Raw genomic sequence first — 57,671 nt, 5'->3', positions numbered from 1 at the left:
ATCCTTAACGGATTCCTCGCACTGGACTCGATCTTTCTGGGCAACATCAACCTTGACCGGATCAAGGCAGATACCTGGACGCTTGACCTGACCGGTCGCTACAACTTCAACAATCGGTGGCAGTTTGACCTGAACGTGCCGGTGGTCTATCGCGAATCCACTTACCAGTCAGGCGGCGGCAATGGTGGTTCCGCAGGCGTGACGACCGAAGAAACCGTGACCCGCGATCCGGAGATCGGCGACGTCAACTTCGGTATTGCCTATAAGTTCCTCGACGAGTCGGTCAACACACCGGATGCCGTGGTCACCTTGCGTGTCAAGGCGCCTACCGGCAAAGACCCGTTCGGCATCAAGCTGCGCCAGGTGGACGCCAACTCCAACCTGTTCGTGCCTGACACGCTGCCTACCGGTAATGGCGTCTGGTCGATCACACCGGGCATCTCTCTGGTCAAAACGTACGATCCGGCCGTGCTGTTCGGCAGCCTGTCGTACACCCATAACTTTGAGGAGTCCTTCGACGACATCAGCTCGACGGTCGGCCAGGAAAACCCCGGCAAAGTGGATATCGGCGACAGCTTCCAGCTTGGTGCCGGTATTGCGTTCGCCCTGAACGAAAAGATGAGTATGTCGTTCTCGGTGTCTGACGTGGTGCAACGCAAGAGCAAAATCAAACAGGATGGCGGGGATTGGGAGTCTGTCACTTCCAGCGACGCCAACGCCGGCTACTTCAACATCGGCATGACCATTGCCGCTACGGATAACCTGACGATCGTACCCAACCTGTCCATCGGTATGACGGACGATGCCCCGGACTTCCAGTTCAGCCTGAAATTCCCGTACTACTTCTGACCCACGATAAAAAGCCCCGCTGCGACATCATCGCAGCGGGGCTTTTTGTTGTGTTGTGTTCAGCGGATCTGATGTTTGTGCAGCAACCGATAGAACGTCGGCCGCGACACACCCAAGACTTTGGCGGCGACGCTCAGGTTGTCACTGTGTCGGTTCAGCACATCGCACAACGCCTGGCGTTCGGCCCGGGTCTTGTAGTCTTCCAGCGTGCCCATCGGCGTGGCGACGGCCTGCTGGCTGATCAGCCCCAGGTCGCGCGCCTCGATCTGCCGTCCTTCGGCCAGTACCAGCCCGCGGCGTACGCGGTTGGCCAGTTCACGAACATTGCCCGGCCAGTCATGCTTGCCCATGGCGATCAACGCGTCTTCGCTGAAACTGCGCGGACGACGGCCGGTTTCATGGCTGTAGAAATGGGAGAAGTGGTTGGCCAGCATCGACAAGTCGCCGTGACGTTCACGCAATGGCGCTGTCACGACTTGCAGCACGTTCAAACGGTAATAGAGATCTTCGCGAAAGCGTTTTTTCTCTATCGCGGCCTCAAGGTCGACGTGGGTTGCCGCCAGAACCCGCACATCCACCGGAATCGGCTGACTGCCGCCCACCCGCTCGATGTGTTTTTCCTGGAGAAAACGCAACAGGTTGGCCTGTAGCTCCAAGGGCAGATCACCGATTTCATCAAGAAACAGTGTTCCACCATTGGCCGCTTCGATCCGCCCGACCTTGCGTTGATGGGCGCCGGTAAAGGCACCTTTCTCGTGGCCAAAGAGTTCAGACTGGATCAGGTGCTCGGGAATCGCGCCGCAGTTGATCGCGACAAAGGGTTTACTGTGACGCTGGGATTGCCGGTGCAGTGTGCGAGCCACCAATTCTTTACCGGTGCCGCTTTCACCGCGAATCAAAATCGGAGACTCAGTGGGTGCCAATTTGCTCAGCAACTTACGCAACTCGCGTATCGGCTTGCTGTCGCCCAGCAACTCATGTTCGGGCTGATCAATGTGCACCGTGCCCTGCCCGCGCAGGCGCGCCATGCCGAAGGCCCGGCCCAGTGTGACCTGGACCCGTGACACATCGAACGGCAAGGTATGGAAGTCGAAAAACCATTCGCAAACAAAGTCGCCAACATTCTGCAAACGCAGGACATCCTGCGTGAGAACGGCAATCCACTCGGTGCCGCTGCGGCTGATCAGCTCTTTGACGGCATCCGGGCGCTCCAGGTGAAAAGGCTGCAAGCGTAACAAGCCCACATCGCAGGTTCGGTCGGCAGCGTGTTCCAGTGAACAGCTGTCAACATCCCAACCCACAGAGCGTAATCCCGGTAATAAACGATGGCAGTCGTCACAGGGATCAACCACTAATAGACGTCGTAAAGCAGGCGCTTCGCTCATGACTGTTCCTTGGCGCCAAATTCTAGGAAATATTATTAAAAACAGTCATTTGGCGGACCTGGCTGTAACATTAGCAAGAATTTGACGTGGCCTTGTACCGTTTGACTATAGGGTTGTTGCTTAAATAGTTATAAGAAAAAGTTTTGTTAGTTACCTAACGAGTCCAGTCTTTCATTCAGCTTTCAAAACAGAGTCTTGTAGCGTGTCTTTGAAAGAAAGTTGAAATTTCTTTTGTTTGTGTGTGACCTGAACCCCGGTTGCGGGCATCAGTACAAGTAACCAGCCGAGCGGTAAGCCCAACCGTCGGCACATCACTTGATTGGGCATACAGAGAGAACATCCCATGAACGCCCCGCTCCGCATCAACGAAGCTCTTTTGATTGCCGACCGCGCATTCCAGCCTTTCCAATGCGTGGCCTGGGCGCCACAGGACGGCAACGGCGAACTCAGCCTGACCGTGATCGACCGCACCAACAACAGTATAGGCCGCAAGCAGATTCCAAGCAGCGCCTACACCGACCCCGAGCAGCTTGAGCGCTTGCTGGAACAAGCTCGTGAAGAGTTGAGCAAGGAAGGCTACAAGCTGCAATCGTGGTCGATGCCGCACTGATCGTTTTGCGGATTACTCCGGAGTAATCCGCGCCCTCCACCCACTGTCGTTAGTTGCCTGGTTTAACGACCACCAACACTTGCAACACTTCATTATTTGAACTAGCGCGCACTGAATTCTTTGCACGCTTGCCATTGGTTCGAAAAGACACTGTTGTGGCACACAACGACTCTCCGCCTGTTAGTTATGTCAGTTGTGCATTCGCGCATTCAGGGATTGAATGTTCTTCCTATAAAGTCGCCATCCCAACTTCTGGACAAAGACGACTCGCAAGGAGATGCGTGCATGTCAACCCAGTCCGTTCTGGCCTTCCCGACAACCTTCAGTAACGCCGGGATCCTCGATAGTAGCTTCGCCAACGATGGCAAAACCCAGGTGTACTTCGCCGGCAGCGTTTCAAGCATGGCCAACGGCGTCACCATCGACCCGCAAGGTCGCCTGTTGGTCGCGGCCAAGGTCGGCATGCCGGACGGCAGCCGCTTCGGGCTGGCCCGGTTGCTGGAGGACGGTTCGGCGGACTTGGCATTCGGCAAACAAGGCAGCGTTATCGGGCACTTCGAGCCTGGCTTCGAAGCCATGGCCGGCAAGGTCAAGGTGCTGCCCGACGGCCACATTCTGATCGTTGGCCTGCACTACGAAAATGCTCACCGCACACTCCCCGCACTGGCGCTGTTTGACCCACAAGGCTGCCCGGTTCAACGCTTTGGCGACAACGGCCGTTGTGTCGTGCGCTTGCCAGGCAATCTGTCCCACGGAGTTCGTGATGCCTGGCTGCCGCCGGGTGTACCAGGAGCCGAAGCCTGCGATGCCAGCATTCAAGAGGACGGTCGAATCCTGTTGATTGCCAATCATCACTTCGAACTGGCGGACCATACCGGCCTGCTTATACGGCTGGATAGCGATGGCTCGCTGGACATGACTTTCAATGGCCTCGGCTTCGTCATCGTCCGTCATTTGTTGATGAACACTTGGCTCAGTACGCTGATGCTGCAACCGGATGGTCGGATTCTGGTAGGCGGCTCGATCAACTTCCCCGAAGAAGGTTTACTGGCTCGTTATCATGCTGATGGCAGCCTTGATGAGCGTTTTGCCGTGGATGGCTTCATGAGTTTCAAGGCCCAGGGTCAAAGTGCTCAGGTCAGCCAGATCGTCCAGCAAGACAACGGCGACATACAGTGTCTTGGCAGTAGCCGTGATCCCATGCGCTGCCTTTCACTAAGGGTGCACAGCAATGGCCGGCCAGACATTCACTGTAATGGCGGTCTGTCACAATTGCTGGAAATCGGCCGCAGCGGCTGCCAATGGACCGCCGCCCAGGTACAACCGGATGGCAGCGTGGTCACGGCCGGAGCAACCATTGGTGGTGTCGAGGCCGATTTCATTCTTGGCCGATACCTGGCTGATGGACAACTCGACTGCGAATTTGGCGACGGCACCGGATGGATTCGTACACGCCTGGGACGCAGTCTCGATACGGCAACTTCAGTGGCTGTTCAGCCTGATGGAAACATCGTTGTTGGCGGCTACTCATTAGATGGCAACTATCGGGCCGTCGTCGCACGCTATATGGGTTAGCAAGATAGATTTTTCCTGCACTTGATCTTCTGTTCCGGTTACGGCAACTTGCGCGCTTCTAAAGATAAGGAGTAGCCGATGTCCGGTTCCATGGCCCAGGCGTTCGCGCATAACTTTCTCGGCAACTCACCCCGTTGGTATAAGGCCTGTATCGTCGGCTTCCTCATTCTCAATGCCCTGGTTTTATGGGCTGTGGGGCCAGTGGCAGCGGGTTGGCTGTTGGTGCTGGAGTTCATTTTTACCCTGGCCATGGCGCTCAAATGTTATCCGTTGATGCCGGGTGGTTTATTGCTGGTCGAAGCGCTGTTGCTGAAAATGACCACACCTCAAGCGCTCTATGACGAGCTGCTGCACAACTTCCCGGTGATCCTGCTGCTGATGTTCATGGTGGCGGGCATCTACTTCATGAAAGACCTGCTGTTGTTTCTGTTCTCGCGCCTGCTGCTCGGCGTTCGCTCCAAGGCGCTACTGGCGTTGATGTTCTGCTTTTTGTCGGCGTTCCTGTCGGCGTTTCTCGATGCATTGACCGTCACCGCCGTGATCATCAGCGCCGCCGTGGGTTTCTACTCGGTGTATCACCGCGTCGCCTCCGGCACCGATCCGCGTCAGGACAGCGAGTATGGCGATGACCAGAGTTTGCCTACGCTGCATCATGGCGACCTGGATCAGTTCCGCGCTTTCCTGCGCAGCCTGCTGATGCACGGCGCAGTCGGCACCGCACTGGGTGGCGTTTGCACGCTGGTAGGCGAACCGCAGAACCTGCTGATCGGCCACGAGATGGGCTGGCACTTTTCCGAGTTCTTTCTGAAGGTCGCTCCGGTGTCCTTGCCAGTGCTGGTGGCGGGTCTGGTGACCTGCGTCATTCTGGAGAAGGTGCGCTGGTTCGGTTACGGCACGCTGCTGCCGGACAACGTACGCACCGTGCTGGCCAACTATGCTGACGAAGACAATGCCGAGCGTACTTCGCGTCAACGTGCCGCGCTCATCGTACAAGGCGTGGCTGCGCTGATTCTGATCATCGCACTGGCATTCCATGTTGCCGAGGTGGGTCTGATCGGTTTGATGGTGATTGTGTTGATTACTGCGTTCACCGGCATCACTGACGAACATCGCCTCGGCACCGCATTCAAGGATGCCATGCCGTTCACCGCGTTGCTGGTGGTGTTTTTCGCCGTGGTGGCGGTGATTCACGATCAACACCTGTTCACGCCATTGATCCAGTGGGTCCTGGCCCTGCCGGCCGATCAACAACCAGGCATGCTGTTCATCGCCAACGGCCTGCTCTCGGCTATCAGTGACAACGTGTTCGTAGCGACCATCTACATCACCGAAGTCAAGCGCGCCTTCCTTGCCGGTGAAATGACCCGCGAACATTTCGAGACATTGGCCATTGCGATTAACACCGGCACCAACCTGCCGAGCGTGGCCACGCCGAATGGTCAGGCGGCGTTCCTGTTCTTGCTGACGTCGGCGATTGCGCCGCTGATTCGTTTGTCCTACGGACGGATGGTGTGGATGGCGGTGCCGTACACCGTGGTGATGGGGATTTTGGGCTGGTATGCCGTGAGTTACTGGCTGTAACCGGCTATTAACTGTAGGAGCTGCCGCAGGCTGCGATCTTTTGATTTTGCTTTTCAAAAGATCAAAAAATCGCAGCCTGCAGCAGCTCCTACATAGAGTTCAGCGTTTCAGGATGTAGCGCTCAATTGCCTGAGCAGCGCCATCTTCGGCATTGGTGCCCGTCACCACATCCGCCTGACGCTTCACCGCTTCTTCCGCCTGCCCCATGGCAATCGACAATCCCGCCACATGAAACATCGCCGGGTCGTTGCCGCCATCGCCCATGGCGGCGGTTTGCTGCAACGGTACTCCGAGGAACGCCGCCAGCGTCGCCAACGCTTCGCCCTTGTTGGCTTTCATTGCAGTCACGTCCAGGTAAACCGGTTGTGAACGCGAAACCTGGGCCTGATCGTCGACTTTCGGCAACAGCTGCGCCTCCAGTTCAATCAGCAGCTCGGTGTTGTTGCTGGCCGCGACGATCTTGTCGATGCGCAACAGATACGGCTCGAAGCTCTCGACCACCACGGGCGGATATCCGAGCCCATGCTGTTCACGCGGCACCATGGGACCGTTCGGGTCTTTCACCAGCCAATCGCCGCCACTGAACACCCAAACCTCGACGTCCGGTTGATCGGCGAACAGCGCCAACGTGGTCAGTGCCGCCGTGGCCGGCAAGTAATGCGCGACCAGGAAACTGCCATCGGGATGGACGATAGTGCCGCCGTTGAATGCTGCCGTCGGCAGGTCGACGCCCAAGGCTTCGATCGTCTGCAACATCGCCTTGGGCGGTCGCCCCGTGGCCAGGCTGAACAGCACTCCGGCCTCACGCAATGAACGGACCGCGTCGATGGTGCGCTGGCTGAGGCTGTGATCGGGCAGCAACAAAGTGCCGTCCATGTCACTTAGTAGAAAGCGGACAGGTTCACTCATCCGAGGCCGTGCCAGACGCGACCATCGCGAGTCAGCAACTCTTCAGCGGCCTCAGGCCCGTTTTCACCGGCGGCGTAAAGCTGCACCGTGGCATCCTGTTGCCAGGCATCGAGGAACGGCTGCACCGCACGCCAGCCGTTTTCAATGTTGTCGGCACGCTGGAACAGCGTCTGATCACCGGTCAGACAATCGTAGATCAGGGTTTCGTAGCCGGTGGACGGCTGCATCTCGAAGAAATCCTTGTAGGCGAAACCCAGTTCGATGTTATCCATCTTCAGGGTCTGGCCCGGCCGCTTGGCCAGCAGGTCGAACCACATGCCTTCGTTGGGCTGGATCTGGATGCGCAGATAAGTCGGCTGCAGTTCATCGACTTCCGTATCGCGGAACTGCGCATACGGTGCGGGTTTGAAACAGATGACGATCTCGGTGTCGCGCACGCTCATGCGTTTGCCGGTGCGCAGGTAAAACGGCACGCCGACCCAGCGCCAGTTATCGATCATCACCTTGAGCGCGACATAAGTTTCAGTGTTGCTGTCAGGCGCGACCTTTTCTTCCTGGCGATAACCCGGCAAAGGTTTGCCGTCGATCTCGCCAGCAGCGTACTGGCCGCGTACCGAATTGGCCCGCGCTTCCTCGACCGACCAGGGACGAATCGCACCGACAACCTTGGCCTTCTCACCACGCACCGCATCGGCGCCAAAAGCGGCCGGTGGCTCCATCGCAACCATCGCCAGCAACTGGAACAGGTGATTGGGCACCATGTCTCGCAGGGCGCCGGTGTGTTCGTAGAAACTGCCACGGGTTTCCACGCCGACGGTTTCGGCGGCGGTGATCTGCACGTGGTCGATGTAGTGGTTGTTCCAGAACGCTTCGAACAAGCTGTTGGAGAAACGGCTGACCAGGATATTCTGCACCGTTTCCTTGCCCAGGTAATGATCGATGCGATAGATCTGTTTCTCGGTCATGACCTTGAGCAGGCAAGCGTTCAAGGCTTCTGCAGTTGGCAGGTCGGAGCCGAAAGGCTTTTCGATCACCACCCTTCTGAACGCCTCGGGCGTTTCTTCCAGCAGACCGGAAGTGCCGAGACGCCGCACGACTTCACTGAAGAAACGCGGCGCGGTGGCCAGGTAGAACACCGCATTGCCTGTGCCGCTGTCGGCGATTTTCGCCGCCAGCGCTTGATAAGTGCTGTCGTCCAGGAAGTCGCCCTGGACGTAGCTGATGTTTTTTGCGAGTTGAGCCCACAAGTCTGGATCAAGCGACTGATCGCCCTTGCCGACCTTGGTGGCCACCTCGTTGCGAATGAAGTCTTCGAGTTTCGTCGCGAAGCCTTCATCGCTGATGGCGTTGTGGTCAACGCCGATGATCCGCAGTCCATCCCCGAGTAAACCGTCGCGCTTGAGGTTGTACAGCGCCGGCATCAGCAGGCGCTTGACCAGATCACCGTGGGCGCCGAACAGAAACAGCGTGGTGGGTGGTGCGGGTTCAGTCTTGGATTTTCTGCGGATCGCATGGGTCATTTTTTCGGTGTCTCCACATGGCCGCCGAAACCGAAGCGCTGGGCCGAAAGAATCTTGTCGCCAAAGGTGCCTTGGCCACGGGAACGATAGCGGGAGAACAGCGAGTTCGACAGCACCGGCACCGGCACGGCTTGCTCCATCGCGGCTTCGATGGTCCATTGACCTTCACCGCTATCGGCCACGGAGCCGGAGAAACCGTCGAGTTTCGGGTCGCCGGCCAGCGCGTCGGCGGTCAGGTCGAGCAACCAGGAGGACACCACGCTGCCACGGCGCCAGACTTCGGCGATGTCGGCAACGTTCAGGTCAAAACGCTGCTCTTGTGGCAGGCTCTCGCTGTTTTTGGTCTTGAGGATATCGAAGCCCTCGGCGAAGGCCTGCATCATTCCGTATTCGATGCCGTTGTGGATCATCTTGACGAAATGCCCGGCGCCCGCTGGGCCGGCATGAATGTAGCCATGCTCGGCGCGCTCATCGTCAGACTTGCGGTCCTTGGTACGCGGAATGTCGCCCATGCCCGGTGCCAGGCTTTTGAACAGCGGATCAAGACGCTTAACGTTTTCGGCATCACCGCCGATCATCATGCAATAGCCGCGTTCCAGGCCCCAGACGCCACCGGAAGTGCCGACGTCCACGTAGTGCAGGCCCTTCTCCGAGAGGGTCTTCGCCCGGCGGATATCGTCCTTGTAGAACGTGTTGCCGCCGTCGATGATGGTATCGCCGGCTTCGAGCAAGGTGCTCAGGGTGTCGATGGTGTCTTCGGTCGGTGTGCCTGCCGGCAACATGACCCACACCGCGCGCGGCTTGGCCAGGCCAGCGACCAGCGCCGGCAAATCGGCTACGCCGGTGGCACCCTCTTGGGTCAAGGTTTCGACGAAGGCGGTATTGCGGTCGTACACAACGGTGGTATGCCCGTTGAGCATCAGGCGTCGCGCAATATTTCCGCCCATGCGGCCCAGTCCAATAATCCCGAGTTGCATGTGCTGATGCTCCCTACTACAAATAAATGTGTGTCAATGGTTATAGCCCAACGCGACTAATGAGGGTTAGTCCAGAGCGTTGGCGTGAAGTTTCCGGGCATTGTGCCCGATCCAGATGGACAACGTCGGGAATCGTACCGAAGACACAACGACCATGAAAAATAAAAAAGTTCCCTTCACGGGCAAAAGAAATCAAAATTGGCGCCGATAGTAGAGATACCGCCGATTTCAGGCGGTTCTACAGTTGAGACACGCCATTTGCGAGGTGAGCAATGGGCACAGTACACACCGCACTGCCAGCACAAACCCTTTACGTCACAATCCGTCGTGACGAATTGCGCCAGTTGAAAGACGAGCGCGACCAGTTGAAACAGGAACTGGCGCAGTTGCGCCTGCTGATCCAGGGGCAACAGCCCTTACCCGTGACCCAGCGCGCCCCTCACGCCTGACTTCCTCGCCTGACTTCCTCGCCTGAATCGGAAACAGCCCCGAGCTGTTTCCGCTTGCCTTAGCCCTTCGCCGATTCCGGCAACTCACGAAGTTTTCACATCCCCTTATTGATACTCCGGTTCATTGTGGCCGCTCGGTATGCGCGCGCCTCCCGTTCGTCGGCGACTTTGGTGGTCTGGCGGTGGAATGATCATTGGCTGGAGCATTGAATGGCTTGGTTTAAACGCAGCGAAATGTCTGCGAAAGGTTTCGATTGGGCAGGGTTTCTCTGGTTGTTCCTGTTCTTCTGGTATTTTTCCGGCATCACCCAACTGCTGATTCAACTGACAGGCACCTCCGGTTTTACCGGGTTCCGCCAGGCGTTTGTGATGAGCGCGATCTGGCTGGCACCGATGCTGTTGTTCCCCAAACGCACGCGTTTGCTGGCCGCAGTGATCGGTGTGGTGCTCTGGGCCTGCTCCATGGCCAGCCTCGGCTACTTCTTCATCTACCAGCAGGAATTTTCGCAAAGCGTCATTTTCATCATGTTCGAATCGAACGTGTCTGAAGCCGGTGAGTACATGACGCAGTACTTTGCCTGGTGGATGGTGGTCGCGTTTATCGCGCATACCGCATTCGCCTGGTTCCTCTGGACCCGCTTGCGCCCGGTGTACATGCCGCGCGGTCGGGCGCTGGTGGCCGCAACCGCAATTCTGGTTGCCGTGATCGGTTATCCGCTGATCAAGCAAACCCTGCGCACCGGCAGCTTTGCCAGTGGCTTCGAGAAATTCGAAACCCGCATCGAGCCGGCAGTGCCATGGCAGATGGCCGTGGCCTATCACCGCTATCTCGACACTTTGGCCGGCATGCAGGAAATGCTGAACAGCGCCAGCACGATCCCGCCGCTGCACAATCTCAAGGATTCGATGGTTAACCAGCCGTCGACCCTGGTGCTGGTGATCGGCGAGTCCACCAACCGTCAGCGCATGAGCCTCTACGGCTATCCGCGTGAAACCACGCCGGAACTGGACAAACTCAAGGATCAACTGACGGTCTTCGACAACGTCATCACGCCGCGCCCCTACACCATCGAGGCGTTGCAGCAGGTGCTGACCTTCGCCGACGAAGACAACCCCGAACTGTACCTGTCAACACCATCGCTGGTTAGCATGATGAAACAGGCCGGTTACAAGACCTTCTGGATTACCAACCAGCAGACCATGACCAAGCGCAACACCATGCTCACGACCTTCTCCCAACAGGCCGACGAGCAGGTGTACCTCAACAACAACCGCAACCAGAACGCCGCCCAGTACGATGGCGACGTGATCGAGCCGTTCAACAAAGCCCTGGCCGACGCGGCGCCGCGCAAGCTGATCGTGGTGCATTTGCTCGGCACGCACATGAGCTATCAGTACCGCTACCCTTCGACCTTCGACAAGTTCAAGGACCGCAATGGCGTTCCGGCCGGCGTGCGTGACGATCAACTGCCCACGTACAACAGCTACGACAACGCGGTGCTGTACAACGACTTCGTGGTCTCGAGCCTGATCAAGGACTATGCCAAGACTGATCCGAACGGTTTCCTGCTGTACCTCTCCGACCACGGTGAGGACGTGTTCGACTCCGTAGGCCATAACACCCTCGGCCGTAACGAGAGCAAACCGACCGCGCCGATGTACACCATTCCGTTCATGGCCTGGGCTTCACCGAAGTGGCGTGAAACCCACGACTGGAGCTTTGCCGGTGACTTGAGCCGGCCGTACAGCAGCTCGCATCTGATCCACACCTGGGCGGATCTGGCAGGCCTGAGCTTCGACGAACTCGATCACAGCAAGAGCCTGGTCAGCGACAGCTTCAAGCCACGACCATTGATGATCGGCAACCCTTACGAACGGCAGCAGCGGCCGCTGATTGATTTCAGTTTGATCAAGCCGAAGACGGCGGTAGCAGAAGTCGTACAGCAGTGAGTCTGTAGGAGCAAAGCTTGCTCGCGATTGCGTCAGGTCAGCCAACAAAAATGTTGGATGTACCGGCCCCATCGCGGGCAAGCCTTGCTCCTACACGCATGTTTGCGACCAGCAAATCCCTCAAAGATAATAATTATTCTCGTTTAACCCTAAATCCCTCTCCCCTCCTTCGTCTTTGAACAAACGGAATTTTTCCCTCGACGACAAGGAGTCGGCTGCGATGTTCGCGCCTATCACCCGTTCCATGACTTTTACCCTTGGCCTGTGCGGTGCCGCACTGAGCCCGGATTTGCTGGCTGACACCGAGAAAGACACAGCGCCATTGGCGCCCACGCTCATGCTCGGCGCCACCAGCGTCACCGCCCAGAACCTGGGCAGCACCACTGAAAACACCGACTCCTACACCACCGGTTCCATGAGCACGGCCACCCGCCTGAACCTGTCGATCAAGGAAACTCCGCAATCGGTGTCGGTGGTCACTCGTCAGCAAATGGACGATTTCAAGCTCGGCACGCTGTCCGAAGCGATGAGCCAGACCGCCGGCGTGGTGGTCCAGCACAATGACTCGGACCGGGTCAGCTATTCCTCCCGTGGTTACTCGATCAACAATTTCCAGATCGACGGGATGTTGAATACCTTCAGCTACATGAAGTCCGATTCCGACACCATCATCTACGACCGCATCGAAGTGGTCCGCGGCGCAACCGGGTTGACCACCGGCGCCGGCGATCCATCGGCCACCATCAACATGGTGCGCAAACGCCCGACTTCGCAGTGGGAAACCAAGACCGGGGTCAGCGGCGGCAGCTATGACGATTACTACAGCTACCTCGATGTCGGCGGCCCACTGGCCTTCGACGGACGCCTGCGCGGACGCGGCGTTGTGGCCTATCGCGACAGCGATTCGTACCGGGACAAATACCAGCAGCAGCGGGAAGTCGGTTACGGGGTCCTCGAAGCAGACCTCACCGACGACACGGTGTTGGCGGTGGGTTACGACTATCAGAACAAACACGTGCAAGGCACATCCTGGGGCACCGTGCCGTACTGGAACTCCGACGGCAGCAAGGCCAACCTCGGGCGTTCGACCAACATGGCGACGTCCTGGAGCTCCTGGCCGCTCAAGGACAAAACCGTGTTCGCCAACCTCGATCACCACTTGGGCGGCGGTTGGCAGTTCAAAGCGGCGTATACCCATCGCGAAAGTGACACCGACGGCAAGATCTATTACGGCGGTGGCGGCTTCCCGAACGCTGATCGCAGCGGCATGGTCGCCAACGTCAGCCATATGATCGGCACGCAGAAAATGAAGGCTTATGACTTCAACGTCTCCGGCCCGTACTCGCTGCTGGGTCGCGAACACGAATTGATGGTCGGGTATGGCGAGGCCGAGCGCAGTGAAGAATCGCCGTACACGGTGGACGGCCCGCGAGCGGCCGATTACGAAAATGTCCCCGACTGGAAATACATGGGCAACATCGCCAGGTTCCCCGACACCGTTACCAGCCTGACCGGCGCCAGGGACTACACCCGGCAAAAGGCGGGTTACCTGGCCACGCGCCTGAACCTGACCGATGAACTGCATGCGGTACTCGGCACCCGCTATGGCAGCTGGAAAGCCTCCAGCACCACCAACAGCTATGACGATAGCCTTCAACTGAGCAGCGTCGATCACAGCAGCCAGCAACACAACGACATGTGGACGCCCTACGCCGGCCTGCTATACGACCTCACTCCGGAGTACACCGTTTACGTCAGCTACACCGACATTTTCAAACCGCAGTCCGAGCGCGACAGCAGCCGCAAATACCTTGAGCCAGTGGTCGGTAGCAACTATGAACTGGGCCTCAAGGGCAGCTTGCTGGAAGAGCGACTGAACCTGGCCACCGCGCTGTTCTGGAGCAAACAGGACAACGTTGCCGAACTTGACGACTCGGTGCCGCCGGACCCGGTCACCGGCGAGGAGTTCTATAAGTCGGGTGGCAAAGGCAACAAGGTACAGGGCTTCGAAGCCGAGCTGTCCGGTGAAGTCATGAGCGGCTGGAACATGACCGCCGGTTACACCTACACGCACTCGGTCAACGGCGACGATCAGCGCAACAACACCAACCAACCGCTGAACATGTTCCGTTTCTCGACGGCGTATCACCTGCCCGGCGAGTGGCAGGCGTTGACCGTGGGTGCGGCGGTGAACTGGCAGAGCGACGTCTACCGCGCGGCCAATCGCCCGGTCGGGCGCCGCGCCAATGGCAGCCTGATCACCGAGCGCACGGACATCGAGCAGGACGCGTACACCGTGGTCAATCTGATGTCGCGCTATCAATTCGACGACCACCTGTCGGCCTCGTTGAACGTCAACAACCTGTTCGACAAGAAGTACTACGACAACGTCGGTTTCTACAACGGCGTGTATTGGGGTGACCCGCGCACGGTGACCCTGAGCCTGGACTGGAAACTCTAGGCGATGTTAATTCCCATTTAACGGAATCGGCGGATAATGAGGCTCGACTTTGATTCATAGACTCATGGACGAAAGGCATCCGACACCTGTAAGTGGGAGGCACACCATGAAAAGATCTACGTTGATCCTCGCCGTCCTCATGACGCTGGGCTCCGCCAGCGCCTTTGCCGAAGGCGGCGCCGAACGGATGCGGTACTACTACGAAACGCTGCATTACAACCAGCAAGTGGCGCTGGGCAATATCACGCCAGAACAGGCGAAAGAACTGCGCGTCCCGGACGACCAAACCGCGCAAATGACCGAGTCTTACAGACCGAAATGATTGTTACACCTCTGACTGCTTGTCTGTAGGAGCGAGCTTGCTCGCGATGATCGCCAACGATGACGCGTGCATTCTGGTTAAACGCGGCGTAATTGGTTTTTTCGCGAGCAAGCTCGCTCCGACAGAACGCTTAAAGTGGCTTGATCCAGAACATCATGCGCCCATGTGCCGGGTCGAACTCGCCAGGCGCAAAACCGAACTTGCCGTATGACGCCTGCGCCACCGCATTACCTTCCAGCACTTCCAGGGTGATTTTGCAGCAACCGCGCTGGCGGGCGATTTCCTCGACTTTTTGTAACATTCGCTGGCTCAGGCCCAATCCGCGAAACTTTGGCACCACGGCCACATCGTGCACGTTGACCAATGGCCGACAGGCAAAGGTCGAGAATCCTTCAAAACAATTGATCAGCCCCGCCGGCTCGCCGTTGACAAAGGCCAGCACGCTGAACGCATGGGGACGCTTGGCCAACTCGCCCGGCAACTGCTCCAGAACGTCGGCGGGCAAGGCGTGGCCGCCGCCCATCGGGTCTTGGGCGTAACTGTTCAGCACCAGCCCGATCGCCTCGGCATGCACCGGATTGGTGAAGCTGGCTTGCAGTACAAGTATTTCTGCGGAATCCATTTCCATCCTCGAAAACATTAATTGACCCCAGCGCGCAGTTCGCCCTGGAAGGCCGCACGACGATAGCGCGAGCGCTTTGTGGCGACAATCGGATTAATCCTAATGTCCCCAGATCAACGCTTCGGTCCACCCCAGTTCGGCAAAATCCTCGGCCCGCAGGTGCGCCTCACCGGCACAGAAAAACTCGTCCAGTTGCGGCGGCTTGACTGAGGTGCCGCTGAGCATTGCGTGAACCTGACCTCGATGATGAATCTGGTGCTCCAACAGATGCGAAAGCATGCGCAAGCGACTGTCGTGCTGCGGCGTGTCCCGGGCGATGGTCACGACTTTACCCAGGTCGGCATCGCGCAGTTGCTCGCAGTAGGCGATCAGACGACGGTCGACCTGCGCCTGCTCGCGCTTGAGGTGGGGGGCTGATGTGAACGGCTCGTCGTCCTTGAAGAACACGAAGCAATCGGGATGCGGCTCATCACCGCGCAATTCGCGCTCAAGGGCGTCCACGTAGAACCAGTCACAGGTCAGGATGTGGTTGAGGGTCGCGCGGATGCTGGGAAAGAAACTGACCCGAGGGGCCGCCAGATCATCCGGGCTCAACTGACTCCAGGCCTTGGCCAGTCGGTGATTGGCCCAGGCGTTCTGGTAAGCCATGGTCAGCAAGTGGTGCGAAAGAGGTTGATTCATGGTCAGTCCTCCTGGATATCAAACCTCGGCGAAACGTTGCAGCTGCATTTCCTGCAAACGACTGAGGGTGCGGCGGAACGGGAATTCCAGATAGCCGTCGGTATACAGCGCATCCATCGGCACCTGCGCCTCAAGATACAGCGGCACTTTGCGGTCGTAGCACTCGTCCACCAGGGCGATGAAACGTCGCACACCGTCGTCATGCACCGACAACTGCGGCAGTTCACGGTCACCGGCCTCGACCCGCACAGCAGCGTCTTCAGTGCCACGGGCGATGCGTCCGGCCCGCGTTTGCGCGCTGAGGTTGGGCACGTCACTCAACAGGATAGCGCTGAAGGTGTCGCACAGGGCCATGAAATCCATGGCGGCAAACGGCTGTTCGCAGAGATCGGCGTAGCGGCACCAAAGCACGGTTTGACTGGCCTGCACCACCGGCAGTGAACGGTAACCGACTTTGATTGGCTCGCTGGAAACCGCTTGGCCACCGGTCAAAAGCTTGAACACGTCTGCCAACGCACTGGGCTGCCCCGGCGCCGCCACCCAATATCGTTGCAACCCCTGCCCCGGATGCAGGCGATGATCTTCGCCGCCGTCCACCGCGATCACCTGCATGTGCTGTTTGATCGCAGCGATGGCAGGCATGAAACGGTCGCGGTTGAAGCCGTCGGCGTACAGCTGATCAGGGGGCAGATTGGACGTGCAGACGACAACCACGCCTTGCTCGAACATCACCTGGAACAAACGCCCGAGAATGATCGCGTCACCGATGTCATTGACGAACAGCTCGTCGAAACACAGCACCCGCACCTCTTCACTGAGTTCGCGGGCCAGCGCCTTCAACGGGTCGGCCGTGCCGGTCAACTGAAACGAGCGCTGATGCACCCAACCCATGAAATGGTGAAAGTGCTGACGCCGCGCCGGCACCCGCAGGTTTTGGTAAAAATGATCCATCAACCAGGTTTTGCCGCGCCCGACCGGGCCCCAGAGATACACGCCACTGATCGGCGTGCGACCTTCGTGCAGCGCCTCATGGCATTTTTGCAAGGCCCAGACGGCATGTTCCTGAGCTTCGTCCTGGACGAAGCCCTTCTGTTCGATGGCGTGCTGCCAGGCGCTGAGGGGAGAGTCGACATTCATGCGCGGCAGTATGCCACCAGACAGCGACCGCTACAGTGAAATGTCCAGCCGGGCGATCTTGCCCTGCTCATTCAGGCGAAACATGTAGCGCAGTTCCAGTGGGCTGCCGGGGAACGTGCCGGAAATCAGGCCATTGACCAGCACTTTGCCGGTGCGCTGTTGCACGCCGAGCACTTCGACCCGTGGCTGGTAACGTTCCGCGGTGTCCTGCATCCATTGGGCGATGGACCGGGTGCCGATCCGGTGTTGGCCCTCATCGAACACATTGGCATCTTCGGCGAAGAAACTGCCGATCCGCGAAGTGTCGCGAGCGTTGGCGGCGGCAATGTAGGCGGCGATGGCAGGCGCCAGTGCAGAGGCGGGATTGGACATGTTACAGCTCCTTGTTTGTTGATTCTGGAGCCATGCTAAAACAGCGCTGTGTCAGTTCTTGTCAGGAGTGAAACGCCCGGCATCATCCAGTTGCATCTGCTTGCGCCAGGTGCGCAGCAGGTCACTGCGGCGCCCCGGATAACGCTCACCCTGCTCGCTCGCTTGGGAAATCCGGTCGGTGCGAAAGGTGCGATACGCGCTGCGCAACTCGCACCAGGCGACGATGATTCGCACTTCATTGAGAAATCCCAACGCCAATGGCCAGATCAGCCGTTGACTGGGCACTTGCTGGGCATCGGCGTAATCGATGTGCAACTTGGCCTGGTTGCGAGTAGCTTGGCGGAACACATTCAACGGCACCGCATTCGGCGCGAAACCATAACCGGGCGGTCCCGGCATGACGGTCGGGTTGTGCAGCGCGTCCAGCGCTTCCGGCGCCAGCACTGCGGCAATCTTGGCCAAGGCATCGGCGGCGGCTTTGCTCAGCACCTCATCCCCGCGCTGATCCACGTAACGCAAGCCCAACACAATGGCTTCGATTTCATCGGCGTTGAGCATCAGCGGCGGCAGGAACAGACCACTGCGCAGCACGTAGCCAATCCCCGCCTCGCCATAGATCGGCGCGCCCAGTGCGGTGAGTTCCGCGATGTCGCGGTACAGCGTGCGTTCGGAGATCTCCAGTTCGCCGGCCAGCGTCGCCGCCGTCACCGGACGGCTTTTGCCGCGAAGCACTTGCAACAACGTCAGTAAACGGGTGGTTCGCGACACGATCGGCAGCTCTGTGCGGAAAATTCGTCGGAGCTTAGCAGAGCTCCCTGTCAGAAACTGGCAGTAGTCGATGCTCCCGTTTGTCGAGGTTTTGGCGTTGCAGAAAAATGCGCCTTGACGATTTAAATGACTGGCATCATATTTTATAAATGTTTTAGATCATCTAAATTAACCGCGACGCTTCCTTCTGGAGTCTTCCCATGCATTACAAGGTGTTTGGCCGTAAAACCGGCTTGCGTGTATCCGAACTGGCACTGGGCGCCGGCAACTTCGGCACCGGTTGGGGGCATGGTGCGGAACGTGACGAAGCCAAAGCCATTTTCGACGGCTACCTGGAGGCTGGCGGTAACTTCATCGACACCGCCAATGGCTATCAGGGTGGCCAATCCGAAGCCATGCTCAGCGAGTTCATCGCTGCCGAGCGCGATCGTCTGGTCATCGCCACAAAATACACATTGGGCACGACCCCGGCCGCCGGCATTTCCCACACGGGTAACAACCGCAAGAACATGGTTCGCGCCGTGGAAGAAAGCCTGAAGCGACTGAAAACCGATCACATCGATCTGTTCTGGGCGCACATGAGCGATGGCGTGACGCCGATGGAAGAAATCCTGCGTGGATTCGACGATCTGGTACGCGCCGGCAAGATCCATTACGCCGGACTGTCGAACTTCCCGGCGTGGCGCATCGCCCGCGCCGACCTGCTGGCCGAAGTGCGCGGTTTTGCACCGATCGCGGCGATTCAGGTCGAGTACAGCCTCGCCGAACGCACCGCCGAACGCGAACAACTGCCGATGGCCGAAGCCCTCGGTCTGGCCGCGACTCTGTGGTCGCCGCTGGGTGGTGGTTTCCTCACCGGCAAGTACCGCAACAGTGAGGGCGACAATCGCGCGAGCAAGCTGGGCATGCTGGTTCACGCCGAGAAAAGCGCCCGTGAGACCGCCCTGCTCGACACCCTGCTGGCCGTTGCGGCAGAACAGGCGACCAGTCCGACCCACGTGGCCATCGCCTGGCTGCGGGAAAAAGCCAAGCGTTCGACCACTGCGCTGATTCCGATTCTCGGCTCACGCACCCGTGAGCAACTGGATGCGACCTTGGGCGCGTTGAATGTGCAGTTGAGTGCCGATCAACTGGTGCGCCTGGATGGCGTCAGTGATGTGGCCAAAGGCGTGCCGCATGAAAGCATCAGCGGCTCGTTTGCGCGGTTCAGCGGTGGTGAAACTCTGGATTTGCCAATAGTCCCAGTAGCCTGAAAAAGCATCGCGGGCAAGCCTTGCTCCTACAGATTTTGTGGTGTTCACATATTTTGTGTTCAGCGAAATTCCTGTAGGAGCAAGGCTTGCCCGCGATGGCGTCAACAGGCTCGCCGCATTTACCGATCGACCTTATGCTTGGCCGCATACAGGCACAACATCTCCATCGCCAGCGTCGCCGCCGCCAGTGAAGTGATGTCCGCGCTGTCATACGCCGGCGCCACTTCCACCACATCCATCCCCACCAGATTGATCCCGCGCAAACCGCCGAGGATTTCCAGTGCCTGCACCGAGCTCAAGCCGCCACACACCGGAGTTCCGGTGCCCGGTGCGAAGGCAGGGTCGAGGCAGTCGATATCGAACGTCAGGTACACCGGGTGATCCCCCACCCGCGCCCGAATCGCCTCGACAATCGCATCCACACCACGCCGATGCACCTGCCGCGCGTCCAGCACCGCGAAGCCTTGATGATCATCGTTGGTGGTGCGCAAGCCGATCTGCACCGAGCGCGACGGATCGACCAGCCCTTCCTTGGCCGCGTGCCAGAACATGGTGCCGTGGTCGATGCGCTTGCCCTCTTCGTCCGGCCAGGTGTCGCTGTGGGCGTCGAAGTGGATCAGCGACAGCGGACCATGTTTGCGCGCATGAGCCTTGAGCAGCGGATACGTGATGAAGTGATCACCGCCGAAGGTCAACATCGCGGCGCCGGCGCCGAGGATGTGTTCGGCGTGGGCCTCTATGGATTCCGGGGTCGACTGCGGTGAACCGTAATCGAAGTCGCAATCGCCGAAATCGACCACCGCGAGGTGATCGAACGGGTCGAAGGTCCACGGCCAGTGACGCTCCCAGGCAATCCCGGTGGACGCTGCGCGAATCCCGCGCGGCCCGAAACGCGCGCCGGGGCGGTTGCTGGTGGCGGTGTCGAACGGCACGCCGCTGACCGCTACGTCGACGCCACGCAAATCGCGGCTGTAGCGTCGACGCATGAAACTGGTGATGCCGGCGTAGGTACTTTCGGCAGCGGTTCCGTAAAGGCTGTCACGGGTGATGGCTTGGTCGTTCTGCGCTGGGACGTCCATTGAAGGCTCCTTATTATTGGCGGCTACGGAAAGTGGTCCACACGCGTGTGCGCTGGCGCATGTCCTTGAGGCTCATGCTGCGGTCGGCGTAGAGCCGGCCACGCACGTCGGCGGGCGGATAGATGTCCGGGTCGGTGCGCACCGCTTCATCCACCAGCGGCGTCGCGGCCTGGTTAGCGGTGGCGAAAAACAGCGTGTTGGTCAGCGCCGCGACGGATTCGGGGCGCAACATGAATTCGATGAACTGGCGTGCGGCTTCCGGGTGCGGCGCGTCCTTGGGGATCGCCAGGTTGTCCTGCCAGACGAGCGTGCCTTCCTTGGGAATCCGGTAGGCAATTTCGTAGGGTTTGTTAGCCTTGCGCGCCTGATCGGCGGCCATGCTCGCGTCACCGTTGTAAGCCAGGGCCAGGCAGACGCTGCCGTTCGCCAGGTCGTTGATCTGCCGACCGCTGGCGACGTACAGCACCGAAGGCTGCAATTGATGCAACAACGCTTGCGCGGCTTCGAGATCATCCTTGTTGGTGCTGTAGGGATCCTTGCCCAGATAGTGCAAGGCCAGGCCGATGACCTCTTGCGGCGAGTCGATGATCGCAATGCCACAGTCCTTGAGCTTGCTGGCGTACTCCGGTTTGAACAGCAAGTCCAGACTGTTGAGCGGCACGTTCGGCAGGCGTTTTTGCACCGCCTCGACATTCATCCCCAGCCCCAGGGTGCCCCAGGTGTAGGGCACGCCATATTGATTACCGGGGTCGACAGCCGCGAGTTTTTCCAGCAGATCCGGATCAAGGTTGGCGTAGCCCTTCAGGCCCTCGTGCGGAATGGCTTTCAACGCACCCGCCGCCAGGCCACGGGCCAGAACGCTCGACGATGGCACCACCACGTCATAGCCGCTGCCACCGGTCAGCAGTTTGGTTTCCAGCACTTCTGGCGCGTCGAAAGTGTCGTAGCGCACGTGAATGCCGGTTTCCTGTTCGAACCGTTGCAGGGTTTCAGGAGCTACGTAATCAGCCCAACTGTAGAGGTTGACGACTTTCTCCTCAGCCTGTGCCGCGGCGGCCATGGCAAGGAATAACGCGGGTAGACACAACTTGAACACGGGAGCCATGACGATCACCTGACCGGAGGAAGTGGTTGCAGGATGCATCCTCGGATACATTGGTGAAATATCACGTTTATTAACCTGACATTACTCAGGAGTAATGTTTGATGCTCGGTCAACTCCACGATGTGGACCTGCAACTGTTGCGCCTGTTTGTCAGTGTGGTGGAGTGCGGTGGCTTCAGTGCCGCGCAAGGTGAACTGGGCCTGAGCCAGTCGAGCATCAGCCAGCAAATGGCCAAGCTGGAAACCCGCCTCGGCTATCGGCTGTGCAGCCGTGGCAAGGGAGGTTTCAACGTCACACCCAAGGGCGAGCAGTTGCTCAACGCCACTCGCAGCCTGTTCGAGTCCATCGAAGCGTTCCGTCATCAATCCAACGGCGTGGCCGGGCGCTTGATCGGCGAAGTGCGTTTGGGCTTGTCCGAAGCGCTGGACCAATCGGTGTTGCAACGGGTGGCCGAGGCGATCCGGCGTTTTCGCCAGCGCGATGAATCGGTGCGCATCGAATTGATGAGCGCCATGCCCGGCGAAATGGAGCGCTTGCTCCTGCAACAGCGGCTCGATCTGGCAATCGGTTATTTCTCGCAGATCCAGAACGCCTTTGACTACCGCGAACTGTTCACTGAAACCCAGCACTTGTACTGCGCCGAAGGCCATCCGTTGTTCACCGATGAGGCGCCGGATGATCAGGCGTTGCAAGCCTGCGACCGGGTCGATCACCCTTATCGCTTTCTGCGCAGCGACGAACCGTTTCAGGGCAAGCTGTGTTCGGCACGGGCGGAACAGGTCGAAGGCACCCTCGCCTTCATTTTATCCGGCAAGCACATTGGCTATCTGCCCAGCCACTTTGCCCGTAGCTGGGAAGACAAGGGTTTGCTGCGGGTGGTGCGCCGTGAGGGCATGAGTTTCGAGGTGGCGTTTCATTTGGCCAGGCATCGGGCGTTGGTGCCGGGGGATGCGCAGAAGGCGTTTGAAGAGGATTTGCTCGCCGCGTTCACCATGCCCCTGTAGGAGCTGAGCTTGCTCGCGATGACGGAGTCACATTCGAGGAATGAAGTGTCTGACCCAACGCCATCGCGAGCAAGCTCGGCTCCTACAGGGGATTGCGGCGGCTGAGCGGCTCATCGCTCGCCACAAAAGGGTCTTTCTGGCATCCTGCGCCTCCTTTTTCTGACCCGGCCCCGCCTCCCGGCACGCATACCACCATGACCTCCCCTGAAAAAAACTCGCGCCACAATGACCTGATCTACGGCCTCAACGACCGCCCTCACCTGACGGCTACCGTGTTCGCCGCCCTGCAACACGTACTCGCCAGTTTCGTCGGCATCATCACGCCGACGTTGATCATGGGCAGCGCCCTGGGCCTGCAAAGCGAAATTCCCTATCTGATCAGCATGGCGCTGTTCGTCTCGGGCCTGGGCACTTTCGTTCAGGCGCGGCGCTTCGGTCCGATTGGTTCGGGATTGCTGTGCCTGCAAGGCACCAGTTTCTCGTTCATCAGTGTGATCCTCAGTGCCGGTTTCATGGTCAAGGCCAGGGGCGGCGGCACCGATGAGATTCTTTCGACGATCTTCGGCGTGTGCTTTTTCGCTGCGTTCATTGAAGTGGTGTTGAGCCAGTTCATCGGCAAGCTGCGGATGCTGATCACCCCGGTGGTGACCGGCACCATCATCACGCTGATGGGTTTGTCGCTGATCAAGGTCGCGATGACCGACATCGCCGGTGGTTTCGGCGCTCCCGACCTCGGTGCGGCCAGTCACCTGGGTCTGGCGGCATTGGTGCTCGGGACCATTGTGGTGTTGAATCGAGTGGACGTGCCGTTCCTGCGCCTGGGGGCGATTGTCATCGGTCTGACCCTCGGCTATGTCGTCGCCTGGCTGCTGGGCCAGGTCGACTTCGCCAGCCTGCCCGCCGTGCCGCTGATGAGTGTGCCGGTGCCGTTCAAGTACGGCTTCTCGTTCGACTGGGTCGCGTTCGTGCCGGTGGCGGTGATTTTCCTTGTGTCGCCACTGGAAGCCGCCGGCGACCTGACCGCCAACTCGATGATTTCCCGGCAGCCGGTCAAAGGCCCTGTCTACATTCGCCGGATCAAATCCGGGTTGCTCGCCGACGGTCTCAACTCGGCGATGGCGGCGGTGTTCAACAGCATGCCGATGGTGACCTTCGCCCAGAACAACGGCGTGATTCAACTGACCGGCGTGGCCAGCCGCTACGTGGCGTTTTTCATCGCCGGTTTGTTGGTGGTGCTGGGGCTGTTCCCGATGATTGGCGCGGTGCTGCAACTGATGCCGAAACCGGTGCTCGGTGGCGCCGAGTTGGTGATGTTCGGCACCGTGGCCGTGGCCGGCATCAAGATCCTCGCCGAAGCCGGCCTGCATCGGCGCAACATGCTGATCGTGGCGATATCCCTCGGCATGGGCCTGGGTGTTGCCGCTGTACCCGAAGTTTTGCGTGAGCTGCCGAAGGCGTTGCACAACATCTTCGAGTCGCCGATCACTGTGGGTGCGTTGTGTGCGATCGTACTGAATATCTTCCTGCCGGAAGAGTTCATCGAGCTGGAAGAAGACGATTTCGATCCTGAAGCCTCGATCCTGCAAGTCATGGAAAACCCGGATGTCCCGGCCAAGGGTGAACCCGCCAGGCCTGCGGTTGTCGCACAGTTGAACCGCTAGACAAATGCTCAAGGGCCGAGCCGCTGGCGGTTCAGCCCTTTTTACTTGTGAGAGCACGTTCATGCGCAGCGTACACGCCGTAATCCTTTCCCTCTTGTTGCTCTCCCTGAGCGCCTGCGCCCTGTTGCCGAATCGCGATCCGCTGAACATCAACGTGGTTGGCATTGAACCCCTGCAAAGCCAGGACATGGAAGTCCGCTTTGCCGTGAAGATTCGCGTGCAGAACCCCAATGAAAGCTCGATCAGTTTCAACGGCGTGTCCCTGGACCTGGACATCAACGGCCAACCCTTCGCTTCCGGGGTCAGCGATGAATCAGGCTCGATTGCGCGCTTCTCCGAAACGGTGTTGACGGTGCCGGTCAGTGTGTCGGCGTTCTCGGTGCTGCGCCAGACCTTCGGCCTGAGCCAGGTGCAAACCCTGAACAACATGCCCTACGTCCTGCGCGGCAAACTCGCCGGAGGCTTGTTCGGCACGATGCGTTTCGTCGATAGTGGCAAGCTCAGCCTGCCGGGACCGACGACCGGCAGTCGGTAAGACTGTATCGGCAACACTGAAAATCCAATGTAGGAGCTGGCCTGCTAGCGATGACAGTGTGTCAGTTGTCATAGATGCTGGCTGACGCACCATCGCTAGCAGGCTAGCTCCCACAGGGTCATGTGTTGAAACGAACACCGGGCTTGGCCCGCTCATCCACCGTCAACTCGAACACATCCGGCCGCGCGTAGTGCCCGACCACGTCGTAGTCGTAACGCGCGCGGATCAGGTCATCGGTGTCAATTTCGGCGGTCAACAAGCCGCGATCACCCCGCAACGGACCGGCCAGAACATCGCCCATGGGGCCGACGATCACACTGCCACCGGCAATCAACGGCCGATCCGCCGGCCAGTTTGCAACCTCGATGCCCAAGGCCTGTGGCGAGTCCTGAACCTGACAGGCGCTGACCACGAAGCAGCGGCCCTCGTGGGCGATATGGCGCATGCTGACCTGCCACATCTCACGCTCGTCCACCGTCGGCGCGCACCACACCTCCACGCCTTTGGCGTACATCGCGGTGCGCAGCAGCGGCATCATGTTTTCCCAGCACACCACCGCACCGATGCGTCCAACCTGACTGTCGATCACCGGCAAGGTCGAACCATCGCCCTTGCCCCAGATCAGTCGTTCAGTGCCGGTCGGCATCAGTTTGCGGTGCTTGCCCACCAAACCGGCCTGCGGATCGAAATACAACGCGGTGCAGTACAACGTACTGCCGGACCGCTCAATGACGCCGATCACCAGGTTGGCGCCGGTCCGTGCCGAGAGACCCGCCAACGCCTCGGTTGCTGCGCCCGGCACATCGATGGCATTGGCGAAATACCGGGCAAAGGCTTCACGACCTTCCGGCAGGCGATAGCCGAGTTGCGTACCAAAACCCTCGCCTTTCGGATACCCACCGAGCAGCGCCTCGGGCATCACTACCAGTGCGGCAGCGGATTCGATGATCGCGTTTTCATACGACAGAATCTGTTCCAGCGTCTCAGCCTTGCCGCCGGGCAAGGCGCCGATTTGCAGTGCAGCAACGATTGACTTGGGCATCGCGGTAACTCCATTTGCATCAGGTGTTGCTGATTCTCCGGTGGCACGGGATCATTAATAAAGCCCCATTCACTGCTGAATGATATGACCCAGATGAATATCGCCAACATCGATCTCAACCTGCTGAAAGTCTTCGAAGCACTTCACGAAGAATCGAGTGCCAGTCGCGCAGCACTGCGCCTTGGGGTAACGCAATCGGCAGTCAGCGCGGCGTTACGTCGGTTGCGCGAGGTGTATGGCGATCAATTGTTTGTGCGCACCGGTCGCGGCCTCGCGCCGACGCTCAAGGCCAATCAACTCAAACCGGTGGTCAGCGATGCGCTGAACAAGTGCCGGCAGAGCCTGGCGATGGTCGATCCGGGAGCCAGCCATTACGACGGGCGCTCCGTGACGGTGGGCATGTCGGATGATTTCGAGATTGCCTACGGCCGGCGTTTGATTGAAGAAGTCGCCTGCAGCGCGCCGAAGCTGCGTTTGATCTTTCGCCAGACCCACAGCCAGATCGTCGCCCAGGCACTGATAGAGCGCAGCATCGATTTGGCGATTACCGCCGGAGGGTTTGCCGAGCGCCTGCTCAGTCGTCAGGTGTTGGGGGAAGGGAGTTACGCGTGCCTGATCGACCCGCTCAGCCTGGCCGCAGGACAGCAAGGCATCAGCCTTGAGGAATTCGTCGCACGCGAACATATCCTGGTGTCGTCGGGAGGCTTTATCGGCATTACCGATGAGGGACTGGCGGCGTTGGGTCTGAGTCGACGGGTCTGCGCCTCGACCACGCATTTCGCGGCATTGCCGCATCTGCTCAAGGGCAGTCAGGCGGTGGCGACCATTCCGGCCCATGCCGCCAGCAGCATCGCGGCGCTCAGTGGCCTGATGTTGCTGCCCTGCCCTTTGGCGTTGCCGCGCTACCCGATCGAACTGGGCTGGCGCACCAGCACCCAGCTCGATCCGGTGGTGTTGAAAGTCCGTGAGGCCATTGTCGCGAGTTTTGCGTAATCGTTATTTGCTGGCAGCCATCAGTCGATTGACTTCACTGCGCACCATGTTCGAGAACTCGGGCGGCGACATGCCGTCCAGCTCGGCCCGGACCCACTCGGCCCATTTGCCTTTGCGTTTGGCCCGCTCGCCGAACAACCGTGCAGCTTCACCCTTGGCTTTGCCCAGGTTGTTTTGCCAGAGTTCGAACAGTCGGGATTTTTCATCTTCAAGCGCAGCGCGCTCGGCAAGGGGTTTGTCGGCCAGATTGAAGCTCATGGGAATTTCCTGCTGCGTAAAATAGGCGACATCTTACACTGTAGGACGAAACGTCCTGCGCTGGATTTCTTCGGGATTGCGCCAGAACGTTAAGTCGCTGCAACTTTTTCAATCGCGGCGCACTCCATTGTTCACTGTCCACTTACCTGCAAGGAGTACTTCAATGGCCCGGAAAACCGCCGCCCAAGCCGCCGAAGATCAAATCAAGGATCAGGCCTTCAGCGAACTTCAGTCTTTGATCGAAGAGTCGGAAAAACTGCTGAAAAGCAGCGCTTCACTGGTCGGTGAGGAAGCCGAGACACTGCGTGGGCAAATCGCCCAGAAACTCCAGCAGGCCCGGGACTCGGTGACCAGCGTGCGCGACCGGACCCTGCCTGCAGTCGAAGCCACCGAAACCTACATCGGCGGTCATCCATGGCAAACCGTGGCGGTATCGGCCGGTTTCGGTCTGGTGGTCGGTTTGTTGTTGGCACGGCGCTAACCCTCCCAACACCCCAAACCCTGTGGGAGCGGGCTTGCCCGCGATGGCGGCGTGTCAGGCAACTCATATGTCGACTGAAACTCCCTCATCGCGGGCAAGCCCGCTCCCACAGGTCTTGTGTCAGCTGCCCGCCAACTCCCGCAAATTCGCCAGCGTCGGCTCGTCCAGCACAACGCCATTCGTTTGCGACTTGGCACGTTGAGAGTGACGTCGATCACCCGGCAACCGCTTCAGCCCCACACCATGCATCTGCCGCACCAGCTCTTGGCTACGCTCGGCAAAGCTCTGCCCGGCGGCTTTGCTCGGGTCGATGACAATCAGCAACTGACCGGTCCACGGCGTCTTCGCGCCCGGATGATTCTTCCAGTCGAACTCAAAGGAAAAATTACCCCCGGTCAACGCTGCGGCCAACAGCTCCACCATCATCGACAGCGCCGAGCCCTTGTGCCCGCCAAACGGCAACAACGCGCCGCCTTCCAGAATCGCTTTCGGGTCCTGGGTCGGCTGACCGAGGCCGTCCACGCCCATGCCCGGTGGCAAACGCTCGCCCTTGCGCGCGGAAATCTGCACATCGCCATGGGCAATGGCGCTGGTGGCCAGGTCGAACACAATTGGCTCGCCATCGGCACGCGGCGCGGCAAAGGCAATGGGGTTGGTGCCGAACAACGGCCGATCGGCACCGTGGGGTACGACGCAGGTCATGCTGTTGACCACGCTGAGCGCCACCAGCCCTTCATAGGCAAAGGGCTCGACGTCCGGCCACAACGCGGCGAAATGGTGCGAATTGCGGATCGCCAGGACCGCGATGCCGGCGCTGCGGGCTTTTTCCACCAGCAATGCCCGCGCGGCGGCAAGTGCCGGTTGCGCAAAACCGTTACCGGCATCGACCCGCACGAATCCCGAAGCCACATCCTCAACCACCGGAACGGCCTTGCCGTTCACCCAGCCGCTCTTCAGGGTCGAGACATAACCGGGAATGCGGAACACCCCGTGACTGTGCGCACCGTCGCGTTCGGCGCCGGCGCAGTTTTGTGCCAGCACCCGAGCGACATCGGCCGACGTGCCGTGACGCAGGAAGATCTTCTCAAGCAATGCCGTCAATTCAGCCAGCGACAGGTTTTGCGAGACAACAGTAGACACATGATCGTGTGGCGCAGACATCTGAAGCTCCAGACTAATTATTGGAGGGGGCAACAGCGTACGTAGACCGCCGATTAACAACGCGCGGCGAGTGCGCTGTCAACCCTTCAATGGCGCCTGTTTGCACGAACATGGGCTTGCCGTGCGTTAACTATCTACCACCCGTGCCATGGCCCCGGCTTTTAGTCTCGACGCTCCATCCAGTGGCGCTCTGCGCCGTGCCTTGCTCGAGACTCGATAATGCCTACATCCGCTGATCCGCTGTTTTTCCCCGAAGCCCTGCAGTCCCCCGGCCTTTGGACCGAACTGGGCAAAACCCGTGGACTTTCGCAAAAGGATTTTCAATGGTTCAAACATATCGAACTGGCTACTCAGACCCTGCGCAGTCAACAGTCGCCAACGATGCTCGCCGAAAGAATCCTGCTCGGCATTGCCGACCAGCAACCAGTGCCTTTGGCCGGCAGTTTCGTGTTGAGTCCCACGCCGGAAAAAAGCGGAGTGATTGCCTATACCCCCTACGCCGGCATTCAGAAGTACTACAGCCGCGCGGCGTTGACAGAACACCTGGTACAGCAACTGAACGACGCAACTGAAGATGACAAACTGCTCGCCTGCATGTCCCTGGACCGGCGCAAGAAGCTCGCGGCAGCCCCCCATGTAAAGGTGACCTACCAGACGATCGATGGCGACGTATTCGAAGACCAGCGTGCCGCCATCGGCGATAACCGGAGCCTGAATGACCAGGCCATGCTCGATGAACTGATGGCGCTGCCAACGCTCACTTCGTTGCTCGATACAGTACTTGCCAAGTGGCTGGCATCCACGTTTCCCGGACTCGATCAGCATCGGACCCAAGTGAATTTCTATGCAGCTTCCCCTACAGGCCCGAGCGCCGGGCCCACTCGTCTGTGGATCAACTCCCTGTCCTTGAGCGCCGCGATTCTGTCGTATTACCGTGAGCAGCAATGGCCAACCGGTCAGCACGTTGAGTTTTCCCACCCGCAAAAAACCGCAGCAAGTACTGACCATCAGCACTGGGACTTCGCAGTCAAATCCGTTTGCGCAAAATTGTTCAGCCTGCTGTCGACGCAACTGGAGCATTTCTGGAGCGCGGCCAGCGCCGATGGTGTGTCACGACGGGAGTTTTTTGCCAAGGCCATTCGTGAACAGGCACGAGCAGACATCCTGCTCAAGCGCGAGGCCGAAATTATCAGTCCCGAACAGAGCACGCTGCTGCATACCCTCATCGAACCGGTTTCCGATACCGCTCGAAGCACAACCGTGGAAACCGTGCGCCTGTGGGAACACCAGGCCAATTATGTAGAACTGGCGGGTTCGCTGATGATCAGCCACGCGAAAGCCTGTCTCTACACCCCCACCCACGGGTTACAGGTGCTCAAAAACTACCAGGACTTGAAAGACACTTTGCGCAGCAAATTCAGCGCGGCCGGTCACGAAGACGAACTTTACGGCCTGCTGAGCCTGGACGAGCGCAACCGTTTTATCGGTTTCCAGCAACCCCATGTCACCGGGGAAGTGGTTTCAGGGTCGATTTTCAAAACACTGTTTGAAGCGATCATCGTCAAACAACAACAAAACCTGGAGCACGCCCTTCAACTGTTGCGTTACAGCGACGATGCCGTAGATATCCATGCCTTGTTCGATAAGGCGCTGGATATACGCTCCATGATCAGCGAGCGGTTGCTGGCGCTACCGGCTGACGGGCGCTGGAGTACGCGGCCCGTGCTGTCCGGAAGGCAAACGCCATCCCTGGTTCTTGCTGATACCGCTGCGGCGCTCGTCAAGACTTTCAGCGATGTCGAAACGCTGGTCAGCACCGAATTTGCTGCACAGCCCTTGACCACGCTGGCGCTGCAAAAGGTCTATCTGGAAAACATGCAATCACGCCTGGCTCATGCGCTTGCCGTCGGTATGCGTGGGGAAGCGCGTCTGCGGGTACTCGCCTCGACGTTGCGCGAAGCAGACCGGGCGATAGTCGACACCGTGTTCAATCCCGACAAACCGGATCGCGCCAATCGCAGTGTTCTCAACGGATTCCGGCCAGACGCTTACTCATTGGTCCTTGAATGTGCCGGTCAGGCTAGTGTCTTGCCGCTGGCCAATTGCTTTCTGTTGACCGAGCGCGGCGGGCTCGACATTCAGCACTCGGGGCGAGCCCTGCTGTGGACGCCGGCGGCGGGGCTGGAAGTGTTCGGTGGCGTTGACCGTGCGAAACAGGAACTGAACCGGCGTCTGCAAGCCCCTCGAAAGCGCCTGAATCTGCTGGAAAACCTCACCCCTGCACAGCGTCAGTTCCACCAACGCTATTCGCTGAACTCGTTGCGGCTGATCGATGGCAATGTTCTGCAAAAGCTGACGCAATCAGCCATCGAGCATTTTCTGGGTGCTTGCGAACACGTGCGCTCACTGGAGCTCACCGCGGCTCAAAAACACAACGCGCTAAACAAACTGGCGCAGGCGGCAATCGACAGCAACTTGCGCAGAGCCACGCAGTTATCACAAGCCATTGCCTGCCGACCCTCCCTGCCGGTCTGGCTCGGTTTGGCGCCGGTAGAAGCACAGCAATTGCACCTCGAACTACTGCAGCAGTACCTCAATAATGTCAGCGAAGACAAAGACTATCTCAGTGGTCTGCCAACCGTGACAGCACATGTTCACGATACGCTCGCGACGTTACTTCGCAGTCGCTTCCCCGGAGCCGTGACCGAACCGAACGACATTGAAATAGTTCCGGACTTGGCCTTGGCCGGGCCATCGCGCAGCCTGACCGAGTTGGCGCTGAATCCCGCCAGCATTGCCGACGGTTCGGGGTTCAGCGTCCGCTCGAAAACCGGTGCTGTGCTTCCCGCCGGCCTTGATCAGAAAGCAGTCCGGCAGCTCTTGTTATCACTGGATATCCAGAAAGGATTCACTAAAAAAATAATTGATCGTCTGTCAGGCAACAGCGATGAAGCCAAGGTTCGATGCTTGCGATTTATTCAGCAATTACCTTGGCAACTCATGCAGCATGCCCACGCCCTGCACCTTCAACAGCGACTGTCCGCGGCGGCGTTCGACTTGGTCCAGCAGGTTTTGGACATGCCCGACGACATTGCCCGAGCGGCAGTGCAAGGCGCCCATGCCTTGGTGCGCCCATTGGCGCTGATCAAGACGGCTGGCGCTGCGGCGGTGAACGCTCTCGGTCTGTACCTTATCGGCCCCGGTGCCCGACATAAAGGATCACATATCCTCTATGCGCCTTACCACACAGGTTCGCTTTTCACCGAGTTTGAAAGCGAGACCAGCCTGCTCGCCGCGATTCATGCCAAAGGTTCTCTGCAGGATCTGTTGATTCGCCGGCTGCCGGCAAATCAACAGTCCGTGTTCCGTAACTTGCTCCTGCCCGCTGTCGATAAATCGATGGAAATCTCACTTGCCTCTACTCCCATCATTGGCAACCTGCTGACCCGATTGTTCAGCGACAACACAAAGCTACTGGAGCACCTACTGGGCAGTCTGTCGTCGAAGTCGCTTCAGTCGGACTGGAGCACGATAGTCAACTTGTTCAGTTCCGGGATCAAACGGATTGCAGGCCTGTTGCCGGGCAAACTGGCCTACCCGCTGTTTCTGTGGCAAAGCTACAAAGATGCCAAGGCCTCCGCCGAGGACCTGCAGGATCATCACTGGAAACGCGCACTGGAGGAATTTATCGCCGGTGCCGCGCAATTGATCTCGTTGGGGCGGCTGTCACTTGAGAACTCCATTGAATCCGCACCGGTATCTACAGAAACCGCGCCTGTGGCGAGAGCTGTAGAAGACCCACAGTGGTCGAAAATCCAGCCGACAGCGCCGATGCGCACGCTGCAGCAGCCCTTCGAAGCGCCAAACGTTGCCTTGAAAGATCTGACCAGCCAGCCTGACGATGGCACTTACCTCGATCCGCTCAGCAAACATCAGTTCGCTGCTGTCGCCGGGAAAGTCTACCGCGTCGACAAACCGGGCGCGGTCTTGCAACTGCGCAATGCCAACCAGGCAGGACCTACACTGCTGAAGTCGCCAGGCGGGCAACAGGTGATGGACCTGGATGCGCACACCGTGCATTTCGGCAAGGCCTTGTCGAAGATGCACAACGAGTATGCGGCCAGCCATGAAGTCAACCGAGCGCTGAACATTGAAGCGCGAGGCATGACCACCATTCGCTTGTTGCAACCGGACCGGGCGCGCCAGATCGTGCAGGCCATCGATATGGCGCGCTTTTATGCGTTCAACAGCCTGCACAATCTGGCGAAGCCCCGGCCGCTTGTGTCTGGCACCCGCCTGAATACTTTCCTCAAGGGCTTCTTTGACGTCACCAGCGTTAACGCGCAACTGATCGATAAAATCAAAAAAGCCATTGTTCCCGTGTGCAACGCCCTGGTGGACCCGAATGAGGACTACATGAACACCGAACGTTTTGTCATCGGTTCCAACCGATTCCCGAACGCAAACATGATTGCTTTCGTGGTGGACAAGGATGAACGCAAGGTTGTGCATTTCACCGAGAAATTTTTCGATCAGCAACTCGATTGGTACAAGTCGTGCCTGACCGAGCCTTTCGATGTCGACGCCCACAGCCAGGCGTCCACCCTGATTCACGAGTTTTCGCACCTTTATTCAGACGCCATGGACATTGCGTCTCTGGAAGCTCGCCGCCCTTTCAGCGACCTCGTTGCCCCCAATACCGCCTATGGCGCGGCCATGAAAAATACTCAACAGGTGTTTCAGCGCGAGGCACTGTCACTGGCAACCCCGCCAGAGGAACTGTTCTCCCGCTGGAGTGGCGCTGCACAAGCCTGGGTCGGTCTGGACAGCATTGTCAGCACCGAACACGTGGGCAAGGCGATCCTCAAAATCACCGGCTGCGCCACGATGGCCGAGGCGCGCACGGCATTTTTCGATCCCCTCAAAGCGGACACGCGGATTGACGTCATCTTGCGCAACGCCGACTCGATTGCCTTTTTGATCGGTCAAATGGGCCGGCAACTGGACCCGGTGCCTGCAGAGTCCTGATGTGACCCTGAAAAATGCGCAGAACCGCTGTTCTGCGCAGCTATCGGGCAAATAGAGAACTTTTTGATCAAATTTTCACGCCGGGTATGAATACTGCTGCCCGCTGGCGTGTTTATCGCCAGCGGGCAAAAATAAACACACTTTGATGGGTAATTGCCATGACAGATGTTCTCGGCGGCTGCCCCTCAAGGTTAGAATGGCGGAAATCAGGATGAGTCAATGACCGACCACTCTCTCTCCCAAGCCGAATACGACGCCATCACCGATGCCGCAGCGCACTGGTGCATGCGCTTGCATGCCGATGACTGCACCGCGCAGGAGCGTCTGGCGTTCGAGCAGTGGCTGGATGCCGACCCGCTTCACGCATTCGAGTACGAGGCGATGCTGGAAATCTGGGATGTTGCGGGGGATCTGCCTCGTCCCGAACCTGTCGTCGTGCCGATTGTGCCGGTAAAACACCAGACACCGTGGCGCACCTTCGGCATGGCCGCGGCCGTATGTGCATTGGCGTTGCCGCTGGCGGCCTATAGCGGCTGGAACCTCGGTTGGCTGCCCAATTCGTACCAGCACTTTGAAGCGACCAACAATGTGCGTCAGGTCACCTTGAAGGACGGCAGCCAGGTGGAACTCAACCTGGGCAGCGAGCTGACCTACAGCAACTACAAGGATCGTCGCCAGGTCAGCCTGAACAAAGGCGAAGCCTTCTTCAGCGTGACTCACGACAGCAGCCACCCGTTTGTAGTCAAGGCGGCCGAAGGCAAGATCCGCGTCACCGGGACCAAATTCAACGTCTGGATGTATGAAGACCAGGTGAAAGTGAACCTGATCGAAGGTTCGGTGCTGGTCAGCAGCAATGACGACTTGCCGGGGGACGGCTTGAGGCTCGGTCCATCGATGCAGGCGAGCTACGGCCACGGCGACTACATTCCGCGGATCCGCCAGACCTACGACAACGACAATTCGCTGGCCTGGCTCAATGGCAAACTGGTGCTCGACAATCTGGCGCTGAGTGAAGCGCTGCCGTTGATCAACCGTTATCTGGAAACACCGTTGATGGTTGCCGACAACAGCACCGGCGCGATACGCATTGGTGGCATCTACAACATCAAGGAACTCAACACCCTGGTGACGACCCTGCCCAAGGTGCTGCCGGTCTACCTGACCCGTAACGAAGACGGCAATCCAGTCCTGAATTCCATCCCGCAAAAACCTCCGAAAAGCTAAAAGGCCGCAACCCTCGCGGGGTGCGGCCTTCGTCTGTCTCTCAAACACTCATCACATTATTGCGAAGCCACCTTCGCAGCCTTCTCGTCCTGTTCACGGATCGTCAGGGACTGATATTGCGGATCGGACTTGATCTGCTGCTCGGTAAACGGCAGCACGCTCAGTTGTTTCTTCGAAAACGCCAGTGTCTGGTCCCGCGAGTATTTCGACGCTGGGTCACTGGATAGCGAGAACGCCAGCAGCCCTTTGGCCTGCGGTCCCTTTTCATCGAAGGTCACGACTTGCAAATAACTGGTGCCGCTGACCACTTCACGCTTGCCATCGGTTCTCGGTACGCTCTGGATGGCGTTGTAGACGCCCAAAGTGCCCGGCCCGCCGTGAATCGGCGTTTGCTGGCCGCCACTGCTCACCACCTGGATGTCACCCCAGCGGCTGTCCTTTTTCAGCCCTGAAGCATTGACCTGCTCCACTGACGCGAGCATTGCCTGACGCAGCGCCTGCGCGACTTCCGGCCGGTCGACCGCCAGGCCACGCGGCGTGTGTTGCGGGTCTTTCGGATCGAATGCTACACGCCGGACGTCAGGCGCTTGCTCCAGCGGTTCCATGACATTCTGGAAATGCACAAAGCCCAGCCCACTGTCGAGATTTGCCTTGCGATCCCAAGCCTTGAGACTGGCGCACAGCGGTGCCAGCGTTTTCGCATCGCCGCCCAAACCGTCCGCGCAGAATTGCAACAGATCCGGCATAACTTGCGCAGCTTGATACACCTGATCGTCCATCACCATGTGTTGCAGATCCATCGCTGCCAGCGGGCCGGCCTTGGCCAAGGTGTTCAGGCGATCCAGGGCGAAACGCGAGCGCAGGCCCAATGGCTGGCTGTCCTGGCTGATCAATGGCGAGAAACCGGTCAGCGGTTGCGCCGGGTTGGCCATCCACGCGGAATCGTTGGAATGCTGCACGAAATCCTTGCGCAACAATTGCGGCAGTTTATCCGCCGCATAAATGCCTTTCTGTGCGGCTTGCGGGTCGATATCCCACGCACAGGCGCTGTTGGAGCCGTCGAGGACGATCATCTGCAAGCCGATCCGTGGATCGCTGCACTGGGCCAGTTTCTCGGCACTCACGTTCGGCACCACCGACAGGTTCATGTACAGCGTTTGCCCCTTGTCGTCGGCTGCCAGCGTGTTGACCCACGGGATGCCCTGGATTTTTTGGACGCTGTCCTGGAAATCCTTGAGATTTTCGGCACGATTCATCGCGTACCACTGTTGCAGAACGCGGTCGTTATCAAGGTTGGCGTCACGCAGGCTGTAGGCAAACTGATTGTCCCAGTCCAGTTTTCCGGGCCACTGCACGATCGGGCCGAATTGCGAGCTGTACACATCACGGGAAACCGCTTTCACCGAACCGTCCGGCAGCTTCACGTCGACCGTCAGCGTTTGTTTGTCCATCGGCAACGACTTGCCGTCGAGCAGGTAGCGGGTCGGATCCTTGGGATCCAGTTGCAGGCGGTACAGGGTGAAATGCTTGGACGAGTCCACGGTGTGGGTCCAGGCCAGGTGCTGGTTGAAACCGATGTTGATCATCGGCAGGCCCGGCAACGCGGCACCCATCACATCCAGTTTACCGGGAATGGTCAGGTGCATCTGATAAAAACGCATGCCGCCGACCCACGGAAAATGCGGATTGGCCAGCAGCATGCCGCGGCCGTTGAAGGAACGATCACTGCCCACCGCCACGGCATTGCTGCCGCGGTCCAGAGCAAAACGCTGCATGCGCATGTCCGCCACCTTGAACGCTGTCTGCTTGCCAATGTTTGCGGCGACAGCCGGCGGCGTGGTACCCGCCAAAGCTTCGGCAAACTGGCCGACGCCACCTTCTACCAACAGTCGGCGGGTCAACTTGACCAGATCCATTGCGGTGATTTCACGCACCCAGTCGCCCTGGCACTGTTGCGGCAACCCCTGTTCACGCCGTTCCGCCAGCGAGCGGTTGTAGCCGGCCACATAGCCTTCCACCAGTTCACGCACTTCAGGGGTTTGCGCCTGCCAGAACCCGGCAACCGCTTGCGGCGTGTTCAACCAGGTGAAAAACAGATCGCTGACCTGGTTCTCACGCTCTTCGACCGTGAGTTGATCCGGGCCGAAAAACCGCGAGCGTTGACCGTTCACCGTCGCGATCTCATTAGCCAACAAACACAGGTTATCCTGAGCGTAGGCATAGCCGATTCCGTAACCGAGCCCGCGCTCGTTCTCGGCACGAATGTGCGGCACGCCGAAACTGGTACGGCGGATATCGGCACTGGCCTGCTCAGGCTGGCTGCGCGCGTTCGCCGCAAGACTCAGCCCCAGAAACACACCCGCCAGGCTCAACCTGGTTAACTGGCTGGAAATAATCACACTCGCTCCTGATCGAAAAACGATGGTCACAGTTCTGCGTACAAACACGCACTGCGCATCCTGTTAGGGACGAAGCAAACGAAAAAAATTTAGGAGATTGAATTGCGGCCGCGCACTGCGAAACAGAGGCGTCTGACAGACCGATGACGTAATGACGACAAAATTTCTACATTTAAGTCTTCATGATTTTGGTCGCTCATACGTCTTGTTATGTAAGAGCGCCCATTTTTTCCGATCAGGCTCTGAAAAGGAGTTTTGCCATGTACAACTCGCAACTGCCAACGGACGGTAGCAAAGCGCCAAAGGGCACCGCCCTTGGAGTCGGTGTATTCGAGCAGCCCACCGAACTTCACGGCAACGAGCGGATTCGCTTCCTGCTTAAAAGCTTTGGCCTGCGAACCAGTCTGATTCGTCTGAAAGTCATCGACGCCCTGCTGACGGCCGCTGAAAGCGACCGCAGCCTGGGTGTGCGTGGTGTGCACACTCATTTGCTGGAGCTGGATATTCCGCTGTCCTTCCTGAGTGTGCGGGAAGTGTTGAAACGCTTGTGCAGCGAAGGCGTGATCGTGCTCAACGCCGACAAAAGCTACAGCCTGGACCCTCGGGCCGCGGCCGTTCTGCACCACCACTGATGGTAGCAGCGAGTCTGATCCGGACGGCGTTCCAACAAACACCGTTCGGACATCGCGTTCATTCAGAATGGGCGCGTTGTCGTTGACGTCCATCGCGAGCAAGCTCGCTCCTACAGCTTGACCTTGCGACGTATCACGCCGTTGATCACGACCACGACCACCGCTACGCCAATGGCGATGTACTGAAACTGTTTTTCGCTGATGACGCCGGTGTTCTGCAAATACGACAGGCCAAACATGATCCCGAGCACCGCCAGGGCGATCAGAATTGAATATTTCAAACGTTGCGACTGGGTCATTGGCAGTTCCTGAATCTGAATAAATGTATCCGCTTTGTATCCGAATGCATGCCAAGCCCCTACCGTATTTCGGGGATGAGCCGCTGCAAACGGGGTCTCATGTTACAGCCGATGAAGAGTTTTGGCTTCACTCGGCGATAACCATGAGGAGTTACAAATGTTGCGTCGAATCACACTGCTGATTCCCCTGCTGGCCCTGCTGTCCCTGAGCGGCTGCATCGTTTTCCCCCACGGCGGCTGGCACCATGACCGTCACTATGATGATCGTGGCGGGCCCGGTTACTATCCGCATCGCTGACACCCGCTCATCCAACTCCCTGAGCGCCGCCCCGGCGCTCAGCGGCCAAGCTGACAATTTTGTCATGTCGCCCTCATCTGCCTGACAGCCTTGATCTACGATGATAGAGCTGCGCAGCGCTGTAGCACTTTGAAACACACCGTGAATGCCTGTCCGGAAAAACCGGTCAGAATGCGTTTTTTCGCCCGCAATCCGAGACCCATCCCGACATGCGAACCCCTCTGCGTCTGGCTGCCTTGAGCGCCCTGTTCATTTCCTCCCTGGCCCAGGCCGCTGATCTGATCCCGATCGAAGTTCACCGCGACGCCAATTGCGGTTGCTGCAAAAAATGGATCACCCACCTGGAGGCCAACGGCTTCAAGGTCGAGGACCATGTCGAAGCCAACATGAGCGAATTCAAGCAACAACACGGCGTGCCACCGCGCCTGGCGTCGTGCCATACCGGTTTGATCAACGGCAAATTCGTCGAAGGCCATGTGCCGGCGGATCAAGTGCTGGCCCTGAGCAAGCGCGATGACCTGCTGGGGGTCGCGGCCCCCGGCATGCCCATGGGATCGCCCGGCATGGAAATGGACGGCATGAGCGATGCGTATCAAGTGATCGGCTTGAAGAAGGACGGCACTGACGTGGTCGTGGCGGACTACCCCGCCCATTGATCTTCGGCGCTTACATTGGCTTGTTTCTCGCGGCCTTCGGTGCCGCGACGCTGCTGCCCCTGCAATCCGAAGCAGTGCTCGTCGGGCTACTGCTGAGCGACAAATACTGGCTGTGGGCGCTGCTGGCCGTGGCGACGCTGGGCAATGTCCTCGGCTCGCTGGTGAACTGGTGGCTGGGGCGAGCCGTCGAGCGCTTCCGTGATCGACGCTGGTTTCCGGTCAGCCCGGCCCATCTGGAAAAAGCCCGAATTCACTATCAGCGCTATGGTCATTGGTCGCTGCTGCTCAGCTGGCTGCCGGTAATCGGCGACCCGTTGACCCTGGTCGCCGGCGTGATGCGTGAACCGCTGGGGCGTTTCCTGCTGATCGTGACCCTGGCCAAGGGCGCCCGATATGGCGTACTGGCTTTGGCTACTTTGGGCTGGATGGGGTGAACCAACCGATGCGGCGATTGCCTGTTTAATGTCGCCCTAATCATGCCGATCCAGCATCGGCGGATTTTCAATGGAGTTCTCTATGCCCTTCTCTCTTCCCCGTTGGCTTCCCGGCCTGCTGCTGACTGCCGCCCTGCCTGTCATTGCGCATGCCGAAGGCCCGGCATATGGTCCCGAGCTGCAAGGTTTCGAGTACCCCTACACCGTCAAGCACTTCGCCTTCCAGTCCGGCAAATCCCTGCAAATGGGTTACATGGACGTCGCCGCCCACGGCAAGGCCAACGGTCGCAGCGTGGTGCTGATGCATGGCAAGAATTTCTGTGGTGCAACCTGGGAAACCTCGATCAAAGCGCTGAGCGACGCCGGTTACCGGGTCATCGCCCCTGACCAGATCGGCTTCTGCACCTCCAGCAAGCCTGATCACTATCAGTACACCTTCCAGCAACTGGCGAGTAACACTCAACAATTGCTCAAGGCGCTGGGCATTCAGAAGGCGACCCTGCTCGGCCACTCTACCGGCGGCATGCTCGCCACACGCTATGCCCTGCAATATCCCGAACAGGTCGAACAATTGGCATTGGTCAACCCTATCGGCCTGGAAGACTGGAAAGCCCTTGGCGTGCCGTATCGCACGGTGGATCAATGGTACGAGCGCGAGCTGAAACTCAACGCCGAAGGCATCCGCACTTACGAGCGCAACACCTATTACGGCGGTCGCTGGAAGCCTGAATTCGATCGTTGGGTGGACATGCTCGCCGGCCTCAACAAAGGTACGGGGCATACGCAGGTCGCATGGAACTCGGCGTTGATCTACGACATGATCTTCACCCAGCCGGTGTACTACGAATTCCAGAACCTGAAGATGCCGACCCTGCTGCTGATCGGGACGTCCGATACCACGGCCATCGGCAGTGATATCGCTTCGCCCGAGGTGAAGGCGAAAATCGGTCACTACGACGTTCTTGGCAAACAAGTGGCGAAACTGATTCCCCGGTCGACACTGGTCGAATTCCCCGGCATGGGCCACGCCCCACAGATGGAAGAGCCGGCGCAGTTTCACCAGGCGTTGCTTGGCTGGCTAAACAAAACCAACCCCGTGCGTTAAAGAGGTAAGGCTGATGGCGGTGCAGATTGCAGTGATTGACGATTGGCAGGATGTCGCCCGAAACGTGGTCGACTGGTCGCTGCTGGAAGACATTGGCCAGGTGAGTTTCATCCACGACTACCCGGCTGACAATGATGCCCTCGCGCAGCGCTTGAGCGACTTTGAAGTGATTTGCGTGATGCGTGAACGTACCCGCTTCGACGCAGAGCTGCTGGGGCGCTTGCCGAAACTCAAGCTGTTGGTGACCGGGGGCATGCGCAACTTCGCCCTCGACTTGAACGCCGCCAAGGCGCTGGGCATTCAGGTGTGCGGCACCGACAGCTACAAACACGCCGCCCCGGAATTGACCTGGGCGCTGATCATGGCCGCGACCCGCAATCTCGTGGTCGAAGCCAATGCCTTGCGCGCAGGCCAATGGCAACAAGGCCTGGGTGGCGATCTGCATGGCAAGACCCTGGCCATTCTCGGCCTGGGCAGCATCGGCCAGCGGGTTGCGCAATTCGGCCAGGTGTTCGGCATGCGCGTGATCGCCTGGAGTGAAAACCTGACCGCCGAGCGGGCCGAGCAAGTTGGCGTGACCTACGTCAGCAAGCAGGAATTGTTCGAGCAGGCCGACGTGTTGTCCGTTCATCTAGTGCTCAGCGACCGCTCCCGAGGATTGGTGGACGCTGAGGCCTTGAGCTGGATGAAGCCCACCGCGCTACTGGTCAACACCGCACGCGGGCCGATCGTCGATGAAGCAGCCTTGATCAAGGCTTTGCAGAAACAACGGCTGGCCGGCGCGGCACTGGATGTTTTCGAAGTGGAGCCATTGCCACCGCATCATCCGTTCCGGACCCTGAACAATGTGCTGGCCACGCCGCATGTCGGGTATGTCAGCCAGCAGAATTACCATTTGTTCTTTTCGCAGATGATTGAGGACATCCAGGCTTGGTCCGCTGGTGAGCCCATTCGTGTATTGAGCTGATACCGCGTCATCGTTCATCGCGAGCAGGCTCACTCCTACAAGGGATCTTCATTCGACACAGGCTCAGTGCCTGACAAAGGTTCAATGTAGGAGCGAGCCTGCTCGCGATTAGATCCTAACTGGCACCATACAAGCCGAAATCGCGCACCGCAATGGTGCAAACAAACTGTTCACCCACGCACATCGATGTGACAGTTCTGCTTCATTTCTTTCCAGTTTCTCAAAAAAACCTGCCCTTCGTCGGTGCGATCGCCCCGCAATCCGGCACGTCCGTACCTCTTTGAACCGATTGTCGAACAATTTTGCCATTCGCGCTTTACCGCTCTAAGTTCTGGTCTAGGCTCACTTTCGCGGGTCGAAACCGGCCGGTCACAAAGTGAAAAAAAAGTAGAAACTTTTGTCCCACGTGATCGGTCGACTGAAAGGTAGGTGCGTTGCGACTGGTGCATTCCTTGCAAAGGTCAATTCACCCATTCTGCTTCAGCGCATTTGGGCAGCGCTTGCTCACCGATGTGCAGCGCTTTTGCGCCCGGCCACAGGAAGCGGCCATGAAAAACCGTTTGCCAGTGCTAAGAATTAGATCAACAACACGGGAGATTCATATGATAAGTACGGCTTTAGATGTTCAGGGAGAACGTGCTCATCAGCATGTCGGCGAATCCAGCACCGTAAGTGCTCCCACTGCCCAATCGATCAGCGTTCCCGGCACCAAGACGCTCGCCCCCGTGGCCAGCCAGAATCCCAACAAGAAAAAAGTGTTGTTCGTCACTTCGGAAATTGCCGACCTGGTAAAGACCGGTGGCCTGGGCGACGTCTCTGCTGCACTGCCACGGGCCATGGCCCATCTGCACGATGTGCGGGTGTTGATCCCCGGTTATCCGCAGGTGCTGCACAGCGAAAACCCGATTCACATCATCGGCGAACTGGGTGGGCATGCCGCGCTGCCACCTTGCAAGATCGGGCGCATGGACATGCCCGATGGCCTGGTCATCTACGTGTTGATCTGCCCTGAACTCTACGAGCGCGAAGGTTCACCCTACGGCGCCAATAACGGTCGCGACTGGCCGGACAACCACATTCGCTTCGCCCGCCTGGGCCTGGCGGCCGCCGATATCGCCGCCAATCTTGCACAAATTCACTGGTGCCCGGACCTGGTGCACGCCCATGACTGGCCGGCTGGTCTGGCGCCTGCCTACATGCACTGGCGTGGGCAGCGCACCCCGACGCTGTTCACCATCCATAACCTCGCCTACCAGGGCGTGACCAGCCTGGGATCGTGCCCTGAACTGGGCATTCCCCATCACGCACTGCAACAGGAAGGCATGGAGTTCTACGGCAAGATGTCGTTCCTTAAGGCCGGGATGGCTTACTCGAGCCATATCACCACCGTCAGCGCGACCTACGCCCAGGAAATCACCACCCCGGCTTTCGGCTGTGGCCTCGACGGCTTTCTCGCCGCCAAGACCCAGCAAGGCCTGCTCAGCGGCATCCCCAACGGCATCGACGAGAGCTGGGACGCCGCCACCGATTCGCACCTGTTCTGCCCGTTCAGCATCGGCGAGTGGGAAGGCAAAGCGGTCAACGCCGCTCACGTTCGGCAGTTGTTTGGCCTTGATGATTCCGAAGGTCCGCTGTTCGCCGTGGTTTCGCGACTGGTCTACCAGAAAGGCCTGGACCTGACCGAAGCGGTGTCCGAATACATCGTCAAATCCGGCGGCCAGATTGCGATCATCGGTCGTGGCGAGCCGGAAGAAGAGCAAGCCATGCGCGAACTGGCCCTGCGTTTTCCGGGGCAGATCGGCGTGCGCATCGGCTTCAACGAAACCGATGCCCGGCGAATGTTTGCCGGTAGCGATTTCCTGCTGATGCCTTCGCGCTATGAACCTTGCGGCCTGAGCCAGATGTACGCCCAGCGTTTTGGCTCGTTGCCGGTAGCCCGCAACACTGGAGGTCTGGCCGACACCATTGAAAACGGTGTGACCGGTTTCCTGTTCGATGAATCCACGGTGGAGAGCTACCAGGAAGCCCTGAGCCGAGCGTTCAAGGTTTTCGCCTTTCCCGAACTGCTCAACGCCATGCGCTGCCGGGCGATGGCCGCACCTTTCAACTGGTGCAAGGCGGTCGAACCCTACGCTGAACTCTACGAGCAACTGGTGACAAAAGCCTTGGGGAAATCGCACAAACAGTAAGAGGTTTACAAGATGCCGTTACGGACCCTTGAGACCTGGCCCCACGGCGCAATCAAACTGGACGCGGAACAAACGCAATTTGCGTTGTGGGCGCCAGATGCGTTTTACGTCAGTGTCGAACTGGAAAATGGACAGTCCTTGCCGTTGTTGCCTCAGGCTGACGGCTGGTTCGTGATCAATACCCGCTGCCCGGCGGGTACGCGATATCGCTACAACATCGACGGTGAACTGGATGTGCCGGACCCGGCCTCCCGCGCCCAAGCGGGCGATATCGACCAGCCCAGCCTGGTGGTCGATCCGCACGCCTATCTGTGGCAACACAGCACCTGGCTGGGGCGACCGTGGAACGAAGCGGTGATCTACGAATTGCATGTCGGTGCGCTCGGCGGTTTTCAGGCTGTCGAGCAGCATCTGGCGCGCCTCGTTGAACTGGGTATCACTGCGATCGAACTGATGCCCGTGGCGCAGTTCCCCGGTGAGCGCAATTGGGGCTACGACGGGGTGCTGCCCTACGCACCCCAGGCGTCCTATGGTTCACCCGAACAGCTCAAGCATCTGATCGACACGGCCCATGGTTGTGGCCTCGCGGTGATCCTCGACGTGGTCTACAACCACTTCGGGCCGGACGGCAACTATTTGCATCGCTACGCCAAGGGTTTCTTTCGCGAAGACAGGCACACGCCTTGGGGTGCCGCTATCGACTTCCGGCGGCGTGAGGTGCGCGACTTCTTCATCGAAAACGCGTTGATGTGGTTGCTGGAATACCGTTTCGACGGCTTGCGCCTGGATGCGGTGCATGCCATCGAAGACCCGGATTTCCTTCAGGAGTTGGCGCAACGGGTGCGTCGTCAGATCGATCCGCTGCGCCACGTCTGGCTGATGGTGGAAAACGAACACAATCAGGCCAGCCTGCTGCAACAAGGTTTCGATGCCCAGTGGAACGATGACGGGCACAACGCCCTGCACGTGCTGCTGACCGGCGAAACCGACGCCTACTACGCCGATTACGCGCAAAACCCCACCGAACAACTGGCACGCTGCCTGAGCCAGGGCTTCGTGTTTCAAGGTCACATCAATCGTCAGGGCAAGCCGCGCGGCGAGCCCAGTGGGCACTTGCCACCGAGCGCTTTCATTCTGTTTTTGCAGAATCACGATCAGATCGGCAACCGCGCCTTTGGCGAGCGCCTGCATCAACTGGCCAATCCCGATGCCTTGAAAGCCGCCACCGCGCTGCTGCTGCTGTCGCCGATGATCCCGTTGATGTTCATGGGCGATGAATTTGCCGTCGAGCAACCGTTCCTGTTTTTCACCAGTCACCACGGTGAACTGGCGAAACTGGTGCGCGAAGGACGGCGTAACGAGTTTGCAGCGTTCGGCGCGTTTACCGATCCGCATCAGCGCGAGCAGATTCCCGACCCGAATGCACCACAGACGTTCGAGGCGTCCCGGCCCACACTCACGACATCTGGCAACTGCGCCGTGAACGACTTCTATCGGCAATTGTTGCAGATCCGCCATCGGCAGATCATCCCGCGCCTGCCCGGCACCCAGGCGCTGGATGCCAACGTGCTCGGCACAGGTGCGGTGAGCGCATCCTGGCGGCTGGGTGACGGCAGTCAATTGCGCATTGACTTGAACCTCAGCGCCACAGCGGTGCCCCATTCTCTGCCGGCCGGTGCTTCGCTGCTGTTCGAACACCCGCCGCATTCTGCCGCGCGCCTGGATCAAGGCACGCTGCCCCCGTATTGCGCGCTTGTCAGCCTCACCGCCGCAAGCCCCTTGCTACCCCTTGATGGAGAGCGCCAATGAGCGATGCGCAACTGGAAATCCTCGCCAGCCGTGCGGGCCTGGCGGTCGACTGGATCGACGCCAACGGTCGCCCGCAAAAAGTCGCGCCCTCAGTGCTGCGCAACGTTCTTACCGGCCTCGGTCATCCGGCCGGGAGTGCACAGGAAATCGATGCCAGCCTGCTCGAATTGCAGCAAGTACAGCAAACCCGGCGCTTGCCGCCGTTGATCACCGCCGACTTCGGCGTCGGCCTCAATCTGGGGCATCACTTTGAACCGCACACGCCCTGCGAGATTCACCTGGAGGACGGTTCGCGGCTCAACCTCAAGCTCGACAGCGAGGCGGTGTTGCCGGGTTTGATTCCGGTCGGTTATCAGCACGTCAGCATCGACGGACAAACCTTCACCCTGGCCGTGGCCCCGGAGCGTTGCTACAGCGTCGGCGATGCCGTGGACAGCCCGATTCCGCGCACCTGGGGCCTGAGCGTGCAGTTGTACGCCTTGCGCCGCGCCGGTGATGGCGGGTTCGGCGACACTCAGGCCCTGGAGGATCTGGCACGGGTGGCGGGTGAACGCGGCGCCGAAGCACTGGCGATCAGTCCACTGCACGCGATGTTCGCCAGCGACACCCAGCGCTATAGCCCTTACTCGCCGTCCAGCCGCTTGTTCCTCAACAGCCTGTATTCCGCGCCGGGGGCGATCCTTGGCGAACGCGCGCTGCGTACGGCCATCGATGCCACGGGCTTGGCGATCGAGCTCAAGCACCTTGAAGAGCTACCTTTGATCGACTGGCCCGCCGCCGCCGAAGCCAAGCATCGATTGTTGCAAGCGCTGTACGAAGGTTTCGTGCAGGGCGAACATCCGTTACATCCCGACTTCAGCAGCTTCCGTCACGCCGGCGGTGAAGCCCTGGAGAACCACTGCCGCTTCGAGGCCATACAAGAGGCACGCGCAGCAAACGGTGAAAGCCTCGACTGGCGACAATGGCCCGAGCAATGGCGCAACCCGCGCAGCGCTGCCCTGGCCGAATTCGCCGAGGAAAATGCCGGACGTATCGGATTCTTCGTGTTCTGCCAATGGCTGATCACACGTTGCCTGGAGCGTGCACAAGCCGCCGCGCGCAGCAGCGGCATGAGCATTGGCCTGATTGCCGATCTGGCCGTCGGTGCCGATGGCGGCGGCAGCCAGGCCTGGAGTCGCCAGGATGAATTGCTCGCTGCGCTCACCGTCGGCGCACCGCCGGACATTCTCAACCGCACCGGTCAAGGCTGGGGGATTTCCGCGTTTTCCCCGGAAGGTCTGGTGCGCAACGGTTTCCGCGCTTTCATCGAAATGCTCCGCGCCAACTTCGCCCATTCCGGAGGCCTGCGCATCGACCATGTCATGGGCCTGCAACGCCTGTGGGTGATTCCCAATGGCGCGCCGCCCGCCGACGGCGCCTATCTCTACTACCCGGTGGACGACCTGCTGCGTCTGCTGACGCTGGAATCCCATCGCCACCAGGCCATCGTCCTCGGTGAAGACCTCGGCACCGTGCCCGACGGCCTGCGGGAAAAACTCATTGCCCGTTCGATGCTCGGCATGCGGGTGTTGCTGTTCGAACAGGACAACACTCACTTCAAACCGATTCTCGACTGGTCGGACAACGCCTTGGCGACCACCAGTACCCACGATCTGCCGACGCTCAACGGCTGGTGGCATGGCCGTGATATCGACTGGAATGCGCGCCTCGGCCTGGTCGATGCCAGTGGCGAAATCGAGTGGCGCCAGCATCGCGAACGTGAGCGCGAAGGCCTGCGCCGGGCGTTGAGCGAGGACCCGCAGAACTTTCGCGAAGAGTCCCACGAAACCGATCAGGTGCTCGACGCCAGCGTGCGTTTCCTCGGCCACACCCGCGCGCCGTTGGTGTTGCTGCCGTTGGAAGATGCGCTGGGCATCGAACAACAGGCGAATCTGCCGGGCACCATCGACACCCATCCCAACTGGTCGCGACGCTTGCCGGGGTACAGTGAAGCCCTGCTCGACGATCCGGACGCCGCCCGGCGCCTGGAACTGCTCGCCTGCGCGCGACTTCAGGCGGCCGAGCGTGACCAATGACTCAAGCATCCGTGCAGCCACTGCGGGCGACCCTGCGGCTGCAATTTCATAAGGGTTTCACCCTCGACGATGCGGTGCCGCTGGTGCCGTACTTCGCCCGCCTCGGCATCAGCCATGTGTATGCCTCGCCGCTGTTGAGCGCGCGGGCAGGTTCCATGCATGGCTACGACGTGGTGGACCCGACCTCGGTCAACCCGGAATTGGGCGGCGAAGCGGCGTTACGTCGACTGGTCGCGGCGTTGCGCGGGCAGAACATGGGGCTGATCCTCGACATCGTCTCCAACCACATGGCGGTCGGCGGTAGCGACAATCCCTGGTGGCTGGATTTGCTGGAATGGGGGCGCCTGAGCCCCTATGGCGAGTTCTTCGATATTCAGTGGCATTCCTCCGATCCATTGATGGAAGGCCAATTGTTACTGCCATTCCTGGGCAGCGACTATGGGATTGCCTTGCAGGACGGCACCCTGCCCCTGCGCTTCGATTCGAAAAAGGGAGCGTTCCATGTCGAGCATTACGAGCATCACTTCCCGATCCGTCCCGCGGACTACGGCGAACTGCTCAAATCCGACAACGAACAACTCAAATCACTGGCCGACCGTTTCAGCACCTTGAGCTATCAGATGGATGCTCACAGCCTGGCCAAGCCCTTGAAAGACGAGCTACGCGAGCTGGCCAGTGATCCGCTCATGCTTCAGGCCATTGAACACAATCTAAGCGCCTACGACTCACTCACCGCCGACGGTTTCCAGCGCCTGCATAACCTCCTGGAACGCCAGAGCTACCGTCTCGCCAGTTGGCGTACGGCAGCGGACGACATCAATTGGCGGCGTTTTTTCGATATCAATGAACTGGGCGGTTTGCGCGTCGAGCGCCCGGCCGTGTTCGAAGCGACCCACGCGAAAATCTTCCAATTGGTGGCGGACGGCTTGATCGACGGCCTGCGCATCGACCACATCGACGGCCTCGCCGACCCTCGGGGTTACTGCCGCAAACTGCGGCGACGGGTCGACGGCCTGGCGCCGGGCCGACACTTGCCGATCTATGTCGAGAAGATCCTTGGCGAAGGCGAAACCCTGCATCGCGACTGGTCGGTGGATGGCACCACTGGCTATGAATTCATGAACCAGTTGTCACTGCTGCAACACGACCCCCAGGGTGAACAGACCTTGGGTGAACTCTGGCATCGGCACAGCGCACGGCCGGCCGATTTCCGCCAGGAAGCGCAACTGGCACGCCAGCAAATCCTCAACGGTTCGCTGGCCGGGGATTTCGAAAGTGTCGCCCAAGCCTTGTTGCAAGTGGCCCGGGACGACCTGATGACCCGCGACCTGACCCTCGGCGCGATCCGCCGAGCGTTGCAGGCGCTGATCGTGCATTTCCCGGTGTACCGCACCTACATCAGCCCATTGGGACGCCCGGCCGAGGACAACGCATTTTTCCAGCAGGCCATGGACGGTGCCCGACAAACCCTTGGCGAATCCGACTGGCCGGTACTCGATAACCTGGCCGGTTGGCTGGGCGGAGAATCCTGGCGCAAACGCCCGGCGGGTCGCACTCGCAAGCGACTCAAGCATGCCTGCGTGCGCTTTCAACAGCTCACTTCACCGGCGGCGGCGAAAGCGGTGGAAGACACGGCGTTCTATCGCTCGGCCGTGTTGCTGTCGCGCAACGATGTCGGGTTCAGCACTGAACAATTCAGCGCGCCGGTTGCGGACTTTCATCAGGCATGCATCCAGCGCCTGGAAACGTTTCCCGACAATTTGCTGGCCACCGCCACCCACGATCACAAACGCGGCGAAGACAGCCGCGCGCGCCTGGCGGTATTGAGCGAACGCAGTGCCTGGTATGCCGACCAGATCGGCCTGTGGCGCGCCCTCGCCCGCCCCCTGCGCAACGATGACCAACTACCGTCTGCGGCAGATGAGTTGATCCTGTATCAAGCCATTCTCGGCAGTTGGCCACTCGACCTGCGCAGCGATGATCACCCTGCCTTACAGGCCTACGCCGAACGCCTGTGGCAGTGGCAACAAAAAGCCCTGCGCGAAGCCAAATTGCAGAGCAGCTGGAGCGCGCCAAACGATGCCTACGAACAAGCCACCCAGGCTTTCATCCATGGCCTGCTGCTGACACCGGAAGGCGAACTTCTGCGCTCGGCCTTGGGCAAAGCGGCGCAAGCGCTTTCCGTTCCCGGCGCACTCAACGGATTGGCGCAAACCTTGCTGCGCATGACCGTGCCGGGGGTGCCGGACCTCTATCAGGGCAACGACTTCTGGGACTTTTCCCTGGTCGATCCGGACAACCGCCGGCCGGTGGATTACGCCGGCCGCGAGCAAGCGCTGCAGCAAGCGATTGATCTACCCGAGCTGTTGGCCAACTGGCGCGACGGGCGCATCAAGCAAACCTTGATTGCCCTGGCCTTGAACCTGCGTGCCGCGCATACCGAACTATTTCGGCGCGGCACTTACCGGGCCCTTGAAGTCGTGGGCAGCGAGGCCGGTCGAGTGCTGGGTTTTGTCCGCGAATGGGAAGGTCAACGGGTTATCGTCATCGTGCCGATACGCTGTGCCGAACTGCTGAAAAACAGTGCCGCCCCCCACGTCAACGCGCCGCTGTGGGGCGACACCCGGGTCAAATTGCCGTTCACCGAACCCGAAGAAAATCTGAAGGGACTTTTTTCCAGCGTCGCAGTCACACAACACAAGGAGCTGATGATCAGCGCCGCGCTGGGGGACTTCCCGGTCAATCTCATTATCCAAACTACCCACACTTGAGTTCAGTTCAGGAGCATTGCGATGAGTACCGACGATAAACGCATCCGCGAGTTTGCCTATCAGATCTGGGAATCGGAAGGTAAGCCAGAAGGCGAGGAAGCCCGGCATTGGGAGATGGCGCGCAAGCTGGCCGAAGCCGAAGCCCTGGCGCCGAAAAAATCCCCGAAAGCCACGGGCAGTAAATCCTCTGCATCCAAGGCCGATGGCGGCAAAGCATTGGATGGCAAAACACTCAATGGCAAGGCCAGCGAAGCAAAAACCAAGGCCAAAGCCAAGCCGGCTGCGGCCTCGGCCGTGATCCCGCCTGGGGAAAAGGCCGTCGAGAAAAAGCCTCGCGCAGCGCGGAAACCGCCAGCGGTCTGACTTTTTCAAGCGTGGTACTGATTGACTGCGTGGCGAGTTTCTTTCGCCACCGAGGGCGCGTTCGCCCGGTAAAAAAATGCAGGAGCACCTATGACCCGTGCAAAGAAAGACACACCAGCATCCCAAACCGAGCCCTCGCGAATCCGTGAAGGATTGCCCTTTCCGCTGGGTGCGACCTGGGATGGACTGGGGGTCAATTTCGCTTTGTTTTCCGCCAACGCCACCAAGGTCGAACTGTGCATTTTCGACGACGCCGGCGAAGTGGAAATCGAACGGATCGAACTGCCGGAATACACCGACGAGATCTACCACGGCTACTTGCCCGACGCCCATCCGGGGCTGATCTACGGCTATCGTGTCTACGGTCCGTACGACCCGGCCAACGGCCATCGCTTCAACCACAACAAGCTGCTGATCGACCCTTACGCCAAGCAACTGGTCGGTAAATTGAAATGGTCCGAGGCGCTGTTCGGCTACACCATCGGCCACCCTGACGCCGACCTCAGTTTCGATGAACGCGACAGTGCGCCGTTCGTGCCCAAGTGCAAGGTCATCGACCCGGCGCACACCTGGGGCCACGACCATCGCGTCAGTGTGCCGTGGGACAAAACGATCATTTACGAGACCCACGTGCGCGGCATCAGCATGCGCCACCCTTCCGTCCCCGAGAATCTGCGCGGCACCTTCGCCGGGTTGATGGTCGATGATGTGCTCGAACATATCCGTAAACTCGGCGTGTCGACCGTCGAGCTGTTGCCGATCCATGCCTTCGTCAATGACCAGCATTTGCTGCACAAGGGCATGACCAATTACTGGGGCTACAACAGCATCGCCTTCTTCGCCCCCGACCCGCGCTACCTGGCCAGCGGCAAGATCGCCGAATTCAAGGAAATGGTTGCGCACCTGCACGAAGCCAATCTGGAAGTGATCCTCGACGTGGTCTACAACCACACCGCCGAGGGCAATGAACAAGGCCCGACCCTGTCCATGCGCGGCATCGACAACGCCTCCTACTACCGCTTGATGCCCGACGACAAGCGCTTCTACATCAACGATTCCGGCACCGGCAATACCCTCGACCTGAGCCACCCGTGCGTGCTGCAAATGGTCACCGACTCCCTGCGCTACTGGGCCTCGGAAATGCATGTCGACGGTTTCCGCTTCGACCTGGCAACCATTCTCGGGCGCTATCACGACGGCTTCGACGAACGTCACAGTTTCCTCGTGGCCTGTCGCCAGGACCCGGTGCTACGCCAGGTCAAGCTGATTGCCGAGGCTTGGGACTGCGGCCCCGGCGGCTATCAGGTCGGTAATTTTCCGCCGGGATGGGTGGAATGGAACGACAAGTTCCGCGACACCGTGCGCGCGTTCTGGAAAGGCGACGACGGGCAGCTGGCCGACTTCGCCAGCCGCATGACGGCGTCCGGTGAGATGTTCAACCAGCGCGGCCGGCGCCCTTATTCATCGGTGAACTTTGTCACCGCTCATGACGGTTTCACCCTGAACGATCTGGTGTCGTACAACGACAAACACAACGAAGCCAACGACGAAAACAATCAGGACGGCAGCAATAACAATCTGTCGTGGAACCACGGTGTCGAAGGCCCTACCGACGACCCTGAGATCACCGCCCTGCGCCATCGACAAATGCGCAATTTCTTCGCCACCTTGCTGCTGGCTCAGGGCACGCCGATGCTGGTGGCCGGCGATGAATTCGCCCGCACCCAGGACGGCAACAACAACGCCTATTGCCAGGACAGCGAGATCGGCTGGGTCAACTGGGACCTGAGTGAGGACGGCAAGGCGCTGCTCAAGTTCGTCAAACGTCTGATCAAGCTGCGTCTGGCCTACCCGATCCTGCGCCGCGGGCGTTTCCTGGTGGGCAATTACAACGAGGACATCGGTGTCAAGGACGTCACCTGGCTCGCGGCGGACGGCACCGAGATGACCACCGAACATTGGCATGACGCACACAATCGCTGCCTCGGCATGCTACTCGACGGGCGTGCCCAGGAAACCGGCATCCGCCGCAAAGGCGCCGACGCCACCCTGTTGCTGGTGGTCAACGCCCATCACGACATCGTCAACTTCCAGTTGCCGGAAGTGCCTGACGGCGGCTTCTGGACCTGCATGATCGACACCAACCAGCCGTCGATTCGCGGCCAGGAACGCTTCGAGTTGGGCCACGAGTACTCGGTCACCGGCCGTTCGCTGCTGTTGTTCGAATTGCAGCGAGAGGAAGACGAATGAGCTGAGCCGCAGGCTTGTCAGATAAAAAAACACTTTGGATCAAGCTCAGAGGCGACGGATAGCGCTTCATGAGCAATACTCGATGCGCGGCACTCCAGGGTTCGGAATGCCGCGAAGGGCTAGCAACCCGTCCTCACGGGTCTGCCGGGCTTGCTTGCAGCAAGCATTGCGCACGACTGAAGGCGAAACGAAACAAGGACGTCACCCATGAAACCTGTTTCCATCAGTGAACACAGCCTGCCAGCACAGATCTGGAACAGCGCCCCGCAACTGGACAATATTCCGGTTATCAACACACAGTCGCTGGTCCCGCCCGGTGCTCGCGCCGTGGTGATCGCCCCGCATCCGGGCGATGAAGTGGTGACCTGCGGCGGACTCCTGCAATTACTTAGCGCCATGGGCCATCCGCTGCAATTGATTTCGGTGACCGACGGCAGTGCCAGCCATCCGGGATCGCAGCAATGGTCGGAGAAGCGCCTCAGCGTGTTTCGCTCCCAGGAGAGCGTTGAAGCCCTGCGCCGGCTCGGGTTGCCGATGCACAGTCTGAAATGGATTCGCGGCGGCTTCACCGACAACGCTCTGGCCGAGCATGAACAAGCATTGACCCGCTTCATCGCCCGCTACCTGCGGCCCGGCGACGTGGTGTTCAGCACCTGGTCCGAAGACGGTACCCGCGATCACGACGCCGTCGGCCGTGCCAGCGCCGCCGCCGCAAACATCGCCGGTGCCGACTTCAATGAAGTACCGGTCTGGGCCTGGCACTGGCCGACGCGCGACCGGGATTCGATTCCCTGGCACCGTGCCCGCAAGGTTCGCCTGGACACATGGACCGTCGCGCGCAAAAGCCACGCGACCCATGCCTACGCCAGCCAGCTCGACGGTGAACCGGCGATCGGCATCGCCCCGCTACTGCCACGGATCCTGCTGGAACGGATGCGCTTGCCGTATGAAATTGTCTTCATCTGACACCCCAAACTCCCTGTAGGAGCTGCCGCAGGCTGCGATCTTTTGATCTTCGCGTAACAAATCAAAAGATCGCAGCCTGCGGCAGCTCCTACAAAGTGAACTGCCCGCCCCAAGATCAGTCGCATAGATAAGCTTGCCTTGATTCAGAGGAGTGAAAGTGACCAGTACCTCCAAGCCGCAGACGGTCGAATCAGTGCCGTTGGACAAACCGCCGGCCATCCATCGACTGCGTGTGCTGACCGTCAATACTCACAAGGGATTCACCGCGCTCAACCGACGATTCATCCTGCCAGAGCTGCGCGAAGCGGTACGCAGCACGTCGGCGGACCTGGTGTTTTTGCAGGAAGTCGTCGGCGAACATGACCGGCATTCCTCGCGCTACAACGACTGGCCGCAAACCTCGCAATACGAGTTTCTGGCCGATAGCATGTGGAGCGATTTCGCCTATGGCCGTAATGCGGTCTATCCCGACGGCCACCACGGCAATGCGCTGCTGTCGAAATACCCGATTCGCGAATACCGCAACCTCGATGTTTCCATCACCGGCCCCGAGCGACGCGGGCTGCTGCATTGCGTGCTGGACGTTCCGGGGCACGCTGAGGTCCATGCAATCTGCGTGCATTTGAGCCTGCTGGAAAGTCATCGCCAGTTGCAGCTTCAATTGCTCTGCCAGTTGCTCGAATCCCTGCCCGACGAAGCACCGGTAATCATCGCCGGCGACTTCAACGACTGGCAGCTGCAAGGCAACGCCGCCCTCGCCCGTCGCGACTATCTGCACGAAGCCTTCGAACGCCACCACGGCCGCCCCGCAAAAACCTACCCTGCACGTTTTCCACTGCTGCGCCTGGACCGCATCTATCTGCGCAATGCCAGCAGTCATGAGCCGAAAATCCTCGGCAGTAAACCCTGGACGCATCTGTCGGATCATCTGCCGCTGGCGGTTGAAGTGCGGCTGTGAGGGTAGATTTTTGCCGATCAGGACCGGCATACCTGTTACTTATGACAGTAGCGACACCCAAATACCGCTGTTAGGCTGCTGACGTCCGTGCACCATCGATCGTACGGACATGCGACTCACAGTGGCCGTCGTTGCTGCGAAGGTTCTCGATTACGGGGGTTTACCTTCACGATATGTCTCGCAACCCGCGCTGCCGAGGGTGTCTGATGCCGTTGCTCAGTCACCACCCCAACGCGGAGACGAGCATGACAATTTCGACAGACCAACCCAAGTACCGTTACAGCGCCTGTGCATTTTCCCTCTGGCTATGCGTCGGCTGGTCCCCAGCCTCCCAAGCGGCCTGCACTCTAACCCCGACCGCCGGCAACGACACCTTCACATGCGACAGCGCCAGCAGCGGTCCGCTGACCGATCAGACGGGCAACAACACCCTGAATCTGCCCGCCAACGGCACCGGTATCATCAACGGTAACGTGACCTTTGGTGCCGGCAGCGACACGGTCAGGATGGACTCCGGGCGTATCGCCGGCAACGTTGTTCAGGGTGATGGCATCGATGTTTTCAGCATCAGTGCCGGCCAGATTCTCGGTGCCGTCGACCAGGGTAACGGCACCGACAATTTCAGCATGAGCGGCGGGATCATTCAGTCCCTTGCCCAAGGCGATGGACGCGATGTGTTCAAGATGAGCAACGGTACGATCGTCGGTGCCTTCGAGGACGGCGACACCGCCACAATGACGGGGGGCACCATCGGCCGGGTGGACATGAAGCTCGACAACAATCTGTTCGACATGTCCGCAGGGCAAATCCTCGGCAATCTGGTCACCGGTTTCGGTACCGACACCATCATCGTTTCCGGTGGCAGGATTGGCGGCAACATCAGCGTCAGCGGCGGCAACGACAGCATCACGGTGACTGGCGGAGAGATCGTTGGCGAGGTCCGCACCAGCACCGGCAACGACACCTTTGTCTGGAATGGCGGCGGCATCATCCGTTCGCAGATCCTGATGGAGGACGGCAATGACAGTGCAACGCTGCGCAATCTCGGCGACAGCACACTCGCTCAGACACCCAGCCTCAACGGCGGCAACGGCATCGATGTGCTGACCTTCGACCGCACTACAACCGCGGGCGCCGGGCGCTACACCAATTGGGAAACGGTCAACCTGAACAACGGCTCGCAGTTGGATCTCGCCGGTAACTTCGTTCTCGGTGACGGCACCAGCGGCACCGGCGTGTTCAACATCGACGGCAGCAGCGTTCTGACGTCCACTCAAGGCAGCATCACGCCCTTCACCGCCGGCCAACGCGCCACCCTGAACAACGCCGGGATCATCGATCTGAGCGGTGGCAATACCAGCGACACGCTGACGGTGCAGGGTAATTACGCAGGTAATGGCGGACAGTTGTGGGTGCAAAGCGCGCTTGGCGATGACAGTTCACCGAGCGACACACTGGTGGTCAACGACGGAGCGCTCACAGGCACCACGGCCATCACCGTCAGCAACCTGGGTGGCACAGGCGCAGAAACCTTGCAAAACGGCATTCAAGTGGTACAGGCCCAAGGCACCGCCGTCAGCAACAGCGATGCCTTCAGCCTTAAAGTTCCAGTATCAGCCGGTGCCTTCGATTACGTCCTGTACAAGGGCGGTGTCACGGTCGGCAGTGAAAACAGTTGGTACTTGCGCTCGGCCGCCGTGGCGGTTCCGCTGGTTGCTGTGCCCAACCCAGACCCGACGCTGCCGCCGATTCTGGTACCTCTGGTGGCGACGCCAGTGGCGGCGGCCGGCAGTCCGTCGGTGCCAGTTCCCGCACCCGGGTCCGCGCCGATCCCCTTGTACCGTCCGGAAGTCCCGACCTGGTCAGTGTTGCCGCCAGCAGCGGCGCAATTGACCCTGACCGCCCTCGGCACCTTTCACGATCGCCAGGGCGATCAACGCCTGCTGACCGAAACCGGAACATTCGGCGCAGGCTGGGGCCGCGTCTATGGCAAGAATTACGAGCAAACCTGGGCCGGCACCGTGACACCCAGGCTCGACGGTTCGCTCAATGGCTTCCAGGTCGGCAACGATCTTTTCGGTTCGCAATTGGCGGGCGGGCAAACCCAGCGCAGCGGTTTTTTCGTCGGCCACAGCCGTCTGAAGGGTGATGTCGACGGTTTCAATCAGGGCTTCGAAGACAAGCGCGCCGGCAAAGTCGAGCTTGAGGGCGACAGCCTCGGTGCCTACTGGTCCCTGACCAGTCGCAACAATGCCTACCTCGACGCGGTGGTGATGTTCACCTGGCTCGACGGTGATAGCCATTCCGATCGGGGCCTGAAACTCGACAATGACGGGCATGCCCTGACCCTTTCAGTGGAGTCCGGTTATCCCTTCGCACTGGCAAACAATTGGGTCATCGAACCCCAGGCGCAAATCATTCACCAACAAATTGATCTGGACAGTCAGGACGACGGTGTTTCCCGGGTGTCCTTCGATTCCGATCCGGCCTTGACCGGGCGCTTCGGCG

At 59.5% G+C, this 57,671-nt stretch carries 47 protein-coding genes (2 of these 47 cut by a window edge); 31 read left to right on the top strand and 16 right to left on the bottom strand.

What is annotated here, in order from left to right; translation table 11 throughout:
• Positions 1-849: the 3' portion of a hypothetical protein gene (locus tag ACM110_RS05155; RefSeq protein ID WP_416126882.1), read on the top strand. The gene continues 456 nt to the left of window position 1, outside the view; the window shows 849 of its 1,305 coding nt (coding positions 457-1,305); its start codon lies off the left edge, out of view; its stop codon occupies positions 847-849.
• Positions 850-908: 59 nt separating this feature from the next.
• On the opposite strand, the gene ACM110_RS05150 is transcribed toward ACM110_RS05155, so the two are convergent.
• On the bottom strand, positions 909-2,234 hold the full coding sequence (locus ACM110_RS05150) for a sigma-54 dependent transcriptional regulator (RefSeq protein WP_338580765.1): 1,326 nt from the start codon (positions 2,232-2,234) through the stop codon (positions 909-911).
• Positions 2,235-2,577: 343 nt separating this feature from the next.
• On the opposite strand from ACM110_RS05150, the gene ACM110_RS05145 reads away from it, so the two are divergent.
• The 3 genes from ACM110_RS05145 (at position 2,578) to nhaB (ending at position 6,000) form a co-directional block, all read left to right on the top strand.
• Positions 2,578-2,844: a hypothetical protein gene (locus ACM110_RS05145; RefSeq protein WP_416126881.1), complete on the top strand. Its 267-nt coding sequence runs from the start codon at positions 2,578-2,580 to the stop codon at positions 2,842-2,844.
• Positions 2,845-3,129: 285 nt separating this feature from the next.
• Positions 3,130-4,419: a hypothetical protein gene (locus tag ACM110_RS05140; RefSeq protein WP_416126880.1), complete on the top strand. Its 1,290-nt coding sequence runs from the start codon at positions 3,130-3,132 to the stop codon at positions 4,417-4,419.
• 78 nt (positions 4,420-4,497) lie between these two features.
• Complete coding sequence (gene nhaB, locus ACM110_RS05135; protein ID WP_416126879.1) at positions 4,498-6,000, top strand: sodium/proton antiporter NhaB; 1,503 nt, start codon at positions 4,498-4,500, stop codon at positions 5,998-6,000.
• A gap of 99 nt (positions 6,001-6,099) precedes the next feature.
• Here the strand turns inward: nhaB and ACM110_RS05130 are convergent, their stop codons facing one another.
• From ACM110_RS05130 to gnd, 3 genes are read right to left on the bottom strand one after another with little or no spacing between them, the layout of a single operon-like run.
• On the bottom strand, positions 6,100-6,909 hold the full coding sequence (locus tag ACM110_RS05130; protein ID WP_416126878.1) for an HAD family hydrolase: 810 nt from the start codon (positions 6,907-6,909) through the stop codon (positions 6,100-6,102).
• Entirely contained in the window at positions 6,906-8,429 is a 1,524-nt protein-coding gene (zwf, locus tag ACM110_RS05125) for a glucose-6-phosphate dehydrogenase (RefSeq protein ID WP_416126877.1), read from the bottom strand. Before zwf ends, ACM110_RS05130 begins: the two co-directional genes overlap by 4 nt.
• Positions 8,426-9,406, bottom strand: a complete 981-nt coding sequence (gene gnd / locus ACM110_RS05120) for a phosphogluconate dehydrogenase (NAD(+)-dependent, decarboxylating) (RefSeq protein ID WP_416126876.1) — start codon at positions 9,404-9,406, stop codon at positions 8,426-8,428. The genes zwf and gnd overlap by 4 nt, the downstream gene beginning before the upstream one ends.
• 272 nt (positions 9,407-9,678) lie before the next feature.
• Between gnd and ACM110_RS05115 the strand changes: the two genes are divergently transcribed.
• The 4 genes from ACM110_RS05115 (at position 9,679) to ACM110_RS05100 (ending at position 14,588) form a co-directional block, all read left to right on the top strand.
• The gene (locus ACM110_RS05115; RefSeq protein ID WP_175645467.1) at positions 9,679-9,855 is read left to right on the top strand and encodes a DUF6026 family protein; all 177 of its coding nucleotides are present in this window, start codon (positions 9,679-9,681) and stop codon (positions 9,853-9,855) included.
• Between the two features lie 210 nt (positions 9,856-10,065).
• Positions 10,066-11,805: a phosphoethanolamine transferase CptA gene (locus ACM110_RS05110; protein WP_416126875.1), complete on the top strand. Its 1,740-nt coding sequence runs from the start codon at positions 10,066-10,068 to the stop codon at positions 11,803-11,805.
• Between the two features lie 220 nt (positions 11,806-12,025).
• Positions 12,026-14,266: a TonB-dependent siderophore receptor gene (locus tag ACM110_RS05105; protein WP_416126874.1), complete on the top strand. Its 2,241-nt coding sequence runs from the start codon at positions 12,026-12,028 to the stop codon at positions 14,264-14,266.
• Between the two features lie 106 nt (positions 14,267-14,372).
• On the top strand, positions 14,373-14,588 hold the full coding sequence (locus tag ACM110_RS05100; protein ID WP_272602236.1) for a hypothetical protein: 216 nt from the start codon (positions 14,373-14,375) through the stop codon (positions 14,586-14,588).
• 130 nt (positions 14,589-14,718) lie between these two features.
• Here ACM110_RS05100 and ACM110_RS05095 read toward each other — a convergent pair whose 3' ends face one another.
• The 5 genes from ACM110_RS05095 to ACM110_RS05075 form a co-directional block, all read right to left on the bottom strand.
• A complete protein-coding gene (locus tag ACM110_RS05095; RefSeq protein ID WP_338580753.1) occupies positions 14,719-15,210 on the bottom strand; it encodes a GNAT family N-acetyltransferase in 492 nt (163 codons plus the stop codon).
• A gap of 99 nt (positions 15,211-15,309) precedes the next feature.
• Complete coding sequence (locus tag ACM110_RS05090; protein ID WP_416126873.1) at positions 15,310-15,891, bottom strand: DinB family protein; 582 nt, start codon at positions 15,889-15,891, stop codon at positions 15,310-15,312.
• An 18-nt stretch (positions 15,892-15,909) separates the two neighbouring features.
• Positions 15,910-17,028: a cell division protein ZapE gene (gene zapE, locus ACM110_RS05085; RefSeq protein ID WP_416126872.1), complete on the bottom strand. Its 1,119-nt coding sequence runs from the start codon at positions 17,026-17,028 to the stop codon at positions 15,910-15,912.
• A gap of 30 nt (positions 17,029-17,058) precedes the next feature.
• A complete protein-coding gene (locus ACM110_RS05080) occupies positions 17,059-17,400 on the bottom strand; it encodes a nuclear transport factor 2 family protein (protein WP_416126871.1) in 342 nt (113 codons plus the stop codon).
• Between the two features lie 51 nt (positions 17,401-17,451).
• A complete protein-coding gene (locus ACM110_RS05075) occupies positions 17,452-18,168 on the bottom strand; it encodes a helix-turn-helix transcriptional regulator (protein WP_416126870.1) in 717 nt (238 codons plus the stop codon).
• Between the two features lie 200 nt (positions 18,169-18,368).
• Here ACM110_RS05075 and ACM110_RS05070 point away from each other — a divergent pair, with 200 nt between their 5' ends.
• Positions 18,369-19,421, top strand: coding sequence for an aldo/keto reductase (locus ACM110_RS05070; RefSeq protein ID WP_416126869.1), 1,053 nt, complete (start codon positions 18,369-18,371; stop codon positions 19,419-19,421).
• Positions 19,422-19,540: 119 nt separating this feature from the next.
• Here the strand turns inward: ACM110_RS05070 and speB are convergent, their stop codons facing one another.
• Entirely contained in the window at positions 19,541-20,500 is a 960-nt protein-coding gene (gene speB, locus ACM110_RS05065; RefSeq protein ID WP_416126868.1) for an agmatinase, read from the bottom strand.
• Between the two features lie 13 nt (positions 20,501-20,513).
• Positions 20,514-21,605, bottom strand: coding sequence for a polyamine ABC transporter substrate-binding protein (locus tag ACM110_RS05060; RefSeq protein WP_416126867.1), 1,092 nt, complete (start codon positions 21,603-21,605; stop codon positions 20,514-20,516).
• A gap of 101 nt (positions 21,606-21,706) precedes the next feature.
• Here ACM110_RS05060 and ACM110_RS05055 point away from each other — a divergent pair, with 101 nt between their 5' ends.
• The 3 genes from ACM110_RS05055 to ACM110_RS05045 all read left to right on the top strand — a co-directional run bounded on the left by ACM110_RS05055 (position 21,707) and on the right by ACM110_RS05045 (position 24,805).
• On the top strand, positions 21,707-22,609 hold the full coding sequence (locus ACM110_RS05055; protein ID WP_416126866.1) for a LysR family transcriptional regulator: 903 nt from the start codon (positions 21,707-21,709) through the stop codon (positions 22,607-22,609).
• A 194-nt stretch (positions 22,610-22,803) separates the two neighbouring features.
• Entirely contained in the window at positions 22,804-24,270 is a 1,467-nt protein-coding gene (locus ACM110_RS05050) for a nucleobase:cation symporter-2 family protein (RefSeq protein ID WP_416126865.1), read from the top strand.
• Positions 24,271-24,331: 61 nt separating this feature from the next.
• Positions 24,332-24,805 (top strand): LEA type 2 family protein, encoded by a 474-nt coding sequence (locus tag ACM110_RS05045; protein ID WP_416126864.1) that lies wholly within the window; start codon positions 24,332-24,334, stop codon positions 24,803-24,805.
• 118 nt (positions 24,806-24,923) lie between these two features.
• On the opposite strand, the gene ACM110_RS05040 is transcribed toward ACM110_RS05045, so the two are convergent.
• On the bottom strand, positions 24,924-25,847 hold the full coding sequence (locus tag ACM110_RS05040) for a carbon-nitrogen hydrolase family protein (RefSeq protein WP_416126863.1): 924 nt from the start codon (positions 25,845-25,847) through the stop codon (positions 24,924-24,926).
• 84 nt (positions 25,848-25,931) lie between these two features.
• Here ACM110_RS05040 and ACM110_RS05035 point away from each other — a divergent pair, with 84 nt between their 5' ends.
• Positions 25,932-26,840, top strand: a complete 909-nt coding sequence (locus ACM110_RS05035; RefSeq protein ID WP_416126862.1) for a LysR family transcriptional regulator — start codon at positions 25,932-25,934, stop codon at positions 26,838-26,840.
• Between the two features lie 3 nt (positions 26,841-26,843).
• On the opposite strand, the gene ACM110_RS05030 is transcribed toward ACM110_RS05035, so the two are convergent.
• A complete protein-coding gene (locus ACM110_RS05030) occupies positions 26,844-27,098 on the bottom strand; it encodes a hypothetical protein (RefSeq protein ID WP_034146621.1) in 255 nt (84 codons plus the stop codon).
• 163 nt (positions 27,099-27,261) lie between these two features.
• On the opposite strand from ACM110_RS05030, the gene ACM110_RS05025 reads away from it, so the two are divergent.
• The gene (locus tag ACM110_RS05025) at positions 27,262-27,579 is read left to right on the top strand and encodes a DUF883 family protein (protein ID WP_338580740.1); all 318 of its coding nucleotides are present in this window, start codon (positions 27,262-27,264) and stop codon (positions 27,577-27,579) included.
• A 120-nt stretch (positions 27,580-27,699) separates the two neighbouring features.
• Here ACM110_RS05025 and ACM110_RS05020 read toward each other — a convergent pair whose 3' ends face one another.
• Complete coding sequence (locus ACM110_RS05020; RefSeq protein ID WP_416126861.1) at positions 27,700-28,740, bottom strand: Ldh family oxidoreductase; 1,041 nt, start codon at positions 28,738-28,740, stop codon at positions 27,700-27,702.
• A gap of 219 nt (positions 28,741-28,959) precedes the next feature.
• On the opposite strand from ACM110_RS05020, the gene ACM110_RS05015 reads away from it, so the two are divergent.
• Both ACM110_RS05015 and ACM110_RS05010 read left to right on the top strand, forming a co-directional pair.
• Entirely contained in the window at positions 28,960-33,768 is a 4,809-nt protein-coding gene (locus tag ACM110_RS05015; RefSeq protein WP_416126860.1) for a dermonecrotic toxin domain-containing protein, read from the top strand.
• Between the two features lie 219 nt (positions 33,769-33,987).
• Positions 33,988-34,992, top strand: coding sequence for a FecR family protein (locus ACM110_RS05010; RefSeq protein WP_416126859.1), 1,005 nt, complete (start codon positions 33,988-33,990; stop codon positions 34,990-34,992).
• Positions 34,993-35,048: 56 nt separating this feature from the next.
• Here the strand turns inward: ACM110_RS05010 and ACM110_RS05005 are convergent, their stop codons facing one another.
• Positions 35,049-37,391: an acylase gene (locus ACM110_RS05005; protein WP_416126858.1), complete on the bottom strand. Its 2,343-nt coding sequence runs from the start codon at positions 37,389-37,391 to the stop codon at positions 35,049-35,051.
• Positions 37,392-37,651: 260 nt separating this feature from the next.
• On the opposite strand from ACM110_RS05005, the gene ACM110_RS05000 reads away from it, so the two are divergent.
• Positions 37,652-38,023 carry a fe2+ zn2+ uptake regulation protein gene (locus ACM110_RS05000; protein WP_416126857.1) on the top strand — a complete coding sequence of 124 codons (372 nt, stop codon included), beginning with the start codon at positions 37,652-37,654 and terminating at the stop codon, positions 38,021-38,023.
• A gap of 110 nt (positions 38,024-38,133) precedes the next feature.
• On the opposite strand, the gene ACM110_RS04995 is transcribed toward ACM110_RS05000, so the two are convergent.
• Positions 38,134-38,322: a hypothetical protein gene (locus ACM110_RS04995; RefSeq protein ID WP_416126856.1), complete on the bottom strand. Its 189-nt coding sequence runs from the start codon at positions 38,320-38,322 to the stop codon at positions 38,134-38,136.
• A gap of 157 nt (positions 38,323-38,479) precedes the next feature.
• Between ACM110_RS04995 and ACM110_RS04990 the strand changes: the two genes are divergently transcribed.
• The 14 genes from ACM110_RS04990 to ACM110_RS04925 all read left to right on the top strand — a co-directional run.
• A complete protein-coding gene (locus ACM110_RS04990) occupies positions 38,480-38,620 on the top strand; it encodes a hypothetical protein (RefSeq protein ID WP_170948656.1) in 141 nt (46 codons plus the stop codon).
• Positions 38,621-38,829: 209 nt separating this feature from the next.
• Positions 38,830-39,276, top strand: a complete 447-nt coding sequence (locus ACM110_RS04985; protein WP_338580733.1) for a DUF411 domain-containing protein — start codon at positions 38,830-38,832, stop codon at positions 39,274-39,276.
• Positions 39,276-39,710 (top strand): YqaA family protein, encoded by a 435-nt coding sequence (locus ACM110_RS04980; protein WP_338586506.1) that lies wholly within the window; start codon positions 39,276-39,278, stop codon positions 39,708-39,710. The genes ACM110_RS04985 and ACM110_RS04980 overlap by 1 nt, the downstream gene beginning before the upstream one ends.
• A gap of 82 nt (positions 39,711-39,792) precedes the next feature.
• Positions 39,793-40,815, top strand: a complete 1,023-nt coding sequence (locus ACM110_RS04975; protein ID WP_416126855.1) for an alpha/beta fold hydrolase — start codon at positions 39,793-39,795, stop codon at positions 40,813-40,815.
• A 13-nt stretch (positions 40,816-40,828) separates the two neighbouring features.
• Positions 40,829-41,782: a D-2-hydroxyacid dehydrogenase family protein gene (locus tag ACM110_RS04970; RefSeq protein WP_416126854.1), complete on the top strand. Its 954-nt coding sequence runs from the start codon at positions 40,829-40,831 to the stop codon at positions 41,780-41,782.
• A 602-nt stretch (positions 41,783-42,384) separates the two neighbouring features.
• Positions 42,385-43,971 carry a glycogen synthase GlgA gene (gene glgA / locus ACM110_RS04965; RefSeq protein ID WP_416126853.1) on the top strand — a complete coding sequence of 529 codons (1,587 nt, stop codon included), beginning with the start codon at positions 42,385-42,387 and terminating at the stop codon, positions 43,969-43,971.
• Positions 43,972-43,983: 12 nt separating this feature from the next.
• Positions 43,984-45,780 carry a malto-oligosyltrehalose trehalohydrolase gene (treZ, locus tag ACM110_RS04960; protein WP_416126852.1) on the top strand — a complete coding sequence of 599 codons (1,797 nt, stop codon included), beginning with the start codon at positions 43,984-43,986 and terminating at the stop codon, positions 45,778-45,780.
• On the top strand, positions 45,777-47,855 hold the full coding sequence (gene malQ, locus ACM110_RS04955) for a 4-alpha-glucanotransferase (RefSeq protein ID WP_416126851.1): 2,079 nt from the start codon (positions 45,777-45,779) through the stop codon (positions 47,853-47,855). Before treZ ends, malQ begins: the two co-directional genes overlap by 4 nt.
• Entirely contained in the window at positions 47,852-50,626 is a 2,775-nt protein-coding gene (locus tag ACM110_RS04950) for a malto-oligosyltrehalose synthase (protein WP_416126850.1), read from the top strand. The genes malQ and ACM110_RS04950 overlap by 4 nt, the downstream gene beginning before the upstream one ends.
• A gap of 21 nt (positions 50,627-50,647) precedes the next feature.
• A complete protein-coding gene (locus ACM110_RS04945) occupies positions 50,648-50,989 on the top strand; it encodes a DUF2934 domain-containing protein (protein WP_416126849.1) in 342 nt (113 codons plus the stop codon).
• Between the two features lie 90 nt (positions 50,990-51,079).
• A complete protein-coding gene (glgX, locus tag ACM110_RS04940; RefSeq protein WP_416126848.1) occupies positions 51,080-53,239 on the top strand; it encodes a glycogen debranching protein GlgX in 2,160 nt (719 codons plus the stop codon).
• A 207-nt stretch (positions 53,240-53,446) separates the two neighbouring features.
• Positions 53,447-54,205 (top strand): PIG-L family deacetylase, encoded by a 759-nt coding sequence (locus ACM110_RS04935; RefSeq protein WP_338580723.1) that lies wholly within the window; start codon positions 53,447-53,449, stop codon positions 54,203-54,205.
• A gap of 157 nt (positions 54,206-54,362) precedes the next feature.
• Positions 54,363-55,163, top strand: a complete 801-nt coding sequence (locus ACM110_RS04930; protein ID WP_416126847.1) for an endonuclease/exonuclease/phosphatase family protein — start codon at positions 54,363-54,365, stop codon at positions 55,161-55,163.
• 245 nt (positions 55,164-55,408) lie between these two features.
• On the top strand, positions 55,409-57,671 hold the 5' portion of the coding sequence (locus ACM110_RS04925; RefSeq protein ID WP_416126846.1) for an autotransporter outer membrane beta-barrel domain-containing protein. Its footprint extends 281 nt past the window's final position; 2,263 of the gene's 2,544 nt are visible here — the first part of the coding sequence; its start codon is at positions 55,409-55,411; its stop codon lies beyond the right edge, outside the window.

The organism is Pseudomonas sp. NFX98, from assembly GCF_047784845.1.
Classification (GTDB): Bacteria; Pseudomonadota; Gammaproteobacteria; order Pseudomonadales; family Pseudomonadaceae; genus Aquipseudomonas.
Note: the sequence above shows the minus strand (reverse complement) of the source record. Positions and strands in the feature narration are given on the sequence as shown.

Excerpts from the sequence above, each read along its gene's own strand:
- ACM110_RS05150 (WP_338580765.1), bottom strand. The coding sequence starts at position 2,234 with ATGAGCGAAGCGCCTGCTTTACGACGTCTATTAGTGGTTGATCCCTGT.
- ACM110_RS05145 (WP_416126881.1), top strand. The coding sequence starts at position 2,578 with ATGAACGCCCCGCTCCGCATCAACGAAGCTCTTTTGATTGCCGACCGC.
- ACM110_RS05140 (WP_416126880.1), top strand. The coding sequence starts at position 3,130 with ATGTCAACCCAGTCCGTTCTGGCCTTCCCGACAACCTTCAGTAACGCC.
- nhaB (WP_416126879.1), top strand. The coding sequence starts at position 4,498 with ATGTCCGGTTCCATGGCCCAGGCGTTCGCGCATAACTTTCTCGGCAAC.
- ACM110_RS05130 (WP_416126878.1), bottom strand. The coding sequence starts at position 6,909 with ATGAGTGAACCTGTCCGCTTTCTACTAAGTGACATGGACGGCACTTTG.
- zwf (WP_416126877.1), bottom strand. The coding sequence starts at position 8,429 with ATGACCCATGCGATCCGCAGAAAATCCAAGACTGAACCCGCACCACCC.
- gnd (WP_416126876.1), bottom strand. The coding sequence starts at position 9,406 with ATGCAACTCGGGATTATTGGACTGGGCCGCATGGGCGGAAATATTGCG.
- ACM110_RS05115 (WP_175645467.1), top strand. The coding sequence starts at position 9,679 with ATGGGCACAGTACACACCGCACTGCCAGCACAAACCCTTTACGTCACA.
- ACM110_RS05110 (WP_416126875.1), top strand. The coding sequence starts at position 10,066 with ATGGCTTGGTTTAAACGCAGCGAAATGTCTGCGAAAGGTTTCGATTGG.
- ACM110_RS05105 (WP_416126874.1), top strand. The coding sequence starts at position 12,026 with ATGTTCGCGCCTATCACCCGTTCCATGACTTTTACCCTTGGCCTGTGC.
- ACM110_RS05100 (WP_272602236.1), top strand. The coding sequence starts at position 14,373 with ATGAAAAGATCTACGTTGATCCTCGCCGTCCTCATGACGCTGGGCTCC.
- ACM110_RS05095 (WP_338580753.1), bottom strand. The coding sequence starts at position 15,210 with ATGGATTCCGCAGAAATACTTGTACTGCAAGCCAGCTTCACCAATCCG.
- ACM110_RS05090 (WP_416126873.1), bottom strand. The coding sequence starts at position 15,891 with ATGAATCAACCTCTTTCGCACCACTTGCTGACCATGGCTTACCAGAAC.
- zapE (WP_416126872.1), bottom strand. The coding sequence starts at position 17,028 with ATGAATGTCGACTCTCCCCTCAGCGCCTGGCAGCACGCCATCGAACAG.
- ACM110_RS05080 (WP_416126871.1), bottom strand. The coding sequence starts at position 17,400 with ATGTCCAATCCCGCCTCTGCACTGGCGCCTGCCATCGCCGCCTACATT.
- ACM110_RS05070 (WP_416126869.1), top strand. The coding sequence starts at position 18,369 with ATGCATTACAAGGTGTTTGGCCGTAAAACCGGCTTGCGTGTATCCGAA.
- speB (WP_416126868.1), bottom strand. The coding sequence starts at position 20,500 with ATGGACGTCCCAGCGCAGAACGACCAAGCCATCACCCGTGACAGCCTT.
- ACM110_RS05060 (WP_416126867.1), bottom strand. The coding sequence starts at position 21,605 with ATGGCTCCCGTGTTCAAGTTGTGTCTACCCGCGTTATTCCTTGCCATG.
- ACM110_RS05055 (WP_416126866.1), top strand. The coding sequence starts at position 21,707 with ATGCTCGGTCAACTCCACGATGTGGACCTGCAACTGTTGCGCCTGTTT.
- ACM110_RS05050 (WP_416126865.1), top strand. The coding sequence starts at position 22,804 with ATGACCTCCCCTGAAAAAAACTCGCGCCACAATGACCTGATCTACGGC.
- ACM110_RS05045 (WP_416126864.1), top strand. The coding sequence starts at position 24,332 with ATGCGCAGCGTACACGCCGTAATCCTTTCCCTCTTGTTGCTCTCCCTG.
- ACM110_RS05040 (WP_416126863.1), bottom strand. The coding sequence starts at position 25,847 with ATGCCCAAGTCAATCGTTGCTGCACTGCAAATCGGCGCCTTGCCCGGC.
- ACM110_RS05035 (WP_416126862.1), top strand. The coding sequence starts at position 25,932 with ATGACCCAGATGAATATCGCCAACATCGATCTCAACCTGCTGAAAGTC.
- ACM110_RS05030 (WP_034146621.1), bottom strand. The coding sequence starts at position 27,098 with ATGAGCTTCAATCTGGCCGACAAACCCCTTGCCGAGCGCGCTGCGCTT.
- ACM110_RS05025 (WP_338580740.1), top strand. The coding sequence starts at position 27,262 with ATGGCCCGGAAAACCGCCGCCCAAGCCGCCGAAGATCAAATCAAGGAT.
- ACM110_RS05020 (WP_416126861.1), bottom strand. The coding sequence starts at position 28,740 with ATGTCTGCGCCACACGATCATGTGTCTACTGTTGTCTCGCAAAACCTG.
- ACM110_RS05015 (WP_416126860.1), top strand. The coding sequence starts at position 28,960 with ATGCCTACATCCGCTGATCCGCTGTTTTTCCCCGAAGCCCTGCAGTCC.
- ACM110_RS05010 (WP_416126859.1), top strand. The coding sequence starts at position 33,988 with ATGACCGACCACTCTCTCTCCCAAGCCGAATACGACGCCATCACCGAT.
- ACM110_RS05000 (WP_416126857.1), top strand. The coding sequence starts at position 37,652 with ATGTACAACTCGCAACTGCCAACGGACGGTAGCAAAGCGCCAAAGGGC.
- ACM110_RS04995 (WP_416126856.1), bottom strand. The coding sequence starts at position 38,322 with ATGACCCAGTCGCAACGTTTGAAATATTCAATTCTGATCGCCCTGGCG.
- ACM110_RS04990 (WP_170948656.1), top strand. The coding sequence starts at position 38,480 with ATGTTGCGTCGAATCACACTGCTGATTCCCCTGCTGGCCCTGCTGTCC.
- ACM110_RS04985 (WP_338580733.1), top strand. The coding sequence starts at position 38,830 with ATGCGAACCCCTCTGCGTCTGGCTGCCTTGAGCGCCCTGTTCATTTCC.
- ACM110_RS04975 (WP_416126855.1), top strand. The coding sequence starts at position 39,793 with ATGCCCTTCTCTCTTCCCCGTTGGCTTCCCGGCCTGCTGCTGACTGCC.
- ACM110_RS04970 (WP_416126854.1), top strand. The coding sequence starts at position 40,829 with ATGGCGGTGCAGATTGCAGTGATTGACGATTGGCAGGATGTCGCCCGA.
- glgA (WP_416126853.1), top strand. The coding sequence starts at position 42,385 with ATGATAAGTACGGCTTTAGATGTTCAGGGAGAACGTGCTCATCAGCAT.
- treZ (WP_416126852.1), top strand. The coding sequence starts at position 43,984 with ATGCCGTTACGGACCCTTGAGACCTGGCCCCACGGCGCAATCAAACTG.
- malQ (WP_416126851.1), top strand. The coding sequence starts at position 45,777 with ATGAGCGATGCGCAACTGGAAATCCTCGCCAGCCGTGCGGGCCTGGCG.
- ACM110_RS04950 (WP_416126850.1), top strand. The coding sequence starts at position 47,852 with ATGACTCAAGCATCCGTGCAGCCACTGCGGGCGACCCTGCGGCTGCAA.
- ACM110_RS04945 (WP_416126849.1), top strand. The coding sequence starts at position 50,648 with ATGAGTACCGACGATAAACGCATCCGCGAGTTTGCCTATCAGATCTGG.
- glgX (WP_416126848.1), top strand. The coding sequence starts at position 51,080 with ATGACCCGTGCAAAGAAAGACACACCAGCATCCCAAACCGAGCCCTCG.
- ACM110_RS04935 (WP_338580723.1), top strand. The coding sequence starts at position 53,447 with ATGAAACCTGTTTCCATCAGTGAACACAGCCTGCCAGCACAGATCTGG.